The 55,147-nt window shown below is 63.2% G+C and carries 57 protein-coding genes, 1 tRNA gene and 1 pseudogene (1 of these 59 cut by a window edge); 37 read left to right on the top strand and 22 right to left on the bottom strand.

The features are described 5' to 3' along the window. The 4 genes from WS75_RS11250 to WS75_RS11235 form a co-directional block, all read left to right on the top strand. Nucleotides 1-800, top strand: partial view of a vWA domain-containing protein gene (locus WS75_RS11250; RefSeq protein ID WP_059680539.1) — the 3' portion only. The gene continues 376 nt to the left of window position 1, outside the view; only the last 800 of its 1,176 coding nucleotides appear in the window; the start codon falls outside the window, past its left edge; it ends in the stop codon at nucleotides 798-800. A 57-nt stretch (nucleotides 801-857) separates the two neighbouring features. After that, nucleotides 858-2,069 carry a benzoate/H(+) symporter BenE family transporter gene (locus WS75_RS11245; RefSeq protein ID WP_059680538.1) on the top strand — a complete coding sequence of 404 codons (1,212 nt, stop codon included), beginning with the start codon at nucleotides 858-860 and terminating at the stop codon, nucleotides 2,067-2,069. A gap of 169 nt (nucleotides 2,070-2,238) precedes the next feature. Further along, nucleotides 2,239-3,192: a transaldolase gene (gene tal, locus WS75_RS11240; RefSeq protein WP_059680537.1), complete on the top strand. Its 954-nt coding sequence runs from the start codon at nucleotides 2,239-2,241 to the stop codon at nucleotides 3,190-3,192. A 247-nt stretch (nucleotides 3,193-3,439) separates the two neighbouring features. Beyond that, nucleotides 3,440-3,892 carry a VOC family protein gene (locus WS75_RS11235; RefSeq protein ID WP_059680536.1) on the top strand — a complete coding sequence of 151 codons (453 nt, stop codon included), beginning with the start codon at nucleotides 3,440-3,442 and terminating at the stop codon, nucleotides 3,890-3,892. Nucleotides 3,893-3,945: 53 nt separating this feature from the next. Here the strand turns inward: WS75_RS11235 and WS75_RS11230 are convergent, their stop codons facing one another. The 4 genes from WS75_RS11230 to WS75_RS11215 form a co-directional block, all read right to left on the bottom strand. Continuing rightward, nucleotides 3,946-4,458: a hypothetical protein gene (locus WS75_RS11230; RefSeq protein ID WP_156429762.1), complete on the bottom strand. Its 513-nt coding sequence runs from the start codon at nucleotides 4,456-4,458 to the stop codon at nucleotides 3,946-3,948. Between the two features lie 430 nt (nucleotides 4,459-4,888). Then, nucleotides 4,889-6,439 carry a monocarboxylate uptake permease MctP gene (gene mctP, locus WS75_RS11225; protein WP_059680633.1) on the bottom strand — a complete coding sequence of 517 codons (1,551 nt, stop codon included), beginning with the start codon at nucleotides 6,437-6,439 and terminating at the stop codon, nucleotides 4,889-4,891. Continuing rightward, a complete protein-coding gene (locus WS75_RS11220; protein ID WP_059680534.1) occupies nucleotides 6,436-6,678 on the bottom strand; it encodes a DUF3311 domain-containing protein in 243 nt (80 codons plus the stop codon). The genes mctP and WS75_RS11220 overlap by 4 nt, the downstream gene beginning before the upstream one ends. A 199-nt stretch (nucleotides 6,679-6,877) precedes the next feature. Continuing rightward, on the bottom strand, nucleotides 6,878-7,795 hold the full coding sequence (locus WS75_RS11215; protein WP_059600359.1) for a hypothetical protein: 918 nt from the start codon (nucleotides 7,793-7,795) through the stop codon (nucleotides 6,878-6,880). 137 nt (nucleotides 7,796-7,932) lie between these two features. On the opposite strand from WS75_RS11215, the gene WS75_RS11210 reads away from it, so the two are divergent. Further along, entirely contained in the window at nucleotides 7,933-8,187 is a 255-nt protein-coding gene (locus WS75_RS11210) for a hypothetical protein (protein ID WP_059680533.1), read from the top strand. A gap of 19 nt (nucleotides 8,188-8,206) precedes the next feature. Here WS75_RS11210 and WS75_RS11205 read toward each other — a convergent pair whose 3' ends face one another. The 4 genes from WS75_RS11205 to WS75_RS11190 form a co-directional block, all read right to left on the bottom strand. Next, nucleotides 8,207-8,683 carry a DNA-deoxyinosine glycosylase gene (locus tag WS75_RS11205; RefSeq protein ID WP_059680532.1) on the bottom strand — a complete coding sequence of 159 codons (477 nt, stop codon included), beginning with the start codon at nucleotides 8,681-8,683 and terminating at the stop codon, nucleotides 8,207-8,209. Further along, nucleotides 8,683-9,279, bottom strand: coding sequence for a chorismate--pyruvate lyase family protein (locus WS75_RS11200; protein WP_059680632.1), 597 nt, complete (start codon nucleotides 9,277-9,279; stop codon nucleotides 8,683-8,685). Before WS75_RS11200 ends, WS75_RS11205 begins: the two co-directional genes overlap by 1 nt. An 8-nt stretch (nucleotides 9,280-9,287) precedes the next feature. Further along, nucleotides 9,288-11,186, bottom strand: coding sequence for a molecular chaperone HtpG (gene htpG, locus WS75_RS11195; protein WP_059680531.1), 1,899 nt, complete (start codon nucleotides 11,184-11,186; stop codon nucleotides 9,288-9,290). Nucleotides 11,187-11,344: 158 nt separating this feature from the next. Next, complete coding sequence (locus WS75_RS11190; RefSeq protein WP_059680530.1) at nucleotides 11,345-12,805, bottom strand: aminotransferase-like domain-containing protein; 1,461 nt, start codon at nucleotides 12,803-12,805, stop codon at nucleotides 11,345-11,347. Between the two features lie 230 nt (nucleotides 12,806-13,035). On the opposite strand from WS75_RS11190, the gene WS75_RS11185 reads away from it, so the two are divergent. The 7 genes from WS75_RS11185 to WS75_RS11155 all read left to right on the top strand — a co-directional run bounded on the left by WS75_RS11185 (nucleotide 13,036) and on the right by WS75_RS11155 (nucleotide 21,395). Next, nucleotides 13,036-13,728 carry a VOC family protein gene (locus tag WS75_RS11185; protein WP_059680529.1) on the top strand — a complete coding sequence of 231 codons (693 nt, stop codon included), beginning with the start codon at nucleotides 13,036-13,038 and terminating at the stop codon, nucleotides 13,726-13,728. Between the two features lie 55 nt (nucleotides 13,729-13,783). Continuing rightward, nucleotides 13,784-14,692, top strand: a complete 909-nt coding sequence (locus WS75_RS11180; RefSeq protein WP_059680528.1) for a DMT family transporter — start codon at nucleotides 13,784-13,786, stop codon at nucleotides 14,690-14,692. Nucleotides 14,693-14,844: 152 nt separating this feature from the next. Beyond that, complete coding sequence (locus tag WS75_RS11175) at nucleotides 14,845-16,026, top strand: aminotransferase-like domain-containing protein (protein ID WP_059680527.1); 1,182 nt, start codon at nucleotides 14,845-14,847, stop codon at nucleotides 16,024-16,026. Nucleotides 16,027-16,067: 41 nt separating this feature from the next. Beyond that, entirely contained in the window at nucleotides 16,068-16,526 is a 459-nt protein-coding gene (locus WS75_RS11170; protein WP_034208050.1) for a RidA family protein, read from the top strand. A gap of 13 nt (nucleotides 16,527-16,539) precedes the next feature. Next, on the top strand, nucleotides 16,540-17,421 hold the full coding sequence (locus WS75_RS11165; protein WP_059680526.1) for a PhzF family phenazine biosynthesis protein: 882 nt from the start codon (nucleotides 16,540-16,542) through the stop codon (nucleotides 17,419-17,421). A 217-nt stretch (nucleotides 17,422-17,638) separates the two neighbouring features. After that, a complete protein-coding gene (locus WS75_RS11160) occupies nucleotides 17,639-19,978 on the top strand; it encodes a bifunctional diguanylate cyclase/phosphodiesterase (RefSeq protein ID WP_059680525.1) in 2,340 nt (779 codons plus the stop codon). 202 nt (nucleotides 19,979-20,180) lie between these two features. Beyond that, nucleotides 20,181-21,395 carry a chromate transporter gene (locus WS75_RS11155; RefSeq protein ID WP_059680524.1) on the top strand — a complete coding sequence of 405 codons (1,215 nt, stop codon included), beginning with the start codon at nucleotides 20,181-20,183 and terminating at the stop codon, nucleotides 21,393-21,395. 35 nt (nucleotides 21,396-21,430) lie between these two features. Here the strand turns inward: WS75_RS11155 and WS75_RS11150 are convergent, their stop codons facing one another. Then, nucleotides 21,431-21,877 carry a multidrug/biocide efflux PACE transporter gene (locus tag WS75_RS11150; RefSeq protein WP_059680523.1) on the bottom strand — a complete coding sequence of 149 codons (447 nt, stop codon included), beginning with the start codon at nucleotides 21,875-21,877 and terminating at the stop codon, nucleotides 21,431-21,433. Nucleotides 21,878-21,989: 112 nt separating this feature from the next. Between WS75_RS11150 and WS75_RS11145 the strand changes: the two genes are divergently transcribed. Continuing rightward, nucleotides 21,990-22,874 (top strand): LysR family transcriptional regulator, encoded by an 885-nt coding sequence (locus tag WS75_RS11145; RefSeq protein ID WP_059680522.1) that lies wholly within the window; start codon nucleotides 21,990-21,992, stop codon nucleotides 22,872-22,874. 62 nt (nucleotides 22,875-22,936) lie between these two features. On the opposite strand, the gene WS75_RS11140 is transcribed toward WS75_RS11145, so the two are convergent. The 6 genes from WS75_RS11140 to WS75_RS34085 form a co-directional block, all read right to left on the bottom strand. Beyond that, nucleotides 22,937-23,395, bottom strand: a complete 459-nt coding sequence (locus WS75_RS11140) for a CopD family protein (protein WP_044846424.1) — start codon at nucleotides 23,393-23,395, stop codon at nucleotides 22,937-22,939. 247 nt (nucleotides 23,396-23,642) lie between these two features. Beyond that, the gene (gene parC / locus WS75_RS11135; RefSeq protein WP_059680521.1) at nucleotides 23,643-25,964 is read right to left on the bottom strand and encodes a DNA topoisomerase IV subunit A; all 2,322 of its coding nucleotides are present in this window, start codon (nucleotides 25,962-25,964) and stop codon (nucleotides 23,643-23,645) included. 62 nt (nucleotides 25,965-26,026) lie between these two features. Then, nucleotides 26,027-28,009, bottom strand: coding sequence for a DNA topoisomerase IV subunit B (locus WS75_RS11130; RefSeq protein WP_059600344.1), 1,983 nt, complete (start codon nucleotides 28,007-28,009; stop codon nucleotides 26,027-26,029). A gap of 223 nt (nucleotides 28,010-28,232) precedes the next feature. After that, nucleotides 28,233-30,182 carry an ATP-binding cassette domain-containing protein gene (locus WS75_RS11125; protein ID WP_059680520.1) on the bottom strand — a complete coding sequence of 650 codons (1,950 nt, stop codon included), beginning with the start codon at nucleotides 30,180-30,182 and terminating at the stop codon, nucleotides 28,233-28,235. A 162-nt stretch (nucleotides 30,183-30,344) separates the two neighbouring features. Further along, the gene (locus tag WS75_RS11120; RefSeq protein WP_059680631.1) at nucleotides 30,345-30,749 is read right to left on the bottom strand and encodes a DUF4399 domain-containing protein; all 405 of its coding nucleotides are present in this window, start codon (nucleotides 30,747-30,749) and stop codon (nucleotides 30,345-30,347) included. An 11-nt stretch (nucleotides 30,750-30,760) separates the two neighbouring features. Then, the gene (locus WS75_RS34085) at nucleotides 30,761-30,934 is read right to left on the bottom strand and encodes a hypothetical protein (RefSeq protein WP_179948898.1); all 174 of its coding nucleotides are present in this window, start codon (nucleotides 30,932-30,934) and stop codon (nucleotides 30,761-30,763) included. A 12-nt stretch (nucleotides 30,935-30,946) separates the two neighbouring features. On the opposite strand from WS75_RS34085, the gene WS75_RS11115 reads away from it, so the two are divergent. The 3 genes from WS75_RS11115 to WS75_RS11105 all read left to right on the top strand — a co-directional run bounded on the left by WS75_RS11115 (nucleotide 30,947) and on the right by WS75_RS11105 (nucleotide 32,744). Then, the gene (locus WS75_RS11115; protein ID WP_006478164.1) at nucleotides 30,947-31,129 is read left to right on the top strand and encodes a rubredoxin; all 183 of its coding nucleotides are present in this window, start codon (nucleotides 30,947-30,949) and stop codon (nucleotides 31,127-31,129) included. Nucleotides 31,130-31,276: 147 nt separating this feature from the next. Beyond that, a tRNA-Arg gene (locus tag WS75_RS11110) sits at nucleotides 31,277-31,351 on the top strand. A 175-nt stretch (nucleotides 31,352-31,526) separates the two neighbouring features. Further along, entirely contained in the window at nucleotides 31,527-32,744 is a 1,218-nt protein-coding gene (locus tag WS75_RS11105; protein WP_059680519.1) for a tyrosine-type recombinase/integrase, read from the top strand. A 228-nt stretch (nucleotides 32,745-32,972) separates the two neighbouring features. Here WS75_RS11105 and dndC read toward each other — a convergent pair whose 3' ends face one another. Both dndC and WS75_RS33510 read right to left on the bottom strand, forming a co-directional pair. Then, nucleotides 32,973-34,037, bottom strand: coding sequence for a DNA phosphorothioation system sulfurtransferase DndC (gene dndC / locus WS75_RS31910; RefSeq protein WP_156429761.1), 1,065 nt, complete (start codon nucleotides 34,035-34,037; stop codon nucleotides 32,973-32,975). Then, nucleotides 34,019-34,669, bottom strand: a complete 651-nt coding sequence (locus tag WS75_RS33510; protein ID WP_156429760.1) for a hypothetical protein — start codon at nucleotides 34,667-34,669, stop codon at nucleotides 34,019-34,021. The genes dndC and WS75_RS33510 overlap by 19 nt, the downstream gene beginning before the upstream one ends. A gap of 660 nt (nucleotides 34,670-35,329) precedes the next feature. On the opposite strand from WS75_RS33510, the gene WS75_RS33505 reads away from it, so the two are divergent. From WS75_RS33505 to WS75_RS31890, 21 genes and pseudogenes are all read left to right on the top strand, one after another. Continuing rightward, complete coding sequence (locus tag WS75_RS33505; RefSeq protein ID WP_156429759.1) at nucleotides 35,330-36,088, top strand: hypothetical protein; 759 nt, start codon at nucleotides 35,330-35,332, stop codon at nucleotides 36,086-36,088. Between the two features lie 102 nt (nucleotides 36,089-36,190). Next, nucleotides 36,191-36,451, top strand: coding sequence for a helix-turn-helix transcriptional regulator (locus tag WS75_RS11095; RefSeq protein WP_059680517.1), 261 nt, complete (start codon nucleotides 36,191-36,193; stop codon nucleotides 36,449-36,451). A gap of 3 nt (nucleotides 36,452-36,454) precedes the next feature. Then, nucleotides 36,455-37,222: a phage antirepressor KilAC domain-containing protein gene (locus WS75_RS11090; protein ID WP_257129357.1), complete on the top strand. Its 768-nt coding sequence runs from the start codon at nucleotides 36,455-36,457 to the stop codon at nucleotides 37,220-37,222. Between the two features lie 290 nt (nucleotides 37,223-37,512). Continuing rightward, nucleotides 37,513-37,698, top strand: coding sequence for a hypothetical protein (locus WS75_RS31895; protein WP_080558117.1), 186 nt, complete (start codon nucleotides 37,513-37,515; stop codon nucleotides 37,696-37,698). Continuing rightward, nucleotides 37,691-37,903, top strand: a complete 213-nt coding sequence (locus tag WS75_RS11085; RefSeq protein WP_009903609.1) for a hypothetical protein — start codon at nucleotides 37,691-37,693, stop codon at nucleotides 37,901-37,903. The genes WS75_RS31895 and WS75_RS11085 overlap by 8 nt, the downstream gene beginning before the upstream one ends. Then, entirely contained in the window at nucleotides 37,896-38,093 is a 198-nt protein-coding gene (locus WS75_RS11080; RefSeq protein ID WP_029227335.1) for a hypothetical protein, read from the top strand. The genes WS75_RS11085 and WS75_RS11080 overlap by 8 nt, the downstream gene beginning before the upstream one ends. After that, nucleotides 38,090-38,317 carry a hypothetical protein gene (locus tag WS75_RS11075; protein ID WP_059680516.1) on the top strand — a complete coding sequence of 76 codons (228 nt, stop codon included), beginning with the start codon at nucleotides 38,090-38,092 and terminating at the stop codon, nucleotides 38,315-38,317. The genes WS75_RS11080 and WS75_RS11075 overlap by 4 nt, the downstream gene beginning before the upstream one ends. Beyond that, nucleotides 38,310-38,702 carry a hypothetical protein gene (locus WS75_RS11070; RefSeq protein WP_059680515.1) on the top strand — a complete coding sequence of 131 codons (393 nt, stop codon included), beginning with the start codon at nucleotides 38,310-38,312 and terminating at the stop codon, nucleotides 38,700-38,702. Before WS75_RS11075 ends, WS75_RS11070 begins: the two co-directional genes overlap by 8 nt. Then, nucleotides 38,699-38,926 carry a PC4/YdbC family ssDNA-binding protein gene (locus tag WS75_RS11065; RefSeq protein WP_059680514.1) on the top strand — a complete coding sequence of 76 codons (228 nt, stop codon included), beginning with the start codon at nucleotides 38,699-38,701 and terminating at the stop codon, nucleotides 38,924-38,926. The genes WS75_RS11070 and WS75_RS11065 overlap by 4 nt, the downstream gene beginning before the upstream one ends. Next, entirely contained in the window at nucleotides 38,926-39,474 is a 549-nt protein-coding gene (locus tag WS75_RS11060; RefSeq protein WP_059680513.1) for a hypothetical protein, read from the top strand. Before WS75_RS11065 ends, WS75_RS11060 begins: the two co-directional genes overlap by 1 nt. Nucleotides 39,475-39,648: 174 nt before the next feature. After that, nucleotides 39,649-39,894: a hypothetical protein gene (locus WS75_RS11055; RefSeq protein WP_156429758.1), complete on the top strand. Its 246-nt coding sequence runs from the start codon at nucleotides 39,649-39,651 to the stop codon at nucleotides 39,892-39,894. Nucleotides 39,895-40,527: 633 nt separating this feature from the next. After that, entirely contained in the window at nucleotides 40,528-40,779 is a 252-nt protein-coding gene (locus WS75_RS11045) for an HNH endonuclease signature motif containing protein (RefSeq protein WP_059680629.1), read from the top strand. A gap of 102 nt (nucleotides 40,780-40,881) precedes the next feature. Continuing rightward, nucleotides 40,882-41,322 (top strand): hypothetical protein, encoded by a 441-nt coding sequence (locus tag WS75_RS11040; protein ID WP_059680510.1) that lies wholly within the window; start codon nucleotides 40,882-40,884, stop codon nucleotides 41,320-41,322. Then, on the top strand, nucleotides 41,304-42,824 hold the full coding sequence (locus WS75_RS11035; RefSeq protein WP_059680509.1) for a terminase large subunit: 1,521 nt from the start codon (nucleotides 41,304-41,306) through the stop codon (nucleotides 42,822-42,824). The genes WS75_RS11040 and WS75_RS11035 overlap by 19 nt, the downstream gene beginning before the upstream one ends. Nucleotides 42,825-42,880: 56 nt before the next feature. Continuing rightward, entirely contained in the window at nucleotides 42,881-44,770 is a 1,890-nt protein-coding gene (locus WS75_RS11030; RefSeq protein ID WP_059680508.1) for a phage major capsid protein, read from the top strand. Nucleotides 44,771-44,782: 12 nt separating this feature from the next. After that, nucleotides 44,783-44,962 (top strand): hypothetical protein, encoded by a 180-nt coding sequence (locus WS75_RS11025; protein WP_059680507.1) that lies wholly within the window; start codon nucleotides 44,783-44,785, stop codon nucleotides 44,960-44,962. A 74-nt stretch (nucleotides 44,963-45,036) separates the two neighbouring features. Further along, a complete protein-coding gene (locus WS75_RS11020) occupies nucleotides 45,037-46,251 on the top strand; it encodes a phage portal protein (protein WP_179948897.1) in 1,215 nt (404 codons plus the stop codon). Continuing rightward, nucleotides 46,241-46,558 (top strand): head-tail connector protein, encoded by a 318-nt coding sequence (locus WS75_RS11015; RefSeq protein WP_059680505.1) that lies wholly within the window; start codon nucleotides 46,241-46,243, stop codon nucleotides 46,556-46,558. The genes WS75_RS11020 and WS75_RS11015 overlap by 11 nt, the downstream gene beginning before the upstream one ends. A 694-nt stretch (nucleotides 46,559-47,252) precedes the next feature. Next, the gene (locus WS75_RS11005; RefSeq protein WP_059680503.1) at nucleotides 47,253-47,771 is read left to right on the top strand and encodes a hypothetical protein; all 519 of its coding nucleotides are present in this window, start codon (nucleotides 47,253-47,255) and stop codon (nucleotides 47,769-47,771) included. 3 nt (nucleotides 47,772-47,774) lie between these two features. Further along, nucleotides 47,775-48,692 carry a Kiwa anti-phage protein KwaB-like domain-containing protein gene (locus WS75_RS11000; protein ID WP_082729562.1) on the top strand — a complete coding sequence of 306 codons (918 nt, stop codon included), beginning with the start codon at nucleotides 47,775-47,777 and terminating at the stop codon, nucleotides 48,690-48,692. A 177-nt stretch (nucleotides 48,693-48,869) separates the two neighbouring features. Further along, nucleotides 48,870-49,154: pseudogene (locus WS75_RS31890) on the top strand (Arm DNA-binding domain-containing protein); the annotation flags it as partial. A 1-nt stretch (nucleotide 49,155) separates the two neighbouring features. Here WS75_RS31890 and WS75_RS10995 read toward each other — a convergent pair. From WS75_RS10995 to kdpF, 5 genes are all read right to left on the bottom strand, one after another. Then, the gene (locus WS75_RS10995; RefSeq protein WP_059680501.1) at nucleotides 49,156-49,854 is read right to left on the bottom strand and encodes a response regulator; all 699 of its coding nucleotides are present in this window, start codon (nucleotides 49,852-49,854) and stop codon (nucleotides 49,156-49,158) included. A gap of 275 nt (nucleotides 49,855-50,129) precedes the next feature. Next, a complete protein-coding gene (gene kdpC, locus WS75_RS10990; protein ID WP_059680500.1) occupies nucleotides 50,130-50,711 on the bottom strand; it encodes a potassium-transporting ATPase subunit KdpC in 582 nt (193 codons plus the stop codon). 15 nt (nucleotides 50,712-50,726) lie between these two features. After that, nucleotides 50,727-52,784: a potassium-transporting ATPase subunit KdpB gene (kdpB, locus tag WS75_RS10985; RefSeq protein WP_059680499.1), complete on the bottom strand. Its 2,058-nt coding sequence runs from the start codon at nucleotides 52,782-52,784 to the stop codon at nucleotides 50,727-50,729. A gap of 94 nt (nucleotides 52,785-52,878) precedes the next feature. Continuing rightward, on the bottom strand, nucleotides 52,879-54,687 hold the full coding sequence (gene kdpA / locus WS75_RS10980) for a potassium-transporting ATPase subunit KdpA (RefSeq protein WP_059680498.1): 1,809 nt from the start codon (nucleotides 54,685-54,687) through the stop codon (nucleotides 52,879-52,881). Continuing rightward, nucleotides 54,684-54,776, bottom strand: coding sequence for a K(+)-transporting ATPase subunit F (gene kdpF, locus WS75_RS10975; protein ID WP_082729569.1), 93 nt, complete (start codon nucleotides 54,774-54,776; stop codon nucleotides 54,684-54,686). The genes kdpA and kdpF overlap by 4 nt, the downstream gene beginning before the upstream one ends. Nucleotides 54,777-55,147 lie beyond the last annotated feature (371 nt).

Genomic DNA, 55,147 nt, shown 5'->3' with positions numbered 1-55,147 from the left:
GCGGCAACAAGTGGATCGGCACCGGCGGCACGTCGCCGTTCGGGCACGGCGGCTACAACCCCGAAGGCGTGCGCATCGGCGGCCCGTCGAACGGCAACCGCACCGCCGTCAAGGTGTGGGAGGCCCGCGCGTACCGCGACTACGACGATTCGGTCGAAATCGGCACGCGCAACATCAAGGTCGCGTTGCGGCGCCTGCGCCGCTTCGCGCGCGAAGGCGCGGCCGAGGAGCTCGACCTGCCCGGCACGATCCGCAGCACGGCCGCGAACGCCGGCTGGCTCGACTTGCGGATGGTGCCCGAGCGTCACAACAACGTGAAGGTGCTGATGCTGCTCGACGTCGGCGGCTCGATGGACGACCACATCAAGCGCACCGAGGAGCTGTTCTCCGCCGCGAAGGCCGAATTCAAGCACCTGGAGTTCTACTACTTCCACAACTGCGTGTACGACCACCTGTGGAAGAACAACCGCCGCCGTCACACGGAGCGCACCGCGACGTGGGACGTGCTGCACAAGTTCACGCCCGACTACAAGCTGATCTTCGTCGGCGACGCGACGATGAGCCCGTACGAGGTGCTGCAGCCCGGGGGCTCGGTCGAATACAACAACCCGGAAGCCGGCGCCGTCTGGCTGCGCCGCCTCGCGGACCAATTCCCCCACCATGCCTGGCTGAACCCCGAGCCCGAGCGGCTATGGGAGTACCGGCAATCGGTCGCGGTGATCCGCGACCTGCTCGGCCAGCGCATGTATCCGCTCACGCTCGCGGGCCTCGAAACCGCGATGCGCGCACTCAGCAAATAACGAACCCACCCTGCAGACACGAAGGCCGCGTCGGAGCGGCCTCCCCCCGGAGATAGCATGAACCCATCGCCCACCGCGAGCGCTGGCCGCGCCGGCGGCCGCCGCTTTTTCACCGACACGTCCGTTTCCGCGCTCGTCGCTGGCTTCGTCGCGATGATGACGGGCTACACGAGCTCGCTCGTGCTGATGTTCCAGGCCGGCCGCGCCGCGCACCTGACCGACGCGCAGATTTCGTCGTGGATCTGGGCGCTGTCGATCGGCATGGCGCTGACGACGATCGGCCTGTCGCTGCGCTTTCGCGCGCCTGTCGTGGTCGCATGGTCGACGCCCGGCGCCGCGCTGCTGATCGCGTCGCTGCCCGGCGTGCCGTACCCCGAGGCCATCGGCGCATTCGTCGTGTGTGCGCTGCTGCTGACCGCGGTCGGCGTGAGCGGGCTGTTCGACACGCTGATGCGGCGCATTCCGGCCGGCATCGCGGCCGCCTTGCTCGCGGGCATCCTGTTCGAGATCGGCATCGAGATCTTCCGCGCCGCGCAGTTCCAGACCGCGCTCGTGCTCGCGATGTTCTTCACCTACCTGATCGTCAAGCGACTCGCGCCGCGCTACGCGATCGTCACAACGCTGATCGTCGGCACTGCGGTGGCCGGCAGCCTCGGCCTGCTCGACTTCAGCCGCTTCCACATCGCGCTCGCGCAGCCCGTGTTCACGATGCCCGCGTTCTCGATCGCATCGATCGTCAGCGTCGGCATTCCGCTGTTCGCCGTCGCGATGGCATCGCAGAACGTGCCCGGCATCGCCGTGCTGCGCGCGGACGGTTATTCGACGCCGTCGTCGCCGCTCATCGCGACCACGGGTCTCGCATCGCTGCTGCTCGCGCCGTTCGGCTCGCACGGCGTGAACCTCGCGGCGATCACCGCCGCGATCTGCACGGGCCCCGAAGCGCACGAGGATCACGCGAAGCGCTACACGGCCGCCGTGTGGTGCGGCACGTTCTACCTGGTCGCCGGGATCTTCGGCGCGACGATCGCCGCGCTGTTCGCGGCGCTGCCGAAGGCGCTCGTCGTGTCGGTCGCCGCGCTCGCGCTGTTCGGCTCGATCATGAGCGGGCTCGCGAATGCGATGCAGGACGTGAAGCAGCGCGAAGCCGCACTCGTCACGTTCATGGTCACCGCATCGGGCCTCACGCTGCTGTCGATCGGCTCGGCGTTCTGGGGGCTCGTCGCGGGGATCGTCACGCAGGTGATCCTGAACGCGCGGCGCCCCGCATAGCGCCGCATGGCGCGGCCCCGCACCGCAAACGGCACACCGAAACGTGCACGACGCGATTCAGGCCTAAAATAGCGGATCGGAGGCGGCGCCCGTGCGCCGCCTCGCTTCGCTGCCGCGCTCGCGCGGCCCGTGAGAACCCCGGCGCCTTGCGCCCTCCTCCCGAATCGCCATGACTACCGCACTCGACCAGCTGAAGCAATATACGACCGTCGTCGCCGACACGGGCGATTTCCAGCAGCTTGCGCAATACAAGCCGCAGGACGCGACCACGAACCCGTCGCTGATCCTGAAGGCCGTCCAGAAGGACGCGTACAAGCCGATCCTCGAGAAAACCGTCCGCGATCATCGCAACGAAAGCACCGATTTCATCATCGACCGCCTGCTGATCGCATTCGGCACCGAGATCCTGAAGCTGATCCCGGGCCGCGTGTCGACCGAGGTCGATGCGCGCCTGTCGTTCGACACGCAGCGCTCGATCGACAAGGGTCGCGAGCTCATCAAGCTGTACGAAGCCGCCGGCATCGGCCGCGAGCGCATCCTGATCAAGCTCGCGTCGACGTGGGAAGGCATTCGCGCGGCCGAGGTGCTGCAGAAGGAAGGGATCAAGTGCAACATGACCCTGCTTTTCTCGCTCGTCCAGGCCGCCGCATGCGCGGAAGCCGGCGCGCAACTGATCTCGCCGTTCGTCGGCCGCATCTACGACTGGTACAAGAAGCAGGCCGGCGCCGACTGGGATGAAGCGAAGAACGGCGGCGCGAACGATCCGGGCGTGCAGTCGGTGCGACGCATCTACACGTACTACAAGACGTTCGGCTACAACACCGAAGTGATGGGCGCGAGCTTCCGCACGACGAGCCAGATCACCGAGCTCGCGGGCTGCGACCTGCTGACGATCAGCCCCGATTTGCTGCAGAAGCTGCAGGAAAGCAACGACACGGTGGCACGCAAGCTGTCGCCGGACGCGCTGCAGGACAAGCCGACCGAGCGCGTCGCCATCGACGAGGCATCGTTCCGCTTCCAGTTGAACGACGAAGCGATGGCAACGGAAAAACTGGCCGAAGGCATCCGCGTGTTCGCCGCCGACGCGGTGAAGCTCGAGAAGCTGATCGATGCCCTGCGCTGAACCGCGCTGCACGTGACGGCTGTCAGTTGAACTGTCAGCAAGCCTGACAACAGCCGTCAGCAAGCGTGACCAACGGCCGCGAACTTCGTGTTCGCGGCCGTTTTTTATTTTTCATTCCATCGTCAAGCGCGCGCACTACAATCCACGTCACGAGTGTGCCGGCCGCATCCCGGCGTGCTCTTCCCGGTCAATCTTGGAAGTACCCGGGCCGGCACCGACACGCCGGCCCGGCCAACAGGAGACAACGATGCAGGTCCAACCGTATCTGACGTTCTACGGCCGCGCGGAAGAGGCCCTTCAGTTCTACGAAAAGGCGCTCGGCGCGAAGACGATGTTCAAGATGCACTTCAAGGACGCGCCGCCGAATCCCGACTACCCGATGTCGCCGGAGATGAGCGACAAGGTGATGCACGCGAGCTTCACGATCGGCGACTCGATGATCATGTGCTCGGACGGCGACTGCAGCCAGCCGGGCGGCACGCATTCGGGTTATTCGCTGTCGCTGAACCCGGCGACGGTCGAGGAAGGCCAGAAGCTGTTCAATGCGCTCGCCGACGGCGGCGAAGTGACGATGCCGTTCGGCAAGACGTTCTGGGCGCTCGGCTTCGGCATGGCGAAGGATCGTTTCGGCGTGCACTGGATGGTCAACGTCGAGGATCTGTCGCAACGCGAGGATCTGGCGAATCGCGCGGGGCAGTAACGCACGCGCGCCGCCCGGACCGCCGCGCAAGCGCCGTGATCCGGGCGGCCTCGCTACTTGCGTAGCACCTCCGCCAGCGCCTGCTCCAGCGTGCCGTTCGAGCGGCACGCGACGCGCGCGCTCTTCTGCTTGCCGGCCGCGACCACGGTGGCCGTGCCCGCGACGTCGATCGACACGGTCACGCCTTGCGTGGCGTCGTCGATCCGCGTCACGACCTTCAGCGTGTGTGTCACGTTCGACGTCTGCTTCAGCTCGGAGCAATCCAGGAAATTGCCTGCGTTCGGATAATCGGCATAAGCGGCGGCCAGGAGCCCCGCATCGCGATCGCTGACGCGCACGGCAAGCTTGTGGTCCGCGTAAAACTGCGCGACGGCCGTCCATACTTCGTCATACTTGCGATTGCCGATTACGATGCCCGACGCATCGTCGGCGCCGTGCGCGCCGTCGGACGTATCCTGCCGCTGCGGCGGCGCATCGCGCGCCGCGTACCGCTCTCCTGGACCGTAGACTGAAATGCACCCGGCGAGCAGCGCGCACAGCAGCGCGGCCGGCAAGATCGTTTTCATCGGGCCCACCATCACCGGTAATACATGTTCGCGCAGCCGGCGAGCAGGATCGGGGCGACGAGCACCCACATCAACAGGACTCTCATCGTTCGCCTCACCGGTAGTACGCGTTCACGCAACCGGCAAGCGCGGCGCACCACAGGCCAAGCACCAGCAACCCAATCTTCATCATTGCATCCCTCATGTAGTCGAATCGTGTCGAGATCGAATCACCCGGCGTGGGCCGGGCGGGACGCAATACTGGCAAACGGGACGCGCAGCTTCCAATCGGTCTTCCACCGATTTTCGCCGCGGCGCGACTGTCCTAGAATCGCTTGGAGATCAACGGAAAGGGAAGCACGGCCGCACGGGGCGTTCGCGGCGGACCATGCAAAACGCCCGCGATTTGCGTCGCGGGCGCCGTGTCGAAACTGCAACAGCCGGGCGGCGTTCAGCCCTCGACGACGTCGAGGTAATCCTCCGGCCGCGTGCGGTCCTCCGCGTGCGCCATGCCCATCATGCGCACCAGCACGCTCACCGCCACCGACACCACCAGGTTCACGACCAGCGACCACACGGCCGCGTAGCCGGGAATCGCGAGACCGAACAGGTGGATCGTGAAGATCGAGCTGGCCAGCTTCAGCGAAATCGCCATCCACGTGCCGCACACGATGCCTGCCGCCCAGCCGGCCAGCAGGCCGCGATGGTCGAGCACGCGCGTGTACAGGCCGAGCACGATCGCCGGCAGCGTCTGGATGATCCAGATCCCACCGAGCAGCTGCAACTGGATCGCGTACGTCAGCGGCAGCCCGAGGATGAACGCGACCGCGCCGACCTTCACGATCAGCGACACGAGTTTCGCGACGTGCGTCTCCTGGTCGTGCGTCATGTTGCGGTTCACGAACTCGCGGTGGATGTTGCGCGTGTACAGGTTCGCGGCCGCGATCGACATGATCGCCGCCGGCACCAGCGCGCCGATGCCGATCGCCGCGAACGCGACGCCGACGAACCACGACGGGAAATACTCGAGGAACAGCGCGGGCACCGCGAAGTTCGGGCCGAATGCCTTGAAGTACGGCGCGTACTGCGGCATGTCCTTCACGCCCGCCGCGAGCGCCATGTAGCCGAGCAGCGCGAGCAGGCCGAGCACGAACGAGTACGCGGGCAGCATCGCCATGTTGCGGCGGATCGAGTTGCCCGACGCCGACGACAGGATCGCCGTGACCGAGTGCGGATACAGGAACAGCGCGAGCGCGGAGCCGATCGCGAGCGTCGCATACGCGCTGTAGCCGTTCAGGCTCGTCGCATCGGGCGCTTTCAGCAGCAGCTTCGCCGGCGGCACCGACGCGAAGATGTGGCTGAAGCCGCCAAGCTTCGCGGGAATCACGATGACCGCCGCCGCGATCGTGATGTAGATCAGGATGTCCTTCACGATCGCGATCATCGCGGGCGCGCGCAACCCCGACGTGTAGGTGTATGCGGCGAGAATCGCGAACGCGATGATGAGCGGCAGGTCGCCGACGAAGCCGGTCGTGTCGAAGCCCAGCGCGCCGATCACGACTTCGATGCCGACGAGCTGCAGCGCGATGTACGGCATCGTCGCGAGGATGCCCGTCACCGCGATCGCGAGCGCGAGCATCCGGCTGCCGTAACGCGCGTTGACGAAGTCGGCGGCCGTCACGTAGCCGTGCCGCTTCGCGATGCTCCACAATTTCGGAAACACGACGAACGCGAACGGGTAGATCAGGATCGTGTACGGCAACGCGAAGAAGCCCATCGCGCCGGCGCCGAACACGAGCGCGGGCACCGCGACGAACGTGTAGGCCGTGTAAAGGTCGCCGCCGAGCAGAAACCACGTGACGATCGTACCGAAGCGACGGCCGCCGAGCCCCCATTCGTCGAGGTGGGCGAGATCACCGCGCCGCCAGTTCGCGGCGAGGAAACCGAGTATGGTGACACCGATGAACAGGAGTACGAAGACGAAAGTCGCGCCGAGATTCATCGCGCACCTCCCTGCGGGCCGCCCGCCTTCCATGCGTGCTTGGTCTTGAAATACACGAACGCGGTGATCACCGCGCTAATGAACACCCACAGCAACTGGTACCAGTAGAAAAACGGAAAACCCAACCATTGCGGTTCGATCTTGCTGTACGAAGGCACCCATACCATCGCGATCAGCGGCAGCACCAGCAGCCAGAGCCAGCGCTTGGCGGCCCGATTGGCGTCGGCATCGTGAGCCATGACGTCTCCTCATCTTTCCCGGTTATCGATCTTGTCAAGCGGGTACGGCGGCGAGAGGAGGGGCAAAACGGGTAAGCTGCGGCTCCCCTGGCTTCGCGCCAGTATAGGAGCCGCGAGCGAGCGGTCAAGCAGGGGCGAACCCGAGGTGATCCGCCCCCTAGTCAAGTGGTTGCACCGGCATGCGACCGGTGCATGAGCGTCAGATCGCGAACGAGGATTCGCGTGCGCCGGTCGTTTCTTTCAAAGCTTTCACCCACTTGCGCGCGGGGAGCTTCAGCGTGTCCTCGATCAGCTTCGCGCGGGCTTCCAGCTGCGCGAACGACACGTCGAGCGCGGGGCCCGAGAACGCGATCGCGATCCGGTTGCCGTCGTGCACTTCCGGCAGCGCGATCACGCGATGGTCGAACGCCGCGTTCAGATGCTTCATGTTGCGCACGAAGCTCGGATGGTCGCCGAACAGGTTGATCGTCGCGACGCCCGCGTCGGCGAGGCAGCCGCGCACCGCGCGGTAGAACGCGACGCTGTCGAGCACCGGGCCGCGGGCGGTCGCGTCGTACAGGTCGATCTGCAATGCGCCCGTCGTGCCGCGGTTGGCCGGATCGTTGACGAAATCCCATGCATCGGCTTCATGCACGACGAGGCGTGCGTCATCCGGCGGTAGCGCGAACATCGTGCGCGCCGCGACGATCACGGCCGGGTTCAGTTCGACGGCCTCGACCTTCGCGTGCGGCAGGAAGCGGTGCGAGAACTTGGTGAGCGCGCCGGTGCCGAGCCCGAGCTGAACGATCCGCTCGGGCGTTTCGAGGAACAGCAGCCACGCCATCATCTGCTGCGCGTATTCGAGCTCGATGTGCAGCGGCTTCGAGATCCGCATCGCACCCTGCACCCATTCGGTACCGAAGTGCAGGAAGCGCACGCCGCGCTCTTCGGAGAACGTGACGGGTGCGAAGCGCGGCTTGCGCGGCGCCTCGAGGACGGGCACGTCGTCGTGTTCGTCGATCTCCGGACGGCGCTTCACGCGCGGCGGCTGGAGCTTTTCGGAGCCGTTGTAGGCGGCCGGCTTGCGTTGCTTGAACGCGCGCGCCTCGGCGGACGCGCGCTTGATCAGTCGGGTCATGATTGAATCTCGCTGGGTGACGCTGGATGAGCGGACGAGAGGATAGCATTGGTGAGGGATGGCGGCCGTGGCGCACGCCCTGCATGACTTCGAATCCGGTTGGCGCTACGCTGCACTCTGTGATCCAGGGAGGGCGCATGAACTCGAACGGCAAAAGGATCTGGTTTCCGGCAAAGCGCTATGGATGGGGCTGGGGGTTGCCGGTCGCGTGGCAAGGCTGGGTCGTCCTGCTGCTCTTTGTGCTCGGGATCGTCGCGGTTGCGACGCACGTCTCGCCCGCCCGGTCACCGCTGGCGTTCGCGGCATGCATCGTGGCGCTGGTGGCTGCGCTCACGGTCGTGTGCTGGCTGAAAGGCGAGAAGCCGAAGTGGCGCTGGGGCAAGGACGAATAAGCGACGATCCGTCAATGCGTCAGGCGCGAATCCCGTGCCACTGCACCAGCTTCTGCTCGAACGTCAGCATCGCATTCGCCGGGCTCGACGAAGGCAGCACGAGCGTGTCGTACCCCGCCGCGCCGATCACCTCCGCAAACCGCCCTGCCGTCTTGCCGTTGAAGCACACGCGCTTGAGCAACGGCGCATGCTCGCGCAACGACGCAAAGTCATTCGGCTTCGCATGCCGGATCGCCGAATCGAGACTGCCCTCGCGATGGCACGCGGCCAGCACGTCCCAGATGCCGATGCCGTGCGAAAGCACGCGCTCGAGCCGCGCGTCGTACACAAGCTCGTGCAGCCCCGGCTCGCCGAGCACGGCACCGAGCAACCGCCAGAACTGGTTGCGCGGATGCGCGTAATACTGCGCAGCATCGAGCGACGCCTCGCCCGGAAAGCTGCCGAGGATCATCGTGTGCGTATGCGGCCCGACGACCGGCCCAAAGCCCTGCAGCATCACGCCGCTCCGCGCGGCCCGACGGATCGCGGCCCGTCGCCGTGCGCATCGAGATGGCGCCACAGCGCAGGCAGCATGCACTCGGTGACCATCAACGGCTTGCCGTGCCGCTGGAACACCGAGCGCCGCGCGGCGAACGCATGCGGCGCCCGCGCACCCTGCAACGCATGACTCGCGAGCGCATACAGCGGATGACCGGCGATCACGCGCCGGCTGACGAGCGTGGAGCGCTCGACTTGCGGATCGCTGTACAGCAGCTCCGCGAGCGGCCGCGTGCGCAACCGCCGCATCGCCTGCCACACGCCCTTGCTGGCCGCGAGCGGCGCGATGCTGTGCGCGACGACGTACGGCATGCCGTCGACCGACAGGATCACCTCGCGCACCCACATCGGCGCGCGCGGCGCACTGTCGAGCGCGTCCGGTTCGTCGAACCACGGACAGTCGACGGCCTCGCGCGTCACGCGCACGCTCACACTGCCGAGCCGCGCCAGATGCGCAGTCAACGAACCACCGCGCGTCAGCCAGTCGCGCTGATCGAGCGTGCAGCCGGGCCGGGGCGTTTCGCGCCAGCCCGCCCGTGCGCCGTCGAATCGCATCCGCGCGTTCACGCGGAGCGCGACAGCAGCAGCGCGTTGGTCCGCTTCACGAAGCTCGCCGGATCGTCGAGCATCCCGCCTTCGGCCAGCAACGCCTGGTCGAACAGCAGGTGGCACCAGTCGCCGAAATCGGCGCTGTCGGCGTTCAGCTGCTTCACGAGCGCGTGCTCCGGGTTGATCTCGAGGATCGGCTGCATCGCCGGCGCGTTCTGGCCGGCCGCCTTCAGCATCCGCTGCAGGTAACCGCTCATGTCGTTATCGTCCGCGACGAGGCACGACGGCGAATCGGTCAGGCGGAACGTGACGCGCACTTCCTTCACCTTGTCGCCGAGCGCTTCCTTCATCTTCTCGACGACCGGCTTGATCGCCTCGCCCGCCTGCTCCTGCGCCTTCTTTTCCTCGTCGTTCAGCTCGCCGAGGTCGAGATCGCCGCGGGCCACGCTCGCGAGCGGCTTGCCGTCGAATTCATGCAGGAACGACAGCATCCATTCGTCGACGCGATCGGTCAGCAGCAGCACCTCGACACCCTTCTTGCGGAACACTTCCAGGTGCGGGCTGTTCTTCGCGGCCTGCCACGTGTCGGCGGTCACGTAGTAGATCTTGCTCTGCTCGGGCTTCATGCGCGACACGTAGTCGGCGAGCGACACGTCCTGCGCGTCGGTGTCGCCGTGCGTCGAGGCGAAGCGCAGCAGCTTCGCGATCCGCTCGCGGTTCGCGTGATCCTCGCCCAGACCTTCCTTCAGCACCTGGCCGAACGCGCTCCAGAACGTCTTGTACTTCTCCTTGCCGGCGTCCTCTTCCGCGTTCGCGAGTTCCTCGAGCATCGACAGCGCGCGCTTGGTCACGCCTTCGCGGATCGCCTTCACGTCGCGGCTTTCCTGCAGGATTTCACGCGACACGTTCAGCGGCAGGTCAGCCGAATCGACGACGCCCTTCACGAAGCGCAGGTATTGCGGCAGCAGCTGCTCGGCGTCGTCCATGATGAACACGCGCTTCACATACAGCTTCAGGCCGCCGCGGTAATCGCGGTTCCACAGGTCGAACGGCGCGTGCGACGGCACGAACAGCAACTGCGTGTATTCGCTGCGGCCCTCGACGCGGTTGTGCGTCCACGTGAGCGGATCCTGGTGGTCGTGCGCGATATGCTGGTAGAACTGCGTGTACTGCTCGTCGGTGACGTCGCTCTTCGAACGCGTCCAGAGCGCGCTCGCCTGGTTGACGGTCTCGTCCTCGTCCTTCAGGACCATCTCGCCCTTTTCCTGATCCCACTCTTCCTTCTTCATCAGGATCGGCAGCGCGATGTGATCGGAATACTTCTGGATGATGGACTTCAGGCGGTGCGACGACAGCAGCTCGTCCTCGCCTTCGCGCAGGTGCAGCGTGATCGTCGTGCCGCGTTGCGCGCGCTCGATCGCGTCGATCGTGAAATCGCCCTCGCCCGCGCTTTCCCAGCGCACGGCTTCGTTCGCCGGCAGGCCCGCGCGGCGCGTCTCGACGGTGATCTTGTCCGCGACGATGAAGCCCGAGTAGAAGCCGACGCCGAACTGGCCGATCAGCGCCGCGTCCTTCTGCTGGTCACCGGACAGCTTCGTGAAGAATTCCTTGGTGCCCGAACGCGCGATCGTGCCGAGGTTCGCGATCGCCTCGTCGCGGCTCATGCCGATGCCGTTGTCCTCGATCGTGATCGTGCGCGCGGCCTTGTCGTAGCCGATGCGGATGCGCAGGTTCGGATCGTTCTCGTACAGCGCGTTGTCCGCGAGCCCTTCGAAACGCAGCTTGTCGGCCGCGTCGGACGCGTTCGACACCAGTTCGCGCAGGAAGATTTCCTTGTTGCTGTAGAGCGAATGAATCATCAGGTGGAGGAGTTGCTTGACCTCTGCCTGAAAGCTCATCGTTTCGTGTGCCATGGATGCTGTTTCCTCTTACATGAACTTGAATGGTGTGGCGCGGGCGGCCGGCGCGCGATGCCGGCGGGCACGTCAAGGACGACCGCCTGGCGCAAGCGGTTCGCGCGGGTATCTGGGGACGGGCGAGCGGATTTCAAGGGGCGGCGTGCCGCCCGCCGTCACGACGCGCGCCGCGCCGCCGCTTCGATATAGCGCGCGAGAAACCCCGGCAGTGCCGGATCGCCGCAGTTCGCGACGTTGAAGCGCGTCCAGGTCGACGACGACTGCTGCGGCGAGAACAGGCTCCCCGGCGTCAGCAGGAACCCTTCCTCGTGCGCGGCGGCCGCGAGCGCGTCCGAATCGACGCCCGTGTCGGCCCACAGGAACATTCCCGCCGCCGGCATCGTGAAGAGCCGCAACCCGGTGCGCTCGAGCATCCGCGCGGTCTTGTCGCGCACGCCGTCGAGCCGCGCGCGCAGCCGCTCGACGTGGCGCCGGTAATGCCCTTCGGTCAGGATCTTGTACAAGACGCGCTCGTTGAGCTCCGGCGTCGTCATGCCGACCAGCATCTTCTGGTCGGTGACCGCCTTCGCGATCTCCGGTGCGCAGGCGACATAGCCGACCCGCAAATTCGCCGCGAGCGTCTTCGAATAGCTGCCCAGGTAAATCACGCGCTTCAGCTGGTCGAGACTCGCGAGCCGCGTGGCCGGATAGCTCGGCGGGCACAGGTCGCCGTACACGTCGTCCTCGACGACGAGGAAGTCGTACGCCTCCGCGAGCTTCAGGATCCGGAACGCCTGCGCGGCCGACAGCGACGTGCCGGTCGGGTTCTGCAGCACCGAATTGATCACGAGCATCTTCGGCCGCCACATCTGCACGAGCGTTTCCAGCGCGTCGAGATCGGGGCCGTCGGGCGTATAGGGCATGCCGACCAGCTGCGCGCCCTGCGACGCGAAGCGGCCGAACATCTGGAACCACGCGGGATCACCGACGATCACCGCATCGCCGGGCCGCACGTAGATCCGCGCGATCAGGTCGATCGCCTGCGTGATGCCCGACACCAGCACGAGCTGCTCGGGCTTCGCGCCGATCTCGACTTCCGCGAGCCGCGTCTGCAATTGCTGGCGCAGCGGCAGGAAGCCCTGTGCGGTGCCGAAACCGAGCATCTGCGCGCCGGACTGGCGCCCGAGCGCGCGCAGCGCGCCGGTGATCAGCTCGCCGTCGAGCCACCGGCCCGGCACGTAGCCGAGACCCGGCCCTTTTTCCGGACTGACGGTGTGCAGCATGTTGCGCAGCAGCCAGACGACGTCAATCGTGTTGTGCACGGGCGCGGCCTCGGCCACGCGCACCACGTTGTCGGCCGGCTGCGGGCCGGTGGCCGTGCGCTCGCGCACGTAGAAACCCGAGCCGCGCCGCGAGTCGAGGTAGCCCTGCGCGACGAGCCGTTCGTACGCTTCCACCACGGTAAAGCGCGACACGCTCTTGTCGAGCGCGAGCTTGCGGATCGACGGCATCCGCATGCCGGGCCGGAACACGCGTTCGTCGATTCGGCGCCGCGCCCATTGGACGAGCTGGTCGACGAGCGTGAGCGTGGCCGTATCGTGCGGCGCGGGAATCTGCGCGAGTGGGACGGTGGACATAGATGGCGGCTCCAACTGTACCGAAGGCTATCGCGCCGATTGTACCGTTACTGTGCCGGTGCCGACGATTACAGTTGACCGGAATGGCGATCGTGCGGCTGCCGTCGCGGCCTTGCTGCACGTGGCGCCGCACCGCCGGGCCTGCATCGCGGCCCGGGCGCCGGCCGGTTCCGCAACCGTCCGGCGCATCGCCCGCCCACCATGACACTTTCGCTTCCCGACCGACGTTCATGCCAGCCCGCTCCCTGACCCTCGACCATCTCGTGATCGCCGCGCGCACGCTCGACGAAGGCGTGCGCCATGTCGCCGCTTCGCTCGGCATCGAGCCGGCCGGCGGCGGCCGCCACCCGCTGATGCGGACCCACAATGCGCTGTTCGGCGCCTGGGGCGGGCTCTACCTCGAAGTGATCGCGATCGACCCCGACGCACCCGCCCCGGACGATGGCGTCACGCCGCCGCGCGCGCGGCTGTTCGCGCTCGACGATCCGGCGATGCACGCCCGGCTCGCGCAGGGCCCGTTTCTCGCGCACTGGGTCGCGCGCGTCGACCGCCCGCGCCAGCTCGCGATGTGGCAAAGCCAGTACCCGGCGCGCATCGCACCGGTCGTCGCGATGCGGCGCGGCGACCTGAGCTGGGGTCTCACGGTGCCCGACGACGGCGCGTTTCCCGCGTGGCAAGGCGTCGGCGACGGCCTCGTGCCATCGCTGATCCAGTGGGACAGCCCGCGCCATCCGGCCGAATCGCTGCCGAACGACGGCGTCGCACTGAAAGCGCTCAAGGGCATCCACCCGCATGCGGACGTCATCCGCGAGCAGCTCGACTGGCTCGGCGCCGGCCATCTGCTCGACCTCGACACCGGCGACGGCCCGCCGGCGCTCGTCGCCGAATTCGACACGCCGCAGGGTACACGCACGCTGCGCTGAACGCCCCTGCCGCCCCTCGATTACACCAACCCCGCAATACGGAGACACCCATTTCATGAATTCGCGCGAAACCCGGGGCATGCTGCTGGGCCTGATCGGCGTGATGATCTTCAGCCTGACGCTGCCGATGACGCGTATCGTCGTCTCCGAACTCAACCCGCTGCTGAACGGGCTCGGCCGCGCGCTCGCCGCGTCGATGCCGGCCGGCCTGCTGCTGTGGTGGCGCCGCGAGCGGCTGCCGACCCGCGCGCAGCTGAAAAGCCTCGCGGTCGTGTCGGCCGGCGTGATCATCGCGTATCCGGTGTTCTCCGCCTGGGCGATGAAAACCGTGCCGGCCTCGCACGGCGCGGTCGTCAACGGGCTGCAGCCGCTGTTCGTCGCGCTGTACGCGGCGTGGCTGTCGCACGAGCGGCCGTCGAAGGCGTTCTGGGCCAGCGCGCTGGCGGGCAGCGCGCTCGTGATCGCGTTCGCGCTGCGTGACGGCGGCGGCACGGTGCAGGCCGGCGACGCACTGATGCTCGTCGCGGTCGGCATCGGCGCGCTCGGCTACGCGGAGGGCGCGCGCCTCGCGCGCCAGATCGGCGGCTGGCAGGTGATCTGCTGGGCGCTCGTCGTGTCCGCGCCGTTCCTGGTGCTGCCGGTCGGCTGGCTCGCATGGACGCAGCACGTCGCGCACCCTGCCCCGCTCGCGTTGCGCACGTGGCTTGCATTCGGCTACGTGACCCTTTTTTCGCAATTCATCGGCTTTTTCGCGTGGTACGCCGGGCTCGCCATGGGCGGCATCGCGCGCGTCGGCCAGGTGCAGCTGCTGCAGATCTTCTTCACGATCGCCTTTTCCGCGCTCCTGTTCGGCGAGACGGTGACGCCGTCGACCTGGCTGTTCGCGGCCGCCGTGATCGCGACCGTGATGCTGGGCCGGCGCTCGGCGGTGGCCACGGCCCCGCGCGCCGCTCGCGCCGGTTGATGAGGTGCGCCATAATGTTCGTTTTGCCTGAACGGTTTTGCCCACCCGGCCGCGACGGCCCGATCGCGCTCCCGCGCGCCCACCCGGCCGCGTCGACGCGATCAGCCCGATCGACCTTTCTTGACTGACCACGATATCCGAACGAGGAGACTATGAATCCGAGCGACCTGCATCCGCCGCACTGGCAGCTTTCCGAACGCGCCCGCAAGCTGACGAGCTCTGCGATCCGCGAGATCCTGAAGGTCACGGAACGCCCCGAGGTCATCTCGTTCGCAGGCGGCCTGCCCGCTCCCGCGACGTTCCCGGCCGAACGCATGCGCGCCGCGGCCGACCGCGTGCTGCGCGATGCGCCCGCCGCCGCCCTCCAGTACAGCGCGACCGAAGGCTACCTGCCGCTGCGCGAATGGATCGCCGAGCGCTACCGCGTGCGCGTGTCGCAGGTGCTGATCACGACCGGCTCGCAGCAGGCGCTCGACCTGCTCGGCAAGGCGCTGATCGATCCGGACAGCCCGATCCTCGTCGAAACCCCGACCTACCTCGGCGCGCTGCAGTCGTTCTCGCTGTACGAGCCGCGCTACGTGCAGGTGCCGACCGACGAGCTGGGCCTGCTGCCCGAAGGCCTCACGCCCGACCTGACGCAAGGTGCGCGCCTGCTGTACGCGCAGCCGAACTTCCAGAACCCGACCGGCCGCCGCCTGCCCGTCGAGCGCCGCCGCGCGCTCGCCGCGTTCGCGCAGTCGAGCCCGTTCCCGGTGCTGGAAGACGACCCGTACGGCGCACTGAACTACCAGGGCGAGCCGCTGCCGACGATGCTGTCGATGGCGCCCGACCATGTCGTGCACCTCGGCACGTTCTCGAAGGTGCTCGCGCCGGGCCTGCGGATCGGCTACATCATTGCCCCCGAGGAGCTCCACTTCAAGCTCGTGCAGGCCAAGCAGGCCACCGACCTGCACACGCCGACGCTCACGCAGCGCATCGCGCACGAAGTGATCAAGGACGGCTTCCTCGACGAGCACATCCCGACGATCCGCCAGCTGTACGGCGCGCAATGCGAGGCGATGCTCGCGTCGCTCGCGCGCCACATGCCGGAAGGCGTCACGTGGAACCGCCCCGACGGCGGCATGTTCATCTGGGTCAATCTGCCCGCGCAGATCGACAGCATGAAGCTGCTCGAGGCCGCGGTCGCCAACCACGTCGCCTTCGTGCCGGGCGCGCCGTTCTTCGCGAACGACCCGCAGCAGAACACGCTGCGCCTGTCGTTCGTGACGGTGCCGCCGGAGAAGATCGAGGAAGGCGTCGCGCGCCTCGGCAAGCTGCTGCGCGAGCGTCTCTGATCCCCTTTTCCTGTCACGACTCTCAACGAGGAATCGAACCCATGGCTAACGTCTACGACAAACTGAAGTCGCTCGGCATCGAACTCCCGACCGCCGGCGCACCCGCCGCCGCCTACGTGATGAGCGCGCAAAGCGGCAACACGGTCTACCTGTCGGGCCACATCGCGAAGAAGGACGGCAAGGTCTGGGCCGGCAAGCTCGGCGCGGATCTGCAGACGGAAGACGGCAAGGCGGCCGCACGCTCGATCGCGATCGACCTGCTCGCGACGCTGCACGCGCACACGGGCGACCTGAACAAGGTCACGCGCATCGTGAAGCTGATGAGCCTCGTCAACTCGACGCTCGACTTCACCGAACAGCACATCGTGACGAACGGTGCGTCGGAACTGATCGCCGAAGTGTTCGGCGACGCAGGCAAGCACGCGCGTTCGGCGTTCGGCGTCGCGCAGATTCCGCTCGGCGCGTGCGTCGAGATCGAACTGATCGCCGAAGTCGCGTAACGGGCGCATCGAAATGACCGGTCGTCTCGTCCGCTTCAAGCAGGTCGACGTCTTCACGTCGGTGCCGTTCAAGGGCAACCCGCTCGCCGTCGTGTTCGACGCCGATTCGCTCGGCGACGACGCCATGCTCGAGATCGCCCGCTGGACGAACCTGTCGGAAACGACGTTCGTCTGCACGCCGACCGATCCGGACGCCGACTACCGCGTGCGGATCTTCACGACGGCCGGTGAACTGCCGTTCGCCGGCCACCCGACGCTCGGCACCGCGCATGCGTTCCTGGAAAGCGGCGCGCGGCCACGCACGCCGGGCCGGCTGATCCAGCAGTGCGGGGTCGGCCGGGTCGCGCTGCGCGAGCAGGCCGGCGGCTGGGCGTTCGCCGCGCCGCCGGCCCGCGTCACGCCGCTCGACCGTTCGGACTACGCGGTGCTGGCTGCCGCGTTGCGCAGTGACGCGATCGACCTGGAAGCCGAGCCGTGTGCGGTGGACAACGGCGCGCCGTGGCTGGTCGTGCGACTGAAGTCGGCCGACGCGTGCATCGGCCTGTCGCCCGATCCGGCCGCGTTGGAGGCACTCACGCGCCGCTATGACGTGGACGGCCTCGCGGTCTACGCGCCGCATGCCGAAGGCGGCCCCGCGACGTTCGAAATCCGCTGCCTGATGACGGGCGGCGACTTCGGCTTCGGCGAGGACCCGGTCACCGGCAGCGCCAACGCCGCGCTGGCCGGGCTGCTGACGCGGCAGGCGCGCCGCCCCGGCCAGTCGTATACGGCCCGCCAGGGTACGGCGATCGGCCGCGACGGGCGCATCTGCGTCACTTATGACGAAGACGGCACCACGTGGATCGGCGGCCACGTCGTCACGGTCGTCGACGGCACGTTCCGGTCTCCTGTTTAACATTTCGCGATGTGCGATGGCGCCGGCCCGTCCGGCGCATCTACGATTCGCCCAACTATCGCAAAAGCGTTCCAGCCAGTAATATCGGGCCTAATCCGTTGTTTCGGAGGTCTGTCCATGGTTGCGTGTCCCGCGAACGAACAGACGTCGGGACAACCCGAACCATAGCCAGCCATCCAGAAGGATGACGCACGCGAGCAGGACGCCGCCCTCTCAGATGAGCTCCGCCCGGTCAAACCACACGCCGCCGACCCGGCCGCTACGCGCGCCGCGCAAGTCGCGCCGGCGCGCGCTGTTCGCGATCCCGCTGCTCGGGATGCTGGCGCTTGCGCTGCTGTGGGCGGTGATCGTCGCGCGGCTGTCGGTCGAAAAGGACAGCGCGTACAAGGAAGCGGCGGCCTCGGCGGCGATCCTGTCGTCGGCGCTCGAACAGCACACGGTCAAGGCGATCCACCAGGTCGACCAGATCACCCGCTTCGTCAAGTTCGAATTCGAGAAATCGCCCGCGCGCTTCAACCTCGCGAGCGCGGTCGAAAAAGGCGTCGTGCCGAGCGACACGCTGATCCAGGTTTCGCTCGTCAACGCGAAAGGCATCCTGTTCGCGAACACGGCCGAAATCCATCCGAAGCCGATCAACCTGGCCGACCGCGAGCACTTCAAGGTCCACCTCGCGCACAACGACGATCGCCTGTACATCAGCAAGCCCGTGCTCGGCCGCGTGTCGAGCCACTGGACGCTGCAGATGACGCGGCGCCTGAACAATCCGGACGGCAGCTTCGCGGGCATCGTCGTGGTATCGGAAGACCCGAGCTACTTCACGAACGACTTCTACAACAACGCGGCGATCGGCAAGGAAGGCGTGATCGCCGTGGTGTCCGACACGGGCGCCGTGCTCGCGCGGCGCACCGGCTCGCTCAACAACGCACCCGGTGCGTTCTCCGCATCGGGCGTGTACCCGATCGCCGAGCGCGTGACGGGCACGATCATCGATCCGATCGACGGCGTGACGCGCATCGTGTCGTACCGCCACCTCGACGGCTACCCGCTCGCGGTGATGGTCGGGCTGTCGCAGTCCGAAGAATTCGCGGACTACTACCACACGCGCAACGTCTATCTGCTGATGACGAGCTTCATCACGCTCGCGATGCTCGCGTTCTTCGGCGTCGCGACGGGGCTGATCGGCAAGCTGCTCGGCCGCGAGCGCGAGATGACCCAGCTCGCCGAATACGACCTCCTCACCGGCCTCGCGAACCGCTACGCGACGCTGCGCGGGCTGCGCAACGACGTGTCGATGCCGACCAGCCTGTCGCGGCTCGGCCTGCTGTTCATCGACCTCGACAACTTCAAGACCGTCAACGATACGCTCGGCCACAACGCCGGCGACATCGTGCTGCAGATGACCGCGTCGCGCCTGTCGGATGCCGTCGGCGACGAAGGGTCGCTTGCACGGATCGGCGGCGACGAGTTCGTCGTCGTGATGAAGGGCGACGACGTCGAACGGCGCGCGGTGCGGCTCGCGGAAGCGATCATCCGGATGTTCGCCGAGCCGTTCGACGTGCGCGGCAGTTCGTTCGTACTGCACGCGAGCATCGGCATCGCGCTGCATACCGTCGCGAACGAAAGCGAGATCGACCTGCTGAAGAAGGCCGATCTCGCGATGTACAGCGCGAAGGACGCGGGCAAGAACTGCTACCAGTTCTACGCGCCGCACCTGTCGCATCGCGCGGACCACCTGATGCGCTGGGAACAGCAATTGCGCGTCGCGCTGGCCGAGGGGCAGCTGTTCCTCGCTTACCAGCCGAAGATCGACCTGACGCACCGCACGATCACCGGCTTCGAGGCGCTCGCGCGCTGGGACCACCCCGAGCACGGGATCATCTCCGCGAACGAATTCATTTCGATTGCCGAATCGACGGGCCTGATCGTGCCCATCGGCGACTTCGTGATCCGCACCGCGTGCGAACAGATCGCGCGCTGGCGCGACGATGGGCACGACACGCTGACGCTCGCGGTCAACATTTCGCCGGTGCAGTTCTGGCGCGGCGACCTGATCGAGACGATTTCGCAGGCGCTCCAGGACACCGGCATCGAGGCGAACCGGCTCGAAATCGAAATCACCGAGACCGCGATGATGGAATATCCGGAGCTGGTCTCCGAGAAGATCGTCGCGTTGAAGAAGCTCGGCATCCGGGTCGCGCTCGACGATTTCGGTACCGGCTATTCGTCGCTGTCGTACCTGCACCGCTTCTCCGTCGATACGTTGAAGGTCGACCGCTCGTTCGTGCAGGCGATCCCGAACGATCGCAGCGTGTGCGTGATGGTGTCGTCGATCGTGCATCTCGCGCGCTCGCTCGGCCTGACGGTCGTCGTCGAGGGCACCGAAACCGAGGAGCAGATCGCATGGCTGTCCGCGCTCGGCGAGATCGAGGCGCAGGGCTTCCTGTTCTCGCGCCCCGTGCCGGCCGACGCGATCCCCGCGTTGATCGCGCGCTTCGGCGTGCGCGGCGACCGCCCGAACGTCCTCGCGCACCGCGCGACCGGCAGCACGGGCGCCTAAGCCCGCAGCCCGCAGCCGCGCGGCAATCTTGCGCAGCACACCGATTATTTCGGTTTCCGATCTGGTTGTTTAGTTCATTAACTAGCGTTTTCGCGCATGGCAGTGTCACGGTGCGCGGCGGACAATCGAGAGGGCCATCGTGTCGGCGGGCCGCCGGCACGTTTCAACGCGCGAGATCAGGCCCAGCGCCAACAGCACAGTCATGACAACCGTCGAAGTCGAAGCGGCCGAACGTGTCGAACAGGCACAGGCATCCCTTTGGGCCTTGTTCAAGGTCGTGGCCAGCATTTCCGCCGTGTCGTGGGGCGGGCTTTCGATGATGGCGCAGCTCGAACGCCACTACGTCGAGCGGTTGCAGCGCATCGAGCCGAACGTGTTCGCCGATCTCGTCGCCCTCGCATGGCTCGTGCCAGGCCCCGTCGGCTGCAATGTCGCGGTGCAGGTCGGCCAGACGCTGCACGGCCGCACCGGCGCATGGATCGCCGGCATCGCGAGCGTGCTGCCGTTCTCCGTGCTGATGACGCTGTTCGCGATCTTCTACCGCACGCCGATCGTGCGCTCGCTCGCCGCGCCGATGTTGATCAATCACTTCGGGATGGTGCTCGCCGCGCTGATCGGCGTCACGTGGATCAAGCAGTTGCGCACGCTCGCGAGCACACGGCTCGAACAGGCAATCGCCGCGCTATCGACGATTCTGCTCGCTTTCGCGCATAGTCCGGCCGCCTTCGTGGGGATTCTCTTCGCTGCGTTTGCAGCGGGCTGGCTGACCGGGCCGTCGCAACACGACTCGGTCGACTTCACGCTGTCGAAACGCGACCGCAACCTGCTCGTGCTGCTCGCCGTGCTCGTCGCGCTGTTCGCGCTGCCGCTGCCCGGCGACTACCAGGAGACGCTGCTGTGGCCGCGGCTCGCCGGCGCCGGCATGACGCTGTTCGGCGGCGGCTTCTCCGCACTGCCCGTGCTCAAGACGCTGTTCGTGTCGCCAGCCACCGGCATCTCCGATCACGACTTCACGCTCGCGTTCGCGCTGTCGCCGGTGTCGCCCGGCCCGCTGCTGAACGTCGTGCCGTTTCTCGGCTACCTGACCGACGGCTGGACCGGCGCGCTGCTCGCGACCGCCGCGCTGTTCATTCCGTCGGGGTGTCTCGTCGTGTTCGCGCAGAACCATCTGTTCCGGCTCAAGCGCCATTCGCGCTTCGAGCACGGAATGCGTCTGCTGCGCGCGGCAACGACGGGTTTTCTCGTCGTCGCCGTCGTGAAGATTCTCCATCGCGAACCGGCCGATCCCGTCTACTGGCTCACGGGCGCGTTTGCGACGCTGTGCTTCGCGCGCTTCAAGGTGCCCGTGTACGCCGTCTACGGTGCGGTCGCGATCGTGTGTGGCGCGTGGCTTTTATGGGCCGCCATCGCGCACTGACGGCAGGCTCTCCACCACCACCGACCGCTGGCCGTTCAACTCGCCTGCACGGCGACGCGGCGTGCGACCCAGCGTGCGCGCAGCGCGTCGTACGCGAGGTTGAAGCAGAACGTGTACGGCAGGAAGAACAGCACGATGCCGAGGTCGAGCAGCAGCGCCTCGACCAGGCTCACGTTCAGCCACCACGCGGCAACCGGCACCACCATCGCGACCAGGCCGAGTTCGAACACGACCGCGTGCGCGATCCGCATCCCGAGCGTGCGCGTGAGGCCGGCGCGGCGCTCGAAACGGTCGAACAGCGTGTTGAACATCATGTTCCAGGCCATCGCGATCAGCGACACCATCACTGTCAGCACGCCGACGTGCGACACCGGCATGTCGAGCAGCCACGCGCCAATCGGCGCGCACAGCGCGATCGCCACCAGTTCGAACGTCAGCGCGTGAACGAGGCGCTCCGTCACCGTCTTGTTCATCTGTTTCATGGGTCCCTCCGGTTCGTGTGTGAAGCGTATGTCGGCCATTTTGATCGGCGTAACCGCTCGAATCCAGTTTGATATCATCGGTTTTACCGATATAACGCTGTGAGACCCGCGCATGCGCCACGCCCCCGAAGCCCTGCTCGCCTTCGCCGAAGCCGCGCTGCTCGGCTCGTTCACGGCCGCCGCGCGCAAGCTCGGCAAGCGCCAGTCGACGGTGTCCGAAGCGATCGCGAACCTCGAGATCGATCTCGGCGTGCAGTTGTTCGACCGCTCGACGCGCATACCGACGTTGACCGATGCCGGACGCGCGCTGCTGCCGCAGGTGCAACGCGCACTGGAGGCCGGCGCGGCGATCGACCGCACCGCCGCGCGGCTCGCGCAGGGCGAGGAAGCACGGCTGACGCTCGTCGTGTCCGATACGTATCAATCGAAGCGTTACGAGGAAACCTTGATGGCGCTCGAACGGCGCTTTCCGACGCTGGAACTCGAATGCCAGATTGCCGAACACGAGGACGTACTCGACCTGATCCAGCAGGGCCGCGCCCAGCTCGGGCTGATGGCCGCGCGCGCCGCCTACCCGCCCGATATCGGCGCGGCGACGGTGGCGGAGGAATCGGAGATCGGCCTGTTCGTCGGGCGCACGCACGCACTGGCGGCCTACGGCGACGCTGACGTGCCGCATGCTGCACTGCGCGACGCGCGCGAGCTGCGCCTCAACACGTACGTGAAACCGGAGGATCGCGGCGCCGACGACCGGATCGTCATCGGCACCCAGCGCTGGCTCGCGCCGAGCTACCTGATGCTGCTGGAGATGGCGGTGCTGGGGTTCGGCTGGGCCGAGCTGCCGCGCTGGATGGTCGAGCACTTCGCGGGCGATCGCCTCTGCGAGCTGCGCGCGCGTGGCTGGCCGCGCCGCGTGCGGGTCGATGCGGTGTGGTCACGCAACCGGCCGCTCGGCCCGGCCGGCGCGTGGCTGCTCGACGCGATGCTGGCCGCGTAACGGCGCGCGGTATCGCGCCGGCGGCGGGCGCCGAACGGCGCCGCAAGGTCAGGCGTTCGCGTTCAGAAACCGCGCGACAGCACAGCCGCGCCAATCGTCACGACGCCGAGCACGAGGTTGACGACGACAAGCAGGCGCACCGTGTTCACCGCGCGTGCGCCGTCCGGCCAGTTCTGCGCCTGCACCGCGCGGCGGATGCGCGGGAACAGCGCGAAGCGGATGTGGCCGAAGATCAGCATCATCACGACACCGAGCCCCGCCATCGCATGCAGCGTCCACGTCGCGTGCGCGCCGCCGAATGCCGTGAGCAGGAAACCGCCGGACAGCAGGATCACGATCACCGACCCCGACACCCAGTTGAAGAAACGGCCGAACACGCCCTCGATCAGCGGCAGTCGCAACTGCGGCGTCAGGTCGGACAGCGCCGGGCGCAGGCAGAAGTGCGCGAAGACCATCCCGCCCACCCACACGGCGACGGCCAGCAGATGAAGAAACAGCGCGACGGCAACAGCGTGGGACATGGCGGCAATCCTGGTATGAGTTAAGTGCAACGAACAGCCGCGTCACGCGCGGTCTTGAGCGACGTTCGACCCGCGCGCAGCCGCTCGGTTCAGACCCCAGGCGCAATTTCACAGTATTTTGCAAGTTCCGCGTGATGGCGCCACTCGCGCTTGCCTGGATGCGTCGCGCAAAAAAGAATCGGCCGCACGCCCGCCGAAGCGGAGGTGCGGCCTTCGATACCGGTCGAACCGGCCAACGGATGCGGCGTCAGCCGAGCAGCGGACGCAGCTCGGTGACGACCTTGAGCTTCGTGTCCGGCGCGCGGCCCTTGCGGGCACGCTTGCCGATGTGCGGCGCGAGCGCCGCATACGACAGCGTTTCGTCCTGCGTCTTGCCGCCGCGGCCGGTGCCGATCAGCACGACGCCGGCCGGGTCGATCGCGAGCGCCTGCACGAGCGTTTCCTTGTCGTCGAGCGCCATCAGGATCACGCCGCGACCGCCACCCGACAGCGTCTTCATCTCGTCCATCCCGAACACCAGCAGACGACCGCCGCTCGACAGGCACGCGACCTGCGTTGCGTTCGGCAGCACGGGCATCGGCGCGAGCGGCACGGCGCCCGCATCGATGGTCATGAACGACTTGCCGGCCTTCACGCGGCTCACCATGTCGCCGACCTTCGCGAGGAAGCCGAAGCCGTTGCTCGACGCGAGCAGCAGTTGCTGGTCGGCCGGCGCCGCGTAGTAGTGCATCAGGTGCGAGCCCGATTCGAGCTCGATCAGCGACGTCACCGGCACGCCGTCGCCGCGCCCGCCCGGCAGCACCGACACGTCGACCGAGTACACGCGGCCGCTGCTGCCCCACGCGATCAGTCGATCGGGCGTGCGGCACTGGAACGCCGCATACAGGTGATCGCCTGCCTTGAACGAGAAGCCGGCGGGATCGAGCCCGTGGCCCTTCAGCGCACGCACCCAGCCCTTCTGCGACACGACGACCGTCACCGGCTCGTCGACGACCTTCGCCTCGAACGTCGCGCGCTTTTCCTGCTGGATCAGTGTGCGGCGATCGTCGCCGTACTGCTTCGCATCGGCCTCGATCTCCTTGATCATCAGCCGCTTCATCGCACTTTCGTTCGCGAGCAGTTCCTCGAGCTTCGCCTTCTCGTCACGCAGCGCCTCGAGTTCCTTCTCGATCTTGATCTTCTCGAGCCGCGCGAGCTGACGCAGGCGGATTTCGAGGATGTCTTCGGCCTGGCGGTCGCTCAGGCCGAACGCGCTCATCAGCGCAGCCTTCGGCTCATCCGACTCGCGGATGATGCGGATCACCTCGTCGATGTTCAGGAAAACGATCATCCGCCCTTCGAGGATGTGGATGCGGTCGTCGACCTTCGCGAGACGATGCCGGCAGCGGCGTGTCATCGTGAGCTGGCGGAACTTCACCCATTCGTCGAGGATCGTCAGCAGCCCCTTCTGGCCTGGCCGGCCGTCGGCGCCGATCATCACGAGGTTCAGTGTCGCGTTCGACTCGAGGCTCGTATAGGCGAGCAGCGTGTTCACGAATTCCGTCTGATCGATCGTGCGCGACTTCGGCTCGAACACGAGCCGCACCGCCGCTTCCTTGCCCGACTCGTCGCGTACCGCGTCGAGCAGGTCGAGCATCGCCTTCTTGGTGTTGAGCTGCTCGGGCGTGAGCGTCTTCTTGCCGAGCTTGAGCTTCGGGTTGGTGAGTTCCTCGATTTCCTCGAGCACCTTCTGGCCCGACGTGTTCGGCGGCAGCTCGGTGACGACGAGCTGCCACTGGCCGCGCGCGAGATCCTCGATCTTCCATTTCGCGCGCACCTTCAGGCTGCCACGGCCGGTTTCATAGGCCGCCGCGATCTCGGTGTCGCTCGAGATGATCTGGCCGCCGCCCGGGAAGTCCGGGCCGGGGATCAGGTTCATCAGCTCCGCGTGCGTGAGCTTCGGATTGCGGATCAACGCGACCGCCGCCGCCGCGACCTCGCGCAGGTTGTGGGACGGAATCTCGGTCGCGAGACCCACCGCGATGCCCGACGCGCCGTTCAGCAGCACGAACGGCATGCGGCTCGGCAGCGTCTTCGGTTCCTCGAACGAGCCGTCGTAGTTCGGCATGAAGTCGACCGTGCCCTGGTCGATCTCGTCGAGCAGCAGCTTCGAGATCGGCGTGAGCCTCGCCTCGGTGTATCGCATCGCTGCCGCGCCGTCGCCGTCGCGCGAGCCGAAGTTGCCCTGCCCGTCGATCAGCGGATAGCGCAGCGAGAAATCCTGCGCGAGACGCACGAGCGCATCGTATGCCGACTGGTCGCCGTGCGGGTGGTATTTACCGAGCACGTCGCCAACCACGCGCGCCGATTTCACCGGCTTCGCGTCCGGGCCGAGGCCCATTTCGTTCATCGCGAACAGGATCCGGCGCTGCACCGGCTTCTGGCCGTCGCACACGTCGGGCAGCGCGCGGCTCTTCACGACGCTGACCGCGTAGCTGAGATACGCCTGCTCCGCGTAGTTGCCGAGCGTCAGCGCTTCGGCGTCCGGTGCATCGGACCCGGCGAAGAGATCGGAAGTATTGTCGTCCATCTGAATTCCGTATTCGTAAGTAGCGTGAGGCCGGGCCGGGCGTCATGCCCGGCCGCGCGGGTTTAGATGTCCGCTTCGACGTCGTTGCCCTTTTCCTCGAGCCAGCCGCGTCGCGCGGCTGCCTCGCCCTTGCCCATCAGCATGGTCATGCGCGCGACGGTCGCCTCGTAGTCGAGTTCGCCGAGCTTCACCGGCATCAGGCGGCGCGTGTCGGGGTTCATCGTCGTGTCCCACAACTGCTCCGCGCTCATTTCGCCGAGACCCTTGAAGCGGCTGATGCTCCACTGCGTCTCGCGCACGCCGTCCTTGCGCAGCTTGTCGAGGGTCGCCTCGAGTTCGCCTTCGTCGAGCGCATAGAGCTTCTGCGCGGGCTTCTTGCCGCGCGCGGGCGCATCGACGCGGAACAGCGGCGGCCGCGCGACATGCACGTGACCGCGCTCGATCAGCTGCGGGAAATGCTTGAAGAACAGCGTGAGCAGCAGCACCTGGATGTGCGAGCCGTCGACGTCCGCGTCCGACAGGATGCAGATCTTGCCGTAGCGCAGATTCGACAGGTCGACGGTGTCGTCGGGGCTGTGCGGATCGACGCCGATCGCGACCGAGATGTCGTGAACCTCGTTGTTCGCGAACAGGCGATCACGCTCGGTTTCCCACGTGTTCAGCACTTTGCCACGCAGCGGCAGGATCGCCTGGTATTCCTTGTCGCGGCCCATCTTTGCGGAACCGCCCGCCGAGTCGCCCTCGACGAGAAACAACTCGTTGCGCGCGATATCTTCCGTCTCGCAATCAGTCAGCTTGCCCGGCAGCACCGCGACACCCGAGCTCTTGCGCTTCTCGACCTTCTGGCCTGCACGTGTGCGCGCCTGCGCCTGCTTGATCACCAGTTCGGCGAGCTTCTTGCCGTGCTCGACGTGCTGGTTCAGCCACAGTTCGAGCGCCGGACGCGAGAACGACGACACGAGCTTCACCGCGTCGCGGCTGTTCAGGCGTTCCTTGATTTGCCCTTGGAACTGCGGATCGAGCACCTTCGCGGACAGCACAAACGACACGCGCGCGAACACGTCTTCCGCGAGCAGCTTCACGCCCTTTGGCTGCAGGTTGTGCAGTTCGACGAAGCTCTTGACCGCCTGGTAGAGACCGTCACGCAAGCCCGACTCGTGCGTGCCGCCGGCCGGCGTCGGGATCAGGTTCACGTACGACTCGCGCACGAGCGATCCTTCCTCGCTCCATGCGACGACCCACGACGCGCCTTCCCCTTCGGCGAAGGTTTCGTCGGTCGAACGCGCATCGGCGAAGCGCTCGCCTTCGAACAGCGGGATCAGCAGCTCGCTGCCGTTCATCTCGTCGAGCAGGTAGCCGCGCAGGCCGTCCTCGTACTTCCACGCCTGGCGTTCGCCGGTCTTCTCGTTGACGAGCACCACCTCGACGCCCGGCAGCAGCACGGCCTTCGAGCGCAGCAGACGCTGCAGCTCGCCAAGCGGCAGGTTCGGCGAATCGAAGTACTTCGGATTCGGCCAGACCCGCACGCGCGTGCCGGACTTCTTCTCGCCGCGGCCCGCGCCTTGCGTCGCGAGCGGCTTCACGACGTCGCCTTCGGCGAAGCCGAGCTCGGCGATCTTGCCGTCGCGCCAGACCGTCACGTCGAGACGCGTCGCGAGTGCGTTCGTCACCGACACGCCGACGCCGTGCAGGCCACCCGAGAACGTGTACGCGCCGCCTGCAGCCTTGTCGAACTTGCCGCCCGCGTGCAGGCGCGTGAACACGATCTCGACGACCGGCACCCCCTCTTCGGGGTGCATCCCGAACGGGATGCCGCGGCCGTCGTCCTCGACCGACACCGACTGGTCGGCATGCAGCGTGACCGTGATCTGCTTGCCGTAGCCGCCAAGCGCCTCGTCGGATGCGTTGTCGATGACTTCCTGAATGATGTGCAGCGGATTTTCGGTACGGGTGTACATGCCGGGCCGCTGCTTGACCGGCTCAAGACCCTTGAGCACCTTGATCGATGCTTCGCTATAGGCCGCGCTGGGCTTCTTCGTTGACATAGGCGCTGAATTTCGTCATTCATCGGGACGTTGTCCACATCTCGTGTGGACAACGTCGTGGACAAAACGTTGAGTTCCGTAAAAAAGCGAATCGAAACAACGGTGTGCTTGGACTGCTCCGAAAGTGGGCGCGCGGCATTCGCTGCGCTGCCCGGGACGCGCGGTATTTTACTGGTTCCGCGTGGCGCGCCGTAGCAAGATCACTCACACGGCGCACGGGGCGTCAGACCGGCTTGCGCTTTGCCTCGAGCGTCTCCCACCGCTCGAGCGCGGCGAGGAGCTCGTCGTCGATCGCCGCGAACCGTTCGGTCAGGCGCGTGCCTTCCTGCGGATCCTTCGCGAAGATCGAACCATCCTCGAGCTGCGCATTGATCGTCTTCTGTTCTTCCTCGAGCGCCGCGATCTTCTCCGGCAGCGCATCGAGTTCGCGCTGCTCATTGAACGACAGCTTCACCGTGCGCTGTGCGTTGCGGCCGGCCGCGCTTTTCGCCGCGTCTTCCTTGACCGGCGCCGCCTCCTTCACCGCGCGCTTCGCCGCCTCCTGCTGCGCGAGCTGCTGCGAACGCTCGCTCTGGATCTGCCAGTCGGTGAAGCCGCCAACGTATTCGCGCCACTTGCCGTCGCCCTCGGCCGCGATCACCGACGTGACGACGTTGTCGAGGAACGCACGATCGTGGCTGACGAGCAGCACCGTGCCGTCGTAGTCGGCCAGCAGTTCTTCGAGCAGTTCGAGCGTCGGGATATCGAGGTCGTTGGTCGGTTCGTCGAGCACCAGCACGTTGGCCGGACGCGCGAACAGGCGCGCGAGCAGCAGCCGGTTGCGCTCGCCGCCCGACAGCGATTTCACCGGCGAGCGCGCGCGCTCCGGCGCGAACAGGAAGTCGCCGAGATAGCTCATCACGTGCTTGCGCACGCCGCCGATCTCGACCCATTCGCTGCCCGGGCTGATCGTGTCGGCCAGGCTCTTTTCCTGGTCGAGCTGCGCGCGCATCTGGTCAAAATAGGCGACCTGCAGGTTCGTGCCGGTGCGCACCGTGCCTTCGTCGGGCTTCAGCTCGCCGAGAATCAGCTTGAGCAGCGTGGTCTTGCCGGCGCCGTTCGGGCCGACGAAGCCGATCTTGTCGCCGCGCATGACCGTCGTCGAGAAGCGCTCGACGACCGTGCGATCGCCGTAGCGCTTCGTCACGTCCGTCAGCTCCGCGACGATCTTGCCCGACTTCTCGCCCTGCGCGACGTCGAGCTTCACATTGCCCTGCGAATTGCGGCGCTCCGCGCGCTCGTTGCGCATCTGCACGAGCCGCGCGATGCGGCCAACGCTGCGCGTGCGGCGCGCCTCGACGCCCTTGCGGATCCAAACTTCTTCCTGCGCGAGCAGCTTGTCGAACTTCTCGTTTTCCACGCGCTCGACTTCGAGCTGCTGCGCCTTGCGCGTCTGGTACGCGGAGAAATTGCCCGGATACGACAGCAGCCGGCCGCGATCGAGCTCGACGATGCGCGTCGCGACGCGGTCGAGGAACGCGCGATCGTGGGTGATGAACAGCAGGCCCGCGCGCTGCGCGACGAGCAGTTCTTCCAGCCAGCGGATGCCGTCGAAGTCGAGGTGGTTGGTCGGTTCGTCGAGCAGCAGCACGTCGGGCTGCACCACCAGCGCGCGCGCCAGCGCGACACGCTTCTGCATCCCGCCCGACAGCGCGTCGACCTGCGCATCGCCGTCCGTCAGGCCGATCTGCGCGAGCGTCATCGATACGCGCGTACGCCAATTCCACGCATCGTGCGTATCGAGTGACGACTGCAGCGCGTTCATCCGCGCGAGCAACGCATCGTGCTCGGCGCCTTCGGGCGTCTCCGCAAGGCGGTGCGCGATCGAATCGTATTCTTCGAGCACTTCGCGCGTGTGCGTGAGCCCCGAGGCGACGGCCTCGAACACGGTCGCGCCCGGTTCGAATTCCGGCTCCTGCGGCACGTAGACGGTCACAAGCTCCTGCTGGCGCGTAATCAGCCCGTCGTCGGGCTTCGCCAGCCCGGCGACGATCTTCAGCAGCGACGACTTGCCCGCGCCGTTGCGACCGATCAGGCCGACGCGCTCGCCGGCCTCCAGCGAGAAATCCGCGTGATCGAGCAACGCGACGTGACCGAACGCGAGTTGCGCGCCGGTAATGGAATAAAGCGACATGGGGAGGCGGCGAAGAGAGAAATCGGAAGCGCCCATTGTACCGGTGGCGGACGCCTGCGCCGGGATGGCCGGACGGACTAGGCCGGTGCGCGGCTCATTTCGTGCCGTGGCGGGCATCCGGCCGCAGCTTCCCGGCCGGGTGCCCGCATGCGGAAGGTGCGATTACTTCACGTTGACCGAGATCGTCGAGCTCAGCTCGGGACCGTACGAGCGGTGCGCGCCATCGCCGAGCTGCAGCGTCAGCGTGTGCTGGCCGGGCGGCAGCTTCACATCGGTTTCGGTCTGGCCCTTGCCGAAGTGCAGCGAATGGTCCGTCGCGGGGATCACGTCGCCCTTCGGCACCGGCTGGCCGTCGATCAGCAGGTGATGGTGGCCCGTGTCCGGCGTCATGTCGCCGGCCGGCTTGAGCTCCATGCCTTCGAGGCCGAACTTCACGTGCACGGGGCTCGACACCGTCGCGCCATCCTTCGGCTCGACGAAGAACACGCGCGCCTCGGCACGCGCAAGCGTCGACACGGCCAGTGCCGCGACACATGCCGCACCCGCAATCCACTTCTTGTTGAGCATCGTTTCCTCCTTCAGATTGAAAGGCTCACGAAGCATACACCGCGTGCCCGGCCGGCGCGATGATGGAAATTGTTCGCGATGCGCACGTTTAAAACGACGTTGCGGAAGTGTTCGGCGAAATTCCGGTACCATTGCGCCTTTCGTCCGCCGGCAACATGGCGGGCGGCATCACAGATCTTCATCATTCCGAACACCACATGAGCGAAGTAACCGAATACCAGAGCTGGGTCTGCCTGATTTGCGGGTGGGTCTACAACGAAGCGGAAGGCCTGCCCGACGAGGGCATCCCCGCCGGCACCCGTTTCGCCGACATTCCCGCCGACTGGCGCTGCCCGCTGTGCGACGTGGGCAAGGAAGATTTCGTCGTCGTCGATTTCTGATTCGGGCTTCCGGACACGATCGAGCGCGCGCGGCGCGCATCGGCACGCATTCCGTCCGCCGATGCGCCGCGCGTTTGCTATACTCTGCGCGCTGTCCACATCGCCGTCCCGTTCGCGTCTTCTGTACGCGAAACCGCGGACATGGCTCTCCCCGTAGTTCAATGGATAGAACAAGCGCCTCCTAAGCGCTAGATACAGGTTCGATTCCTGTCGGGGGGACCAGAAACCCTCCAAAGTTTCACCAGCTTCGCCACAAGAACCCCGTCACGCTTGGCTGTGCGGGGTTTTTTGTTGCAAACTTCCACCAGCTACCCCCAGTGGAAACAACCCCCGTCTTGGGGTTGTTTTGGGGGCTTCGCAAAACACCCCCGTCAAACAACCCCCGAGGCACCAGTACATGGCGCTCACCGACCTCAAGGTCCGCACAGCCAAGCCCGCTGAGAAACAACAGAAGCTCTATGACGGCGGCGGACTGCTGCTATTGATAACGCCGGCAGGCGGCAAGCGATGGGTTCTCAAGTACCGCGTCGACGGCAAAGAAAAGAGCCTGGCGCTCGGCACGTATCCGGATGTATCGCTCGCGGAGGCACGCGCTCGCCGCGACAACGCGCGCGAAAAGCTCGCCGCAGGTATCGACCCGGGCGAAGCCAAGAAGGCCGACAAGCGCGCTGCGCAGCTGGCCGCCGCCAGTTCGTTCGAAATCGTCGCTCGTGAATGGTTTGAAACTCAGCGTGGCGGGTGGTCCGAGGTGTACGCAGGCAAGGTCATCAACTGCCTCGAAGTCGACGTGTTTCCTCGACTCGGCGCTCGCCCTATCGCGAGCATCGATGCTCCCGAACTGCTGGCGATCATCCGCACTGTCGAATCTCGCGGCGTTCGCGAGACGGCCAAGCGGGTTCTGCAGCGTTCGCGTGCCGTGTTTCAGTACGGCATCATGACCGGCCGCTGTACTCGAAACCCGGCAGCCGACATCGACGCGGAAACGGTATTGAAGAAAAGCGCCGGTGTGCAGCATATGGCGCGAGTGAAGGCGACCGAGATCCCGCAGCTCATGCGAGACATTGACGAATACTCTGGCGATCTAGTCACACGGCTCGCCTTGCGGTTCATGGCGCTGACGTTCGTGCGGACGAAAGAAATGATTCAGGCCGAGTGGCCCGAGATCAACGTCGATGCCGCTGAATGGCGCGTGCCCGCCGATCGCATGAAGATGCGCGATCCGCACATCGTCCCACTTTCCAGGCAGGCAATTGACGTTCTGACACAGTTGCACGCAATCAACAGCCAGCAGCGCTTCGTCTTCTATAGCGTACAGGGCCGAAGTCATATCTCGAACAACACTATGCTGTACGCCCTGTATCGGATGGGCTACAAGTCGCGCATGACAGGGCATGGCTTCCGCGGCCTTGCAGCAACAGCGCTGCGTGAGCTGGGATACAGCCGCGACGTTGTTGAACGCCAGATGGCGCACGCCGAACGCAATCAGGTAACCGCAGCCTACGTCCACGCCGAGTATCTTCCAGAGCGTCGCAAGATGATGCAGCGCTGGGCCGACTACCTCGACGAACTGAAGGCAGGCGCAAAGGTACTGCCTTTCACATCATCTAATGGCTGATTGCGATACCCATACAAAAAAAGGGGCGTCGCGGATTTCTTGGGGGCGCGGGCTGACACGTCGGCATTCGGTCACCGGCCGCCGTCGGACCGCGTCGCAGCTCGGACATTCGGCCGACGGTCCGACCCATCAAAAGGTCGTTCAGCATGATCCATGGTAACCACCGAAAGCGGCATATATACGCGGTGCCGGGCCAGAGACGGTGAAATGCAATAAGGCCATAGCGGTTTATCGCTGACCGAATGAACGATCGAGTTCCCAGAGGTCTTCTATCGCGGCAATCTCTGCCGGTGAGATTAACTCCCATTCAGTGGCTTGCTGCGCATCCAGTAGCCTTTCAAGAATCTCCTCCCGTGCTTTCAATGTAAATGGTCCGAGACCCTCGTTCCCATTTCGACGACGCCTCTCGCGCCTTGGCGGATCGTCCCGAATAGCCTGCAGCCAATTTCGAAAGTACAGCAACGGCTGCAAGCCCTTATGCTCGTGCAACTTCACAAGGTTTTCGACGGCCCTGTCTCGCTGCACCACTGTGCACGTCCAGCAACCGAAGCGGCTTTTGCCGCAGGATGCACCTTTGGGGTCTCTGACTATGGGACATTCGCCGCTGGCTCCTTTATAGAGTTCGGCGAGTCTCACTGAGTTGATGCTTAGTGGTAGGCCGGGTTCTGACAGCAGTTCCCAGACATCATCAACGTGAAAATCGATGATCGGACTGAAGATTGGAATACCCGAATTTCCAGTTTGTCGTAGAAAACCTTTTTGATCCGCCGCATGGCGGCGAATCGTCCTGTCTCGCGCCATGCTTTCGCCATTCCGCACTCCCAAAAGTAACAGTCCATTGTCGATCTTAGCGTCATGGAGTGCACGACGAACCGGGTTAATTCGAAGTCGATCAGTGCACCATCTAAATTTATTGCTGGGCGGCGGATATCCCCGCCCGATTACCTTGACGAAATATCGATCGTTAATCGGGGGAGAGACAGCGATACTTTTGATTGGCAGGCTCAACTCTTGAGCTTCTGCATCAAGCTTAGCCAGCGTAGTTGAAACAAGGTGCTTAATCGTTGGAATTTCCACTCCAGTGTCGCAATAAATAATCGTCACAGGTGAAACCGCCTTGGGCAGCGCCTTTAAGGCTTGGAAAACCAACTTAATTACTGCGGAAGAGTCTTTTCCTCCACTGAACCCGATATACCATGGGCGTCCCGATTCAACGTAAACTCGCGATACGTAGTCGAGCGCCTCACTTATCTTCTTGTTAGAGTAATTTTGCATTATTGCGATATGAGGCACGATTTTACGTCTTCAAGAAGATCGTTTCGCTTAAACCGTGCGATGTACTGAGTCTGACGCTGACCAAGGCGGATATGTTCGCGAACAGCAACGCAAAGGCAAAAATAAAATATAACCGATATTGCCAGCAAAAATCCCGAGAACTCCAGGGCTAGTGCCGCCGCCGCGCCGGCAGTGAAGTGATACGCCCAATAGCAAAGAGATCCACCAAAACAAATTGCAGCGATGTCACAATATGAACTGATGAAAGCTCCATTCTCGTACACATCTTTAGCTCTTTCCGATAACGACTTGTCGTTATCTATGATTCGATAAAAAACATCGAGGAGAATTTTGCTTCTTCGAAGCTTCCAATCGCTATCTTGACCGACTTCATCTTTAATAGCATCCGCGAGTGAATTTACGATCCCGGAATTTATTTTATCCCACGTCCCACTAAGCGCCAGATTTCGAAATCCGACCGTTCTGTAAATCGCACCAATTGTGACTGCGGCAAAAATGTAGACAACGGCTTTCGAATCGACGTGCAGAAGCGTCTCAACAGAAAAGCCAAAAAAAATCGGATAGAGGATGAGCAGTATGACAATCCCGGGAACAAGTATCCTGATGAGTTTAAGCGTCTCTTTTGTCATCTTAACTGTGAATTCCAAGTTGGGAACATGGCTTCTAATCAAGTACTTTGAGCCAACCTCGCGATTATAATCCCACGGCGATGGCTGCTGCAGTCTTGTCGAAGCGTATTTTCGAGGAGTATGGACCGTTCAAACGCAGGCCGTCATCAGGCTTGCCTTCCCATCACTGACTTATTGGGTCGCTAGTCACATCGTTGAGTTGTCGTAGCGAAAGCTGAAAAGTCCGAATTGATGTCAGACGGCAGCCCTATGTGGCTGGCTACCGTACCTCAACAAGCCAACACCGATGTCACTGCAGGCGCGCGGTCAGTAATGGGTCGGTCTGATACGGCCCAGCATCCGCGATTTGCGTTCGGGGCAACACCTCGGCAAACTGACATTCGTAGACGATCGATATCCCGGTACCACGACTGCCCTTCGCATCATCCAACGCCTGGCCGCCATACCTGTACAAAAAAACAGTATGTCGATCTACAATCAATGACCACGGTTGCCCACTGACGGCATCCCAAAGTCAAACCGCGCCTAGCTCGACGGGGCGAAAGCCGGGTGCCCTCCCCGGTTGGAGCGGTTCCTAAACAGGGCTTTGCTACAGGGCTAGCAATGCGGGAGTTGGGTTCATTTAAGCGATGGTTCACTGTCGCGCAGGCAGCATCAGTCTTGCGAGAATCGTTCGGCGAAGACATCACGGAGATCGATGTCCTCGACCGCGTGTATGCGGGAGAGATCTCCGTGTGGTGGGACGCAACCGGACGATACGCAATGCCCATTGCCAGGGGTAGCCACTGCTTCGGCATACATCCGGATCAAACGATGCTCGCGCAACGACGCAAGATTTCTCCAGCTCAGCGGGAATTCTGGTCGCCACTTTCCGATCATGTTCGCTTGCTTGACGGCTTTCACCGTATTGCCGTCAACGCGAGGAAGGACCGCCAAGAAATCTTCGACGGCGATCGGTTAGGAAAAATTGAATTCGCGGACGGAATCCTACTGCTCGATCAAGACAACGACTCTCTGTTGCAGGTATTTCGAAGGATGCCTTCTCGGCCGGCAGGGTCAAACAAAGCACGGGATTTCATCGTCGATTTGGAGTTTCCCTCTCCGGATACGTTTCGAATCGGTAGCGCCGATCTCCGCAATCTGTTGAACGATGACCGCACCGGCACTGGCGCTTCTGCACCGTCCGATCTCGGAGATCGAGAGCGCGCGTCCCTTCACAAGCAAATCGGCGCTCTCGCTCTTGCTCTAGCGAGCGCATCGAATCGCTATAGGAAGGGGGACGATCCAAACTCGTCAAGAATTGCCGACGCTGTCACGGAAATTCTCGACGCCCTGCCAGATGCCAAGCGACAAGGCACGGGATCGTCATCGATCAGGGCCAGTATCAAGGCGGGCCTTAACCTGCTCAGCGAAGCTTGATCGATTTGCCAACTGGCACTGAGTTTTGCCAGCTGGCACCCGCATCGGGCGCAACATATTTAACTGCTGCCATGTTCAACAACCTTGTACGAGGTTTACCGCATGGCTACCAATACAACTTCCGCACAACCGAGCGCCCAACCGCTCACCGCCTCACCCCAGGCGTTGCCGCTCGACGGATACTCGCGCTGGCAGAATCTCAAAACGTTCGTGCCGCTCTCGCGCGAGTCAATCAGACTGCGCGAAATCGCCGGCCGCTTCCCGCGACGCGTTCAACTCGGATCCCAGCGCTGTATCGCGTGGCCGAACCGCGAGATTCACCGCTGGCTCTCCGATCCCGCAAACTACCGTGCGGAAGTCTGAGCCATGCAAACAAAAAAAATGGCCGACCCGCAGGCCAGCCAATTCAAAAAGAATCTCAATTCGAACGCAAATGTTAACACGCAACTCGTGGGGGCTGCCGACCAGCTCACCATGTCGAGCCGGGAGATTGCGGATCTCGTTGATTCGCGGCACGACGACGTTAAACGCTCAATCGCCCGCCTCGCTGATCGGGGCGTCATCCAACTCCCGCCAATGGCGGAAGTTAAAAATCATCTTGGACAGACTGTCGCTGAGTATCGGGTCGGCAAACGCGACAGCTATGTGATTGTCGCGCAGCTCTCTCCGGAGTTCACCGCGCGCTTGGTTGATCGCTGGCAGGAACTCGAAGCGCGCACATCGGCGCTGGCATTCACGATCCCGCAAAACCTCCCGGACGCTTTGCGCTTGGCCGCTGATCTGGCAGACGAACGCGACCAGCTCAAGGCCGAAGTTCAGTTGGCCGCGCCCAAAGCAAAGGCACTCGACCGGCTCAGCGCCGCCGATGGCTCGCTGTGCATCACCGATGCCGCAAAGAGTCTCAAGGTTCAGCCGAAAGCCCTCTTTCGCTGGCTGTCGCTGCACGACTGGATCTATCGCCGCGGCGTCGCATGGGTCGCGCACCAGGTCGCGCTCGATCGCGGCATGATGGAACACCGCGTGACGACGATCCACCGGGACGACGGCACCGAGAAAGCTACAACGCAGGCCCGCGTGACGGCGAAGGGACTGACGGTGCTCGCAACGAAGCTGGGCGAAGGGAGGGCTGCATGATGTGCCCCTTCAAAAAAACCTTGCAGCCCGTAAACCGGCGCGCGTATACTTTTGATGTGGCTGAGACAACAGTCACCCGGGGTGACAGCCGGCAAATGTTGGCGGACGACCGCCGTGTGCGGTTTTTTTACGTCCGTACGCCTTCGCGCACCTTTTCTATGGGTGGGCCATGGCGGGGGAGCGCTCGCGCTCGCCGGTGCCAACGTTCCGGTCTGTCAACCCCGTCATGTGCCCGCCCACCCCATTTGACAGTGGGACGCGGGCTTTCAACACCAACGTTGGAGGCCGCTATGCGTGCTAACGCCCCTGCTCGTCCTGAGCAATCGCAACTTCCCCCGTCGTATTCCGAAATCATCAATCGCGCACTGCGCGAAGCCGCGCTCGCGCCGACCGTATTTGATGCGCTCGACATTTGCGGCGCCGTGATGGCCCAGCTCGCTGAACTCTGCCGCCAAGCGGAGGTGTCGCATGGATAAGCTCCTGATCGACGATCAAGCGCTGGAAGACCTTGGCGGCAAGCTCCGGCAGCTTGAAGAGCTGTTCAACGTGATCCAAGGCGAGGAAAAAGTCTCGATGCGCGCGTGCGTGATGTGCGACATCGGCCGTGAAGTGGCGCAACGCACCGCGATCGAGCTGAGAGAATTGTGCGCGGTGGCCCGTGAGGAGGTGCGCCATGCGTAACGCGAACCTCGAAATGATCCACTGCAAAACGCTCCAGCTCGAAGCGATGGTGTCAATGCTTCGCGTGATGGCCAGTGGCCGCGTCAGCGAACTGTGCCCGGATATTGTCGGCAACTATGCGTGGCTGATGAGCGACCTCATCGACCAGATCAGATGCGGCATTGATGCGGTGTCGGGGGTGTCGGCATGAGCAAGGCCACAACGAAGCCAAGCCCCAAGCTCGCCCTCGTCGAAACCCTGCTCGACTGCGGATCCGCTGCTCATTGCATCAAGTGGCTTTTCGAGAAGTACGACGATGGCGAGCACGAATGGTCTATCGAGACGATTCGCCTGCTCACTACCGTGCTCAGAACCAAGCTGAGCGATGCGCTGGAGACGGCCGAATCAATCGAAGCGGAGGCACGCCATGCTTGATAGGCGACCTGACGCCGCCGGCCTGCTGTCGTTCTTTTACGGTCGCTTCGACATAAAATCCGCCTCGACCGAAGAACTCGAATTTCTCTCGTCCGCAACAGCTCCCGATGAGGCCGGCGCCTTGCGCGATACGCTCGACGGAATCGCAAACTTTGTTGCCGAGGACTTGAGGAAGGAGCGCGGGAAACGCGTCGGCTGTTTCCAAGAAAGCACCGTGCCCTCCCTCCTGTGGAGCATTGCCCGACAGGTGGATGTGATCGGACAGATGGCCTTCATCGCGAGCGAGGCCGATTATGAATTGCGCGACCGGGCCGTACGCGTCGCAACGGATTCTTTGCGGCGACACGCCCCTAAGCAGTCCTCACAAGGCACGGGAGACGCATGAGTACATACGACAATGATCGCACCGTGTTGGAGGTACAGAAAAACGCCACGCAGCGTATCCGCATCGCCCACCACTGGCACATGGGCCGGCGGTATGTCGACGTGCGCCTGATGGTCGTCGACCGGGTCGGAGACTTCGTTCCGACCCGGCAGGGCATCAGCATCCGGCCCGAACTGCTCGCCCAGATCATTCAAGGTCTAATGCTGGCCGCACGGGAGGGCTGATGGCAAAGAAAGCGTGGTCCGATCCGCTCGGGCCGCACGTTCGAATCTATCACTCGCTGTTGAATACTCCGGCATGGCGGGTTCTCGGCCCGTCCGCCGTCAAGCTATATGTAGACATGCGAATGACGCTCAACGGTTCGAACAACGGCAGCATTGGGGCATCCCTGTCGCTGATGAAGCACAAGGGATGGACGGCCCCGACGACGCTCGCCAAGGCGCTGTACGAGCTGCGTGCGCTCGGTTTCATCGCCGTGACGATCGAAGGCGGCCTGCGGCAGGGTACCCGCGTGCCGTCGCTCTACCGCTTCACCGACGTGGAAGTGTACGAACAGCCGAAATCCGGCGTGCAGGCAATCAAGGCAACTCACGACTACCGAGCTTTTGAGTCGGTACGCGACGCCGAGCGAGCGCTCACCGAGGGGTTGGAAAAACTTCGGACTGAGGGGAGGAAGAAGCAACAGAGCAGAAAAAAAACCCCTGTACAGAAAACGTATCCGTCCAGTACAGAAACCGTACCGGAAGCGCAGAATTTCCAGTACAGAAACTGAACAGGGAATCGCCTTTCCAGTACAGAAAACGAACAGGGAACGAGAACGCCCGAAACTCCCATTTTATAAGGGGTTTCGGGCGTTTTTTATGATTTTTCCGCCTTGCGCACCCCTGTACAGAAAATGTACTGTTTTATAGTATTGCCATACCTATGAGCTTTTCTGGAGCGCGCGATGGATGCTACGCGAATCATGTATCCCTGCATCTCATGCGGGCTGCAGTTCCAGTTCGGTCCACATCGCTACGATGGCAAGGTCGCGAAGCTCTACGGCAATGCTCCGGTCTGCAACATCTGCTGGAGCGCGAATTCCGACGGATGGGGGCCGTCCGTACAAGACAAGCTACTCGCCTTGCTCAAGGAACAGGGGCTTCCGGTACCCGATCGCAACGAGGATGGCTGGCTTCCGCGCGGCGATTGATCGCGCCTCTGAGTTATCCACAAGGTCAGTAATCCGACCCGCGAAAAGGGTGCAAAAACCGCACCCTTTCAAGCGAAATCGGGGGTGTTTAGATCGACGGAAATTTGGCTCGATCTTCATAAAGCCCTTTGTTTACATAGCTCCGAGCCGTATTGAGTATTCGGCCTGCCTCGCCAAAGGGTGCAATCCAGCGCACGGGAAAGGGTGCAATATTCGACACCCTCCGAATCTCCCCCTCTCCCCCGGTAAGGCTCACTTACCCCCCGGTAAATGCCGCCACGGTTCGCTGAAACGTTACGGTAACGTTTCCCCTCCTCTCCGCCTCGCCTGTTGTAAACGTCCGCGATGTGACTGATAATTGCTTGAAATCGGTAATTTGAGCAATTAAATGCTATTCAGAGACATGCCTCTGGCTGCTGCTGCGCAGAAGTCCGAGCACTGCCCTATCGAGCAGACTGATGCGACTGTCGCGCACGCGCTGGCCGCGCGCGGCGAGTTGGAGCAAATCCTGTACTGCTGGGTCAGCGCGGGCACGATGCGCACGCAGCCGTCACGACGATTCCTGCCGCTGTCTCCGCCGAGGTCGACGCGATGAGCGCACGTGTCCAATTGCGCACGCGTGGCAGCAAGTGGATGAAGATCCGCGCCCGCATCCTCCAGCGCGACCCGATCTGCGTGCTATGTGCTGATCAGGACGTTGTGCGCGAGTCGGCTGTCGTCGACCACATCAAGCCGCTCGAGCATGGCGGCACCGACGCGGACGACAACCTCCGCGGGCTGTGTGCCGATCATCATGACCAGGTGACGCGACAGCAGTTCGGCCATCGGGAGCGGCGCAAGGCGTTCGGGCCTGACGGCCTACCGCTCGATGGCAGTTGGTCGTGACTTGCGACAGCAGCCGGGGGGGCGGTCGATTTTCCGCGCTACAAAGCCCCGGAAACCGACCGCCCCCTTCGCTTTCATAAACGTGGACAAAAAAGGTAAAAAATGGCTCAACGCGGACGGAAATCCGCAGCATCGATCGTAACGGCGACAGCCGCGCCGGTTGCGCCCGAACAGCGCCTTGCGGCGCCACTCCACCTGAGTGACGGCGAGCGCACGGTCTGGACGGAGGTCGTCAACGATCAACCGGCAAGCGCGTTCACCGCGACCCATGCGCCGCTGCTCGAAATGTACTGTCGTCACGTCACGAACGCTCGCGTACTGGCAGAAGAGGTTTTGAATTTCGAACGCGCATGGCTCGCGGACGACGACGGCCTGAAACGCTATGACCGACTGCTCGCCATGTCTGAGCGCGAGAGTCGCGCGGCCTCGTCGCTCGCTACGCGACTGCGCATCACGCGTCAGGCCGTCGAACATCCGACGACGGTAGGTCGTTCACTGGCGAACCAGAAGAAGGCAAGGAAACCATGGGAACTCCCCGCGTAAAGCGCGTCTCCCGCGGCGAGCGCAACATCCGATGGATCGAGGAACACTGCCGCATCCCTGAAGGCCGGCTCGTCGGCCAACCCGTCAAGCTCACGAAAGAGCAACGCGGCTGGATCAAACAAATCTACGACACGCCGACGCGCACATTCATCCTCTCGATGGCGCGCAAGAACGCCAAAACGGCCCTCTCCGCGTTCCTCGTTTTGCTTCACCTCGTTGGCCCGGAAGCGCGGCCGAACAACCAGCTATACAGCGCAGCGCAGTCGCGAGACCAGGCGGCCGTGCTGTTCGAACTGGCGGCGAAGGTCGTGCGCATGTCGGAGGATCTATCGCAGTACGTCACCATCCGCGACACGGCAAAGGAACTGCTATGTCATGACCTTGGCACGATCTACAAGGCACTGTCGGCCGACGCTGCGACGAAATTCGGCCTGAGTCCCGCGCTCACGATCCACGACGAACTTGGCCAGGTCAAAGGCCCGCGCTCCCAACTGTACGAGGCACTGGAAACGGCAAGCGCAGCGCAGGAAAGCCCGCTATCGATCGTCATCAGCACGCAGGCCCCCACCGATGGCGACCTGCTCAGCCTGCTCATCGACGACGCGCTCAGCGGCGCCGATCCGCGTCTGAAGGTGGCGCTCTATACGGCGCCGCTGGACATGGACCCGTTCAGCGATGAGGCGATTCGGCTGGCGAACCCGCATTTCGACGTGTTCATGAACCGCGAAGAGGTGCGTCGCATGGCGTCGGACGCGAAGCGCCTGCCGAGTCGCGAGTCGGCCTATCGCAACTTGGTCTTGAATCAGCGCGTCGAGGCACGCAATCCGTTCGTTGCGCGCGCGATCTGGATGGAGAACGGAGGCGAACCGGCCGAGCTGGACGGCGCGGACGTTTATGGCGGCCTCGATCTATCGAGCGTGAGTGACCTGACAGCGCTAGTGTTGCTGTCGGAGGCCGGCGACGTTCATCCGACATTCTGGCTCCCGGAGGACGGTCTCGAGGCGAAGGCGCGCGCCGATCGCGTTCCCTATGACGTGTGGGCGCGTGACGGCTTACTCCAGACGACGCCTGGCAGCGCCATCGAATACGAATTTGTCGCCGAGCATCTTCGCGTCGTGTTCGATCGCTGTAACGTGCGCGCGCTCGCGTTCGACCGGTACAACATGCGATTCCTGAAACCGTGGCTTGAACGTGTCGGCTTCACGGATGAAGAGTTGAGCCGGTTCGTCGAATTTGGCCAAGGCTTCGTTTCCATGTCGCCAGCTATCCGCGAGCTAGAAGCGCGGCTGCTCGCGCGCAAGCTCCGACACGGCGGACACCCCGTCTTGCAAATGTGTGCCGTGAACACGGTCGCTGTTTCCGATCCGGCGGGCAACCGCAAATTCACGAAACAGAAGTCGACGGGCCGCATCGATGGCATGGTGGCTTTGGCGATGGCGGTCGGCGCCACGCAACAAAATGCGACGGAAATCGAAATCGAGCCTCAAATGTTCTTTATCTAGCCTTGACATTGGCACTTTATGCGTGATAATGGCAGTATTCACGCAATCAAACGCCAATGAATCGACAAATTTCGAAATTTATCACCAAGCAAACCGCGAAGGCTTCGAATAAAGCGTTCTCGCGGTTCGAGGTGAAGAACCTCGACCACGCTTCGCGGGTGCTCAAGGGCATCGCCTCGACGCCGACGCCGGATCGCGCAGGCGATACCGTCGTTCCAGAAGGCATCCAGTTCAAAACGCCCTTCCCGCTGCTGTGGCAGCACGACCCGAGCAAACCGATCGGCACCGTCAACAAAATGACGATCACCGCGGCCGGTGCAGAAGTTGAAGCGACGATCGCCCCGCCCGGCACTGCCGCGTACATCGACGAGGCATACAACCTCATCAAGGCTGGCTTGGTTCCAGGCCTGTCCATCGGATTCCGCCCCATCGACGCCGATTACGACAAGGCGACAGGCGGCTTCCTCATCAAATCCTGCGAGCTGTTCGAACTCAGCGCCGTGACGATCCCGGCAAACGCTGATGCGGCAGTTCAATCGATCAAGGCGCATGACAAGTCCCGCGTGGGAGCGCCCGTCGTGCGTTTGAGTGCTCCCACCATCAAGGAATCTGACATGACCATTGCTGAACAGCTCAAGGCCGTTGCGAAGAAGCGCGCCGATCACCTCGCACGACAAAAGGCACTGATGGACGGCGCAGCGGCCGACGGCGCTCGCACGCTCAACGACAGCGAGGCAAAGGACTACGACCAAATCGGCCTCGAACTGAAGTCGCTCGACGCTCACGAAGTGCGCCTGAAGGAACAGCAAGCGATCGAGGCGAAGTCGGCTGTCCCGGTCGCTGGCGGCCCGACCACTCACTCTCCCATCATCGTGAAGCCGAACGTCGCCAAGGGTACGGCGTTCACGCGCTACGCGATCGCACTCGCACGCTCGAAGGGCAATCTCATGCAAGCAGCCGAGATCGCGAAGCAATGGAAGGATTCGACGCCCGAAGTCGAAATCGTACTCAAGGCGGCAGTCGCCGCAGGCACGACGACTGATCCGGCGTGGGCCGGGCCGCTCGTCCAGTACCAGGACATGGCCGCCGAATTCATCGAACTGCTGCGCCCGGCTACGATCGTCGGCCGCATCGAAGGTTTGCGTCGTGTGCCATTCAATGTCCGCATCCCCGGCCAAGCGACGGGCTCGTCGGTCGGCTGGGTCGGCGAAGGGAAGCCGGCGCCGGTGTCTGCTCTGGCGTTCAACACGACGACGCTTGGCTTCTCGAAGGTTGCAGGCATCGTCGCGATCACGGAAGAACTCGCGCGCTTCTCGACGCCGAGCGCAGAAGGCGTCATCCAGCAGGATCTCATTTCGACGATCAGCCAATTCCTCGACGGGCAGTTCATCGACCCGGATGTTGAAGCCGGCGCGAATGGCCTGTCGCCTGCGTCGATCACGAACGGCGTCAAAGCGATTCCGGCATCCGGCAATGATGCGGAAGCCGTGCGCGCAGACGTAAAGAAGGTGTTTCAGGCGTTCATCAACGCCAATCTGTCGGTTGCCGGAGCGGTCTGGATCATGTCGGAAACGACGGCCCTCTCGCTCTCCCTGATGCTGAACGTGATGGGACAGCCGGAATTCCCGGGCCTGACGATGGCGGGCGGCACGTTCTTCGGTCTGCCGGCGATCCTCTCGCAGACGGTCGGCAACAACATCGTGCTCGCGAAGGCAAGTGAAATCCTGTTCGCTGACGACGGCGGTGTGACGCTCGACGTTAGCCGCGAAGCATCGCTGCAGATGGACAGCGCACCCGTCGCAGGCGCTACGGAGCTTGTGTCGCTTTGGCAAAGCGGCTTCATTGCCATGAAGGCCGAGCGCTTCATCAACTGGAAGCGTCGCCGCGTCGAAGGCGTCCAGTACATTTCCGGCGCGGCCTACGGCGACGCGGCGCAAGCGGGCTAAGCGGGGAACGCCATGCAAACCTATGAAGTAGTCGTGGCGTTCCCGTATGCGGGGCGCACACGACACGTCGGCGAGCGGATCGAGGTTGGCGACCCGAAGCACGTTGAGTTGCTGATCCTGCTCGGGAAGATCCGCGAGCCGGCGGCGAAACGTTCAACGTACAAGCGCCGCGACATGCGGCCGGGGGGCTGATGCGGCTTTTCTCGTGGGTGCGGAAAGCCGCCCCGCCCGTTCCAGTCGGTGGCGGCAGTTCGACAGCCGGTGTCGTGCGCGAGCCGTTCGCGGGCGCGTGGCAGGCCGGTATGGGTGTTGATAGCCGTCACGAACTGCTCGCGTTCTCGGCCGTGTACGCGTGCGTGGATCGCATCGCCTCGGACATTTCGAAACTCGGCATCCGGTACGTGAAGCAGATCGGCAATATCTGGCAGGACGCCAGTGCGCCCCGCTTCACGGGGCCGCTACGTCGGCCGAATCCGTACCAAAATCGAATTCAGTTCGTGAAGGCGTGGCAGGTATCGAAGCTGCTCGCCGGCAACACGTATGTCCTGCTCGTTCGCGACATGCTGCGCAACGTGATTGCGATGTACGTGCTCGACCCGACGCGCGTTGTTCCGCTCGTCGCGCCCAGCGGTGCGGTGTTCTATCAGGTCGCCGCCGATCCGCTACGCGGCCTGCCCGAGCAAGTCACGATTCCGGCGTCAGAGATCATCCACGATCGCGGTATCTGCCCGTGGCATCCGCTCATTGGTGTATCGCCGATCGTCGCGGCAGCCGCGGCCGGCACGATGGGAAACCGTATCCAGCAGAACAGCCGGAAGTTCTTCGGCAACATGTCGCGGCCTGGCGGCATCCTGTCCGCGCCCGGCAAGATCAGCGACGAGACCGCAAACCGACTGAAGACCCATTGGGAAACGAACTACGGCGGCGAGAACGCCGGCCGTTTGGCCGTAGTGGGCGAAGGGCTTAAGTACGAAACCGTCATGATGACTGCGACGGATGCGCAGCTCGTCGAACAACTGCGTTGGGCCGTTGAGGACGTCGCACGCTGCTACCACGTCCCGCTCTACAAGATCGGCGCAGATCCGACCGGTTCGAAAACGGCAGCCAACATCGGCGCGCTTGAACAGTCGTACTACACCGATTGCCTGCAAGCCCCCATCGAAGAACTCGAACTCTGTCTCGACGACGGTTTCGAGGTGCCGGACGGGCAAGGCTTCGACGTGGACGTGCGCGGGCTGCTGCGGATGGATCCGGCCGCGCGATATGACGCCCACTCGAAAGCGGTAGGCGGTGGCTGGATGGCCCCAAATGAGGCGCGCGCTGCCGAGAACATGGCGCCGGTTCCTGGCGGCGATACGCCCTACCTCCAGCAGCAGAATTACTCACTGCGTGCGCTCGCCGAGCGCGACAAAGATCCCGCGCCGAGCAGCACCGCGACGGCCAGCACACCTGAATCAAAGGAGCCGACGAATGGCAATTAAACAACTCGTCTCATTCAATCGCGCACTCTCGCATCTGCGCGTTGAAGCGGGCGACGACGACGACGCGATCAAGGATCTAATCGATGCTGCCAGCGACATCGTCGTGGACTATCTGAAGCTCAAGGAAATACCCGACACCTGGGCGCTCGACGATGGCGACACGCCGAGCACTGTGCCCGGCCCGGTGCGCTCTGCGGTGCTGCTCGTACTCGGCACCCTATACGATGACCGCGAAGGCACGACCGACCCGCTCACGCCAGCGGTCGAATCGCTTCTGATGCGCATGCGCGATCCGGCAGTAGCCTGATTCCAAGGCCTACTCACTCGGATACGTTACATCGATGGTTAAGGCGCAACCAGTTCGCCCCCCCGCGTCTTATCGGATTTTCATACCTGCGTTGAGCGAATCGTACTAAGAATCGCGCGCCAGGTGAACGTCGCCGAATAGATTCGAGAGGCGATGTTCAGACGCCGCTGGGCTGTTAGAGGAGACCGGCGCACTAACAAGGATCAGGAATATGCACCCCAGTCTCTCTCAACGAACCACTGCGGGGGCCATGTTACGAATTCCGACGGATCGAAAAGCTCATCCAAGACGTCAATTCGCACGATCTGATCAGGCAGGAGGCTCAAAGTGTGCTGCGACGAGTCGCTGTCATAGTCCCAAAAGTGAAACCTGTTCGCCCTGTTCGCGGCTTTCCGACTGGGGCCGTAGTCCATCGGGGCACAGCGGCGCACAAGCTGATGCCCATCCTCTTTACTGAAAAAGGTCAGGCGAATGCGGTTGCAAGAGCGGATTGCAGCTACAAATTCATCCAGCATAATTTTCCTCCACCGCCGTAGCGTTTACGGAATAATTACCGAATTCTCATCATACGTGAAGCTGCGGTAACCCTATCCACCACGGGTAACGCAATGCACGTGAAATTCGGGGACGGATTGCGCAAACCGCGCCGACGAAGTACTGTGTTTTTATACAGTATCGCGACGGTAGACCAGCCATGTTCGGAAAAATAGTCAAGACGTACTTCATCGCGACCGCGCTCGCTCCTGTCTGCTTCTCTCTGAGCTACGTCGTAACCTTGAAGCAAGGCTTCCTGCCGTGGGGTCTCGTTGCGCTCGCTACCGCGATCTTGCTCGGTGGCTCCTGCGTCGGTATCGTGAACTTAGCGAAGACGCGTCTAGAGACCCTCCCCATTACGATTAAGAAGGCAAAGTCTGCTGACAAAGACGTCATCGGCTTCTTTGTGGCTTACGTGCTCCCGCTATTTTTTGCGAAGTCATTAAATTTGGAGCCGACCGCGATTTTCATTTTTATCGCCTTACTCGCCTTCGTAATCTGGGGAACACACTCAATTCAAGTAAACCCACTCCTCGGAATATTTGGCTACCACTTCTATGAAGTAGATTCAGAAAGCGGAATCTCTTTTCTCCTCATCACAAAGAGAAAAATCGTCAACGTCAAAAGCATAACTGACGTCGCACAGCTAACAGAATATCTAATATTAGACAGGAGCTAAGCCATGCCCGATACCCAGTTAAACCTATTCGTTCTGACCGACATCAACGAAAATCGAGTAATGCGCGTTTCCGTCACACAGGAACTGCAGAAATCCATCACGGAATTACTCCTGGAACAAGAGGAAAGATTCTTTTCCGGAATCGAAGAAGGCGACTATTATAAGTTTGATGGCAAATATCGCCCTGAAGAACGGGAACTGCTATACATCGACGAATTCGACGACATCGACAAACTAGGCGCTGCCATAGCGGACCCACTGGGTTACCCTGAACTCAGCATCGAAAACGGCGGGCTTGAGCATGTACGCGCTGTATTCTCAGGGTACACAAAAGATGGGAAAACACGGGTGCTTGCGCAAGCATTTGACCGCCGAAGAATTATCAGCCCCAAAGGTTTTTCGATCATCCACAGTAAAGACAAATTCGTAAAATTCGATGGAACCGGACTGACGCTCGATAATAAATTGACTGCCGTTCTTGACGGACAGAAATTACTTTTTTCGAGCTTTCACTTCGTCAGAACGATTTTTGATGTGTCCGGGTATTTCAAAGAAGCCACGGATGCTGATGTCAAGGATTTCTGCCGCATTGCAGAAAAACCCGCAGAAGCCCAGAAGGCATTTTTGGATACGTGTGACGGTTGGATTCGGCGGAAGATTGGGTTAATCCGACAATCTGGAATCTTAGAAAAAACGCCCGCCGATCAAATTTCCAAAGTTGCGACCAGCTTTGATATTGAGATAAAAACGCAAGAGATTGACGGAAAAATAGTTATTGAATTCCCAGAAACACGTGCCGAGTTGAAGCGACTACTTAGGTTCTTGGACGAAGACTATTACCAGTCTCCATTGAGCGACGCTCGTTACATCTCAAACTCAAAGACTGTGGCAAGGCCCGCGAAGGGCGCCGCGAAGGCATAGATCAAATTAGGACGGGTTGTTTGGTAGCCTGGATCGAAATTCGCCTCCAACAACCTGACCCGTATTGCTCTCCGGCGTGCAATACCACCCGCTCATGACTTCGGACACTAGGGGGTTGTTTTAGGGGTTTTTTTACAAAGATCAGCCACAACCCCCTTATGTGTCATACAGACATGAATTCTGTCGGGGGACCAGTCATGCCCCAAACCATTCCCAAGATTCACAAGAAGTCCCCCGCTCAAGCCCGTCTGGCGGCCTTCCAGCTCCCATCGTTACCCCCTTGGCAAGCAGAACACGCTCGCCCTCGGCGTCTATCCGGCCGTCACGCTCGCGACGGCACGGAAGAAGCGCGACGAGGCCCGCGAGCAGATCGCGGCCGGCATTGATCCGGGCGAGGCGAAGAAGGACGCTAAACGGGCCGCCGAAATCGCGGCGACCAACTCGTTGGAAGCGGTAGCGCGGCCTAACGCGTTCCGGCGAGACGATATCCCGTACCGGCCTCCGTTATGATGTGCTCGGGATGAGTTGGGTCACTTTCCAGCTTTTGCCGCAAATGCCCGACATAAACTCGCAAATAGTGCTGATCCCTGGTATGCGCCGGCCCCCACACCGCCCGAAGCAATTCGTCATGCGTCATCAGTTGACCTGCATGCCGAGCAAGTTCAGCGAGTAGACGATATTCAATTCGGCTCAAATGAACCGGCCAGCCGTCGCGTGTCACTTTTCTCTCGCCAAGGTCCACCGCGATGGTGCCGAAACAAATCGTCGCAGCCCCGGTAGCCCCGTCGCGCGCCTGCCTTCGCAATTGGGCATGGATACGTGCCATTAACTCCGGCAGTCCAAACGGCTTCGTGAGATAGTCGTCAGCGCCGGCATTCAACGCAGCGACTTTGTCCACCTCCCGGGCCATGGACGACAGAACAATCAGTGGCGAGGTGGACCAGCGACGAAACTCCCGAATCAAATCTACGCCATTAATGTCCGGCAAGCGGACGTCGACGATCAGCAAATCGGGGCGCCGGGTCGCGGCCTCCGACAATCCTTGCACACCAGTAGCGGCCTCGAAAACAGTCATACCCTCGCCCGTGAGTGATGCGCGCACAAAATGGCGGATGCACGCATCGTGGTCGATAAGCACAACAGTGGTATTGGGGCTGCGCATCTTTACCGAATCGATCGTTTCATGCAGGCGGACGACGACGCGCGTCCGCAGTGCCCGCCGTTATGCCGTCGTACCGGCCCGGTCGGGCGCGGCAACATGATTGGATGTCTTCCGCTGCGGCAGCCGGGGCAAGCGGCCCCATAGACCATACGTAAGCGACGGCGCTGCTCACGTCGCGCCATGGGCATGAGGCAGAATGGCTGGCTGTGGATGGCTGACCGACTGTCGCTCCCACGAGTCGCATTCACGTGTGCTCCGCGGCGATTGCTGGGGCATCAATGCATCGGCTTCATCTCGTCGAGTGCGAGGTTCAGCTTGAGTACGTTGACGCGCGCTTCGCCCAGGACACCGAGCTGGCGCCCGGACGTGTTTGCGGCGATCAGTTGGTTCACCTGCTCGACGGCCAGACCGCGCGCTTTGGCGACCCGCTCTGCTTGGTAAGCAGCAGCAGCCGGGGTGATCTCCGGATCAAGGCCACTGCCGGACGACGTCACAAGGTCGACTGGTACGGGCTTCGACAGGTCAGTGCCGGCGGCTTTCAGCGCGTCGATGCGGCCTTTCACCTCATCCGCAAGGGCAGGATTCGTCGGGCCGAGATTCGACCCGCCGGACCCCTGCGCGTTGTAGGGATTCGGAGACGTGGCCGATAGCCGTCCCCAGAAATAATGCGGCGCATCGAATTGCTGGCCGATCACTGCCGAACCGATGGCCTTGCTGTCCTTCATCAGCAGACTCCCATTGGCCTGCCACGGAAATACGGCGTGACCGATCGCGGTCACGATCAGCGGATAGATCCCGCCTGTGATCACGGTCAGGGAGATAAACAACGCAAGCACGGGACGAAGCATTGTTTTCACGATGAACCTCTACAGTCATGCCCAGCCAAATGCACTCAGGGTCATGTCGATCAGCTTGATGAACGGAAACGGCAGCAGGATGCCGCCCAACCCATAGACCAACAAGTTGCGGCGCAGCAGCGCCGCCGCGCCGAGCGGACGATACTTCACTCCCTTGAGCGCGAGCGGAATCAGCGCAACGATGATCAGCGCGTTGAAAATGACGGCCGACAGAATCGCCGAAGACGGCGACGTCAGGTGCATCACGTCGAGCACGCGTAACTGCGGATATGTCGTCGCGAAGGCCGCCGGAATGATCGCGAAATACTTCGCGACGTCGTTGGCGATCGAAAAGGTCGTCAGCGAACCTCGCGTCATCAACATCTGCTTGCCGATCTCGACCACTTCGATCAGCTTGGTCGGATTCGAATCGAGGTCGACCATGTTGCCCGCTTCCTTCGCGGCCTGTGTGCCCGTGTTCATCGCCACCGCGACATCGGCTTGTGCGAGTGCGGGTGCGTCGTTCGTGCCGTCGCCGGTCATCGCGACCAGTCGCCCCTCGGCCTGATGCGTGCGAATCGTCGTCAGTTTCGTCTCGGGCGTCGCCTCGGCAAGAAAGTCGTCAACGCCGGCCTCCGCAGCAATCGTCGCCGCAGTCAGGCGATTGTCGCCAGTCACCATGATGGTCTTGATGCCCATCTTGCGAAGCTCGGCGAAGCGTTCCTTGATGTTGCCTTTCACAATGTCCTTCAGCTCAATAGCCCCGAGCACGCGCGCGAGACCATTTTGCAGCTCCGACACAACGAGCGGAGTGCTGCCGCGTCTCGCAATGTCATTGACGATCTGGTCCATATCTGCGGGAAAGCGACCACCGCGCACCTCGACGTAGTGCCTGATCGCATCGGCCGAGCCCTTGCGAATTTCTCGATCCGGCAGATCGACTCCACTCATGCGGGTTTGCGCACTGAACGCGAGAAAGACTGGATGGAGGACAGCCATGTCGCGTTGGCGAATATTGAATCGTTGTTTCGCCAAGACGACGATGCTGCGACCTTCCGGTGTCTCGTCAGACAGCGATGCCAGTTGCGCCGCGTCGGCAAGAGCGTCCTCAGTCACGTTCATCACGGGGAAGAAGGCGGACGCCTGGCGGTTGCCAAGCGTGATCGTGCCGGTCTTGTCAAGCAGCAGCACATCGACGTCGCCCGCTGCCTCGACAGCCCGGCCGGACGTCGCAATCACGTTTGCCTGCATCATCCTGCTCATCCCCGCGACGCCGATCGCCGACAGCAGGCCACCGATCGTCGTCGGGATCAGGCACACGAGTAGCGCAACGAGCGCCGTGATTGTGACCGCATGCCCGGCCTTCACAGCCGCGACGGAGAAGATCGAGAACGGCAGCAATGTTGCAGTCGCCAGCAACAGCACGATCGTCAGCGCGACGAGCAGGATTGTCAGTGCAATCTCGTTGGGTGTCTTCTGACGCTTCGCGCCCTCGACCATCGCGATCATCCGGTCCAGGAACGCTTCGCCGGGGTTTACCGTGACTCGAACCACGATCCAGTCGGACAGCACGCGCGTGCCGCCTGTCACCGACGAAAAATCGCCGCCTGATTCGCGAATCACCGGCGCGGATTCGCCCGTGATCGCCGACTCGTCAACCGATGCGACACCTTCGATCACCTCGCCGTCAGCCGGGATCGTGTCTCCGGTTTCGACCAGAACGATGTCATCCCGACGAAGATCGCTGGCTGTCATGATGCGAACCGGCGATTTCGGATGTGCATCCTCGAGTTTCTTCGCCATGACATCGTGACGCGCCGCGCGCAGCGAAGCAGCTTGCGCCTTTGAGCGCCCTTCGGCGAGCGCCTCCGCGAAATTCGCAAACAGCACGGTGAACCACAGCCACAGCGCGATCGCGACAATGAAGCCCGCAGGCGCCTCCGCTTCGCCGCGCAACGCGGCAAGCCAGAGGATCGTCGTCAGGATGCTGCCGACGTACACGCAAAACATCACTGGATTACGCAGTTGCGTGCGAGGCGCGAGCTTGCGGAATGAATCAATCAGCGCCGGCCGCATGATGGCTGGATCGAACATCGACCGTGCCGCGATACGGGTATGGCCAAGATTGTCCGGACCATGCATCGGAGGTTCGGTATGGGAAGTCATGCTTGCCTCGCCATCAAGGACATCAGTGACCTGCAATCATCATCAGGTGCTCGACCATCGGCCCGAGCGCCAGTGCAGGCACATAGGTCAACGCGCCAACCAGCACCACGGTCCCGAGGAGCAACACCACGAACAGCGGCCCGTGGGTCGGCAACGTACCGGCCGTGACGGCAAGGCGCTTCTTGTCCGCAAGTGAGCCAGCGATCGCGAGCACTGGCACGATCGTGCCGAGCCGGCCGAACCACATGACGATCGCAAGCGTTACGTTGTAGAAGGGCGTATTGACCGAAAGACCAGCGAAGGCGCTGCCATTGTTGTTCGCGGCGGAACTGTATGCGTACAGGATCTCCGAAAAGCCGTGCGGCCCGGGGTTCGCAATGCCCGCCACGCCTGCCGCCGACAGCACGGCGACCGACGCGCCGACCAGCACGAGCAGAGGCGTCAGCAGAACCGCAATCGACACCATCTTCATCTCGTACGACTCGATCTTCTTGCCAACGTATTCTGGGGTGCGCCCGATCATCAGCCCGGCGACGAACACCGCGAGCAGCGCGAACACGAGCATCCCGTACAGACCGGAGCCGACGCCACCGTAGATCACTTCGCCCAGCTCGATCAGCAACAGCGGCACGAATCCGCCCATCGGCGTCAACGAGTCATGCATGTTGTTGACCGCGCCACAGGAGGCGGAAGTCGTCGCGACGGTGAAGATACCCGACTGCGCGATGCCAAAGCGGGTTTCCTTGCCCTCCATATTGCCGCCGTCCTGGCTGGCAGTCGCACGCTGATCGACGTGCAGCGTCGTGAACACTGGGTTGCCGGCCTGCTCGGCGGAAATCTCGCCCCAACAGGCGACTGCGAACGCAATCGTCATCGCCGCGAGGATCGCATAGCCCTGGCGCGCGTCACCAACCACCCTGCCGAAGACGACGCACAGCGCCGCGGGGATCACAAGCATCGCGATCATCTGCACGAAGTTGGCAAACGGCGTCGGGTTCTCGTACGGATGCGCGGAGTTGGCATTGAAGAAACCACCGCCGTTGGTGCCGAGCATCTTGATCGCTTCCTGCGAGGCCACCGGCCCCATCGCGATTGTCTGCTTGTCGGCCTTCTGCTCGATCATCACCGGATTGCCCTTCGCATCCTTCACCGGATTACCCTGCGCATCCGTTTTTGGCGCCTGATAGGTCGTGACCTGGAGCGTCGGGACGTCGACGTAAGCGAGGTAATTCTGAATCGCGCCCTGGCTCATGAGCACCAGCGCGATGACGGTCGCGATCGGCATCAGGATATACAGCGTGATGCGTGTCAGGTCCACCCAGAAATTGCCGATCGTTTTCGCCGAATGGCGCGCGAAACCCCGGACCAGCGCGATCACGACGGCAATGCCGGTCGCGGCGGAAAAGAAGTTCTGCACGGTCAGGCCCGTCATTTGCGTCAAGTAACTGACGGCCTGCTCAGGCGTGTAATCCTGCCAGTTGGTGTTGGTCGCGAAGCTGACGGCCGTATTGAATGCGGCATCGGGCGACATCGGACCGAATCCCTGCGGATTGCCCGGCAACCATTGCTGCAGGCGCAGCACGCCATAGACGACGAGCACGCCGAGCGCGTTGAAGACGAGCACCGCAAGCGCGTATTGTTTCCATGACATCTCGGTGCCGGGATCGACACCCGCGAGCCTGAACAGCAACGATTCGACGGGGCGGCCGATACGCCGGACGACCATGGACGAGCCGTCGAGCACGCTGGCAATGTAACGGCCGAGCGGCAGTGCCAGCGCAGTCAAAATGACAATATAAAGTGCGGTCTGGAGCAGGTTGTTGAGGTTCATTCGAGATCCTCCGCGCGCAGCAGCGCATAAAGGAGATAGGCGAAAAGAATGAACGTCGATGCTCCGGCGAGCCACATCATCCACGCGATCATGGCCGGCCTCCCTTTACGCGGCGGAGTTTGTCGCAACCGGCAACCATCGTGGCGATCAAGCCGGCAAAAGCGCCGATGCCGATCAGGTAAAGGAGATCCATGAGCGTGCCTCCTGTTGGACTTCCGCTAAATTCAGCGTAGGTGGACCCCAGTAAACTTGGCGGTAAGGGCGCTCGCGAAAGCGTAAAAACGTTGTATACGGCGGATGCCGCGACGTTGCCTCACCGGCAGACACACTTGGCACGTATCGTGACGAGACGCGAGCGTCTTGTAGATGCGAAGCAAGCGTCGCAATGCCTGCCGGCGCATCGGATACCGGGGCGAAGCGTAACGACTGGTTAGCATCAGGTTAGGTGCCAGCTCGTATG

The organism is Burkholderia sp. FL-7-2-10-S1-D7, from assembly GCF_001524185.1.
GTDB classification, from domain to species: domain Bacteria; phylum Pseudomonadota; class Gammaproteobacteria; order Burkholderiales; family Burkholderiaceae; genus Burkholderia; species Burkholderia diffusa.
Note: the sequence above shows the minus strand (reverse complement) of the source record. Positions and strands in the feature narration are given on the sequence as shown.

What these genes read in the sequence shown, in the direction of transcription:
- WS75_RS11245 (WP_059680538.1), top strand. Translation starts at nt 858, where the DNA reads ATGAACCCATCGCCCACCGCGAGCGCTGGCCGCGCCGGCGGCCGCCGC.
- tal (WP_059680537.1), top strand. Translation starts at nt 2,239, where the DNA reads ATGACTACCGCACTCGACCAGCTGAAGCAATATACGACCGTCGTCGCC.
- WS75_RS11235 (WP_059680536.1), top strand. Translation starts at nt 3,440, where the DNA reads ATGCAGGTCCAACCGTATCTGACGTTCTACGGCCGCGCGGAAGAGGCC.
- WS75_RS11230 (WP_156429762.1), bottom strand. Translation starts at nt 4,458, where the DNA reads ATGAAAACGATCTTGCCGGCCGCGCTGCTGTGCGCGCTGCTCGCCGGG.
- mctP (WP_059680633.1), bottom strand. Translation starts at nt 6,439, where the DNA reads ATGAATCTCGGCGCGACTTTCGTCTTCGTACTCCTGTTCATCGGTGTC.
- WS75_RS11220 (WP_059680534.1), bottom strand. Translation starts at nt 6,678, where the DNA reads ATGGCTCACGATGCCGACGCCAATCGGGCCGCCAAGCGCTGGCTCTGG.
- WS75_RS11215 (WP_059600359.1), bottom strand. Translation starts at nt 7,795, where the DNA reads ATGACCCGACTGATCAAGCGCGCGTCCGCCGAGGCGCGCGCGTTCAAG.
- WS75_RS11210 (WP_059680533.1), top strand. Translation starts at nt 7,933, where the DNA reads ATGAACTCGAACGGCAAAAGGATCTGGTTTCCGGCAAAGCGCTATGGA.
- WS75_RS11205 (WP_059680532.1), bottom strand. Translation starts at nt 8,683, where the DNA reads ATGCTGCAGGGCTTTGGGCCGGTCGTCGGGCCGCATACGCACACGATG.
- WS75_RS11200 (WP_059680632.1), bottom strand. Translation starts at nt 9,279, where the DNA reads ATGCGATTCGACGGCGCACGGGCGGGCTGGCGCGAAACGCCCCGGCCC.
- htpG (WP_059680531.1), bottom strand. Translation starts at nt 11,186, where the DNA reads ATGGCACACGAAACGATGAGCTTTCAGGCAGAGGTCAAGCAACTCCTC.
- WS75_RS11190 (WP_059680530.1), bottom strand. Translation starts at nt 12,805, where the DNA reads ATGTCCACCGTCCCACTCGCGCAGATTCCCGCGCCGCACGATACGGCC.
- WS75_RS11185 (WP_059680529.1), top strand. Translation starts at nt 13,036, where the DNA reads ATGCCAGCCCGCTCCCTGACCCTCGACCATCTCGTGATCGCCGCGCGC.
- WS75_RS11180 (WP_059680528.1), top strand. Translation starts at nt 13,784, where the DNA reads ATGAATTCGCGCGAAACCCGGGGCATGCTGCTGGGCCTGATCGGCGTG.
- WS75_RS11175 (WP_059680527.1), top strand. Translation starts at nt 14,845, where the DNA reads ATGAATCCGAGCGACCTGCATCCGCCGCACTGGCAGCTTTCCGAACGC.
- WS75_RS11170 (WP_034208050.1), top strand. Translation starts at nt 16,068, where the DNA reads ATGGCTAACGTCTACGACAAACTGAAGTCGCTCGGCATCGAACTCCCG.
- WS75_RS11165 (WP_059680526.1), top strand. Translation starts at nt 16,540, where the DNA reads ATGACCGGTCGTCTCGTCCGCTTCAAGCAGGTCGACGTCTTCACGTCG.
- WS75_RS11160 (WP_059680525.1), top strand. Translation starts at nt 17,639, where the DNA reads ATGAGCTCCGCCCGGTCAAACCACACGCCGCCGACCCGGCCGCTACGC.
- WS75_RS11155 (WP_059680524.1), top strand. Translation starts at nt 20,181, where the DNA reads ATGACAACCGTCGAAGTCGAAGCGGCCGAACGTGTCGAACAGGCACAG.
- WS75_RS11150 (WP_059680523.1), bottom strand. Translation starts at nt 21,877, where the DNA reads ATGAAACAGATGAACAAGACGGTGACGGAGCGCCTCGTTCACGCGCTG.
- WS75_RS11145 (WP_059680522.1), top strand. Translation starts at nt 21,990, where the DNA reads ATGCGCCACGCCCCCGAAGCCCTGCTCGCCTTCGCCGAAGCCGCGCTG.
- WS75_RS11140 (WP_044846424.1), bottom strand. Translation starts at nt 23,395, where the DNA reads ATGTCCCACGCTGTTGCCGTCGCGCTGTTTCTTCATCTGCTGGCCGTC.
- parC (WP_059680521.1), bottom strand. Translation starts at nt 25,964, where the DNA reads ATGGACGACAATACTTCCGATCTCTTCGCCGGGTCCGATGCACCGGAC.
- WS75_RS11130 (WP_059600344.1), bottom strand. Translation starts at nt 28,009, where the DNA reads ATGTCAACGAAGAAGCCCAGCGCGGCCTATAGCGAAGCATCGATCAAG.
- WS75_RS11125 (WP_059680520.1), bottom strand. Translation starts at nt 30,182, where the DNA reads ATGTCGCTTTATTCCATTACCGGCGCGCAACTCGCGTTCGGTCACGTC.
- WS75_RS11120 (WP_059680631.1), bottom strand. Translation starts at nt 30,749, where the DNA reads ATGCTCAACAAGAAGTGGATTGCGGGTGCGGCATGTGTCGCGGCACTG.
- WS75_RS34085 (WP_179948898.1), bottom strand. Translation starts at nt 30,934, where the DNA reads ATGATGAAGATCTGTGATGCCGCCCGCCATGTTGCCGGCGGACGAAAG.
- WS75_RS11115 (WP_006478164.1), top strand. Translation starts at nt 30,947, where the DNA reads ATGAGCGAAGTAACCGAATACCAGAGCTGGGTCTGCCTGATTTGCGGG.
- WS75_RS11105 (WP_059680519.1), top strand. Translation starts at nt 31,527, where the DNA reads ATGGCGCTCACCGACCTCAAGGTCCGCACAGCCAAGCCCGCTGAGAAA.
- WS75_RS33510 (WP_156429760.1), bottom strand. Translation starts at nt 34,669, where the DNA reads ATGACAAAAGAGACGCTTAAACTCATCAGGATACTTGTTCCCGGGATT.
- WS75_RS11095 (WP_059680517.1), top strand. Translation starts at nt 36,191, where the DNA reads ATGGCTACCAATACAACTTCCGCACAACCGAGCGCCCAACCGCTCACC.
- WS75_RS11090 (WP_257129357.1), top strand. Translation starts at nt 36,455, where the DNA reads ATGCAAACAAAAAAAATGGCCGACCCGCAGGCCAGCCAATTCAAAAAG.
- WS75_RS31895 (WP_080558117.1), top strand. Translation starts at nt 37,513, where the DNA reads ATGCGTGCTAACGCCCCTGCTCGTCCTGAGCAATCGCAACTTCCCCCG.
- WS75_RS11085 (WP_009903609.1), top strand. Translation starts at nt 37,691, where the DNA reads ATGGATAAGCTCCTGATCGACGATCAAGCGCTGGAAGACCTTGGCGGC.
- WS75_RS11080 (WP_029227335.1), top strand. Translation starts at nt 37,896, where the DNA reads ATGCGTAACGCGAACCTCGAAATGATCCACTGCAAAACGCTCCAGCTC.
- WS75_RS11075 (WP_059680516.1), top strand. Translation starts at nt 38,090, where the DNA reads ATGAGCAAGGCCACAACGAAGCCAAGCCCCAAGCTCGCCCTCGTCGAA.
- WS75_RS11070 (WP_059680515.1), top strand. Translation starts at nt 38,310, where the DNA reads ATGCTTGATAGGCGACCTGACGCCGCCGGCCTGCTGTCGTTCTTTTAC.
- WS75_RS11065 (WP_059680514.1), top strand. Translation starts at nt 38,699, where the DNA reads ATGAGTACATACGACAATGATCGCACCGTGTTGGAGGTACAGAAAAAC.
- WS75_RS11060 (WP_059680513.1), top strand. Translation starts at nt 38,926, where the DNA reads ATGGCAAAGAAAGCGTGGTCCGATCCGCTCGGGCCGCACGTTCGAATC.
- WS75_RS11055 (WP_156429758.1), top strand. Translation starts at nt 39,649, where the DNA reads ATGGATGCTACGCGAATCATGTATCCCTGCATCTCATGCGGGCTGCAG.
- WS75_RS11045 (WP_059680629.1), top strand. Translation starts at nt 40,528, where the DNA reads ATGAAGATCCGCGCCCGCATCCTCCAGCGCGACCCGATCTGCGTGCTA.
- WS75_RS11040 (WP_059680510.1), top strand. Translation starts at nt 40,882, where the DNA reads ATGGCTCAACGCGGACGGAAATCCGCAGCATCGATCGTAACGGCGACA.
- WS75_RS11035 (WP_059680509.1), top strand. Translation starts at nt 41,304, where the DNA reads ATGGGAACTCCCCGCGTAAAGCGCGTCTCCCGCGGCGAGCGCAACATC.
- WS75_RS11030 (WP_059680508.1), top strand. Translation starts at nt 42,881, where the DNA reads ATGAATCGACAAATTTCGAAATTTATCACCAAGCAAACCGCGAAGGCT.
- WS75_RS11025 (WP_059680507.1), top strand. Translation starts at nt 44,783, where the DNA reads ATGCAAACCTATGAAGTAGTCGTGGCGTTCCCGTATGCGGGGCGCACA.
- WS75_RS11015 (WP_059680505.1), top strand. Translation starts at nt 46,241, where the DNA reads ATGGCAATTAAACAACTCGTCTCATTCAATCGCGCACTCTCGCATCTG.
- WS75_RS11005 (WP_059680503.1), top strand. Translation starts at nt 47,253, where the DNA reads ATGTTCGGAAAAATAGTCAAGACGTACTTCATCGCGACCGCGCTCGCT.
- WS75_RS11000 (WP_082729562.1), top strand. Translation starts at nt 47,775, where the DNA reads ATGCCCGATACCCAGTTAAACCTATTCGTTCTGACCGACATCAACGAA.
- WS75_RS10995 (WP_059680501.1), bottom strand. Translation starts at nt 49,854, where the DNA reads ATGCGCAGCCCCAATACCACTGTTGTGCTTATCGACCACGATGCGTGC.
- kdpB (WP_059680499.1), bottom strand. Translation starts at nt 52,784, where the DNA reads ATGTTCGATCCAGCCATCATGCGGCCGGCGCTGATTGATTCATTCCGC.
- kdpA (WP_059680498.1), bottom strand. Translation starts at nt 54,687, where the DNA reads ATGAACCTCAACAACCTGCTCCAGACCGCACTTTATATTGTCATTTTG.